Raw genomic sequence first — 57,233 nt, forward strand, 5'->3', positions numbered from 1 at the left:
CGTGCCGTTAAGTTTCGCAGCTGAATTGCAGAAGGATGGTCCGGTACAGGGAAATCTCGATCCAATGCGTGTGGTTGCTGGTGGCATGGCGCTGGATGAGGGAGTTGATGCGATTCTCAACGTGCTGGGCAATGGACCGCTCGTGTTCAACCTCGGTCATGGGATCACACCAGAGGCAAATCCGGATCATGTCACGCAGATCGTGGATCGCGTTCGAGGCTTTCACTATGGCCGGTGAACGACAAATCGATGCTAAAGCCGGGCAGAAAGCCGCCACTCGTGCTGTAATGGCTTTGGCGTTTTTCGTATTGCTCCTAGTAGGTCTCTATATGCTGCGGCCAAATGATTTTTATCTCTGGGCAAAAGCTTTCCATGTGATTGCTGTGATTGCCTGGATGGCTGGCCTTTTCTACATGCCGAGACTCTTCGTCTATCATACTGATGCCGAGCCTGGTTCGCAGCAATCTGAAACCTTCAAGGTAATGGAGCGTCGCCTCCTAAAGGTGATCATGAACCCGGCGATGATGATCAGCTGGATATTGGGCCTCTACCTGGCATGGCAGGGTTTCTCGTTTCAGGGCGGATGGTTGCATGGCAAGATTTTACTCGTCGTGCTGCTAACAATTGCGCATGTGCATCAATCGCACGCAGTCCGCCAGTTCGCGGCTGACGGCCCACGCCATACTGCGCGCTACTGGCGAATGATGAATGAAATCCCGACAGTTTTGATGATGCTCATCGTCATTCTGGTCATCGTTAAACCGTTCTGAGATAAGTTTGTTGTTCCCCTCTTGCGGCGAGGTGGCTTAGCCGCTATCTTCCCGTCACTCATCTCCAATGGCTTGTATTTAATGTCTGACATCCGCGGGTTACCGCCGGAATCGATCCTCAGAAGCACGCCAAATTCCCATTCAAATTCAAAGCGGTCCCTACTTCATGGCTGAAATGAAGCTACAAGAACTCAAGAGCAAATCTCCAACCGATTTGCTGACCTTCGCCGAATCACTGGAGGTCGAGAATGCGAGCACAATGCGCAAGCAGGAACTCATGTTCGCAATTCTCAAGGTTCTAGCCAGCCAGGATGTCGAGATCATTGGCGAAGGTGTCGTTGAAGTTCTACAGGATGGCTTCGGTTTCTTGCGCTCAGCAAACGCGAACTACCTGCCCGGCCCGGACGATATTTATATTTCACCATCGCAGATCAGGCGCTTCTCCCTGAAGACGGGAGATACGGTTGAAGGCCCTATCCGCGGGCCGAAAGAAGGCGAAAGGTACTTTGCGCTTCTGAAGGTCAACACGATCAATTTCGATGACCCGGAGAAAATTCGCCACAAGGTTCACTTCGATAACCTGACGCCGCTCTATCCAAACGAGCGTTTCAAGATGGAACTGGAGATCCCGACTTCGAAGGATCTCTCTGCCCGCGTGATCGATCTAGTGGCACCGCTTGGAAAAGGTCAGCGTGGACTGATTGTTGCACCGCCAAGGACCGGTAAGACGGTTCTCCTGCAAAATATCGCGCATTCGATTACCGCCAATCATCCAGAATGCTATCTGATCGTTCTTCTCATCGACGAACGTCCAGAAGAAGTAACGGATATGCAGCGTTCGGTACGCGGTGAAGTCGTGTCTTCTACTTTCGATGAACCTGCTGTTCGCCACGTCCAGGTGGCTGAAATGGTCATCGAAAAAGCCAAGCGCCTCGTTGAGCATGGTCGTGATGTCGTCATTCTGCTCGATTCTATCACGCGCCTTGGCCGTGCTTATAACACCGTTGTCCCTTCATCTGGTAAGGTCTTGACGGGCGGTGTGGATGCGAACGCTCTGCAACGTCCAAAGCGCTTCTTTGGTGCGGCTCGTAACATTGAAGAAGGTGGCTCTCTTACCATCATCGCAACGGCTCTGATCGACACCGGGAGCCGCATGGACGAAGTCATCTTCGAAGAATTCAAGGGTACAGGTAACTCTGAAATCGTGCTTGATCGCAAGGTCGCTGACAAGCGCATCTTCCCGTCGATGGATATTCTCAAGTCCGGCACGCGTAAGGAAGACCTTCTTGTACCGCGTCAGGATCTGCAGAAGATCTTCGTTCTTCGGCGTATCTTGGCGCCGATGGGAACGACTGACGCCATCGAGTTCTTGATCGACAAGTTGAAGCAAACCAAGACGAATGGCGACTTCTTCGACTCAATGAATACATAATTTAGCCGGATTCCGGCTAATGCGACATCATCGCTTTCCCGGATTCCGGAAGAGGAAACGATGAGAACGCGAGATACTATTTTTGCCCTCTCAAGTGGCGGCACACCCTCCGGTGTTGCCGTCATTCGCGTTAGTGGGGATAGAGCACTCAGTGCGGCCAGGACGCTCGCTGGCGACTTCACGACCAGCAGGCAAATGGTGCTCCGAAAGATTCGCACCCGGAACGGTTCGTTGATAGACAAGGGATTGCTCCTCGTATTTCCCGGCCCGGGTTCATTCACTGGTGAAGACTGTGTGGAGTTCCAGCTTCATGGCGGAAGAGCCGTTGTAGCGCTCCTGACACAAGAACTTGAAATGCTTGGATGCAGATATGCAGAGGCGGGAGAATTCACGAAAAGAGCATTTGAGAATGGAAAGATAGACCTGGTAGAAGTTGAAGGTTTGGGCGATCTCATCTCCGCCGAAACCGAAATGCAGAGGCGTCTTGCTGCCGAACAAATGCTAGGTGGTCTTTCCAAGCTATACGATGGGTGGGCCCAAAGATTAACCCATGCGCGAGCCATGATTGAAGCAGAGCTCGATTTTTCAGATGAAGAAGATATCCCGGGCAGTGTCTCTGACCGGATTTGGCCCGATATGGGGTCGCTTCGCGAAGAAATTCTCGCCCAGGTCACTTCTGCAAAAGCCGGTCAATCCATCCGTGACGGCTTTAAGGTGGTCATCACTGGACCGCCCAATGCTGGAAAATCAAGCTTCCTGAACGCAATGGCCGGAAGAGACTTCGCCATTGTTACTGAAGTTGCCGGGACAACTCGTGATATTATAGAAATCGATCTCGATATTGAAGGATTTCTCGTTCGCTTTATCGACACCGCCGGTATCCGAGAAACTGACGATATTGTTGAGAAGGAAGGTGTGCGGCGCGCGCTACTCGCTGCGGACAATGCCGATCTAGTGCTTCATATGCAGGATATCGATTCGGTTCCGAAATGTACCAGGATATATCCATCAGATCGCGTTTTGCGAGTTGGTAGTAAAGCAGATTTGAAGACCGATAATTCTCTCGCTCAGTATGACTTTCTCATCAGCACACTAACAGGGTCAGGTATGGCGGAACTACGAGAGGCCATTCTGGAAGCCGTGCGTAAGGACTGGCAGGCAATTTCTTCATCGGGTGTTGGAAGACAGCGTCATCTCAACCATCTGCGTGAGACTTCCAATTTTATTGAGGAAGCGCTAAAGGGAACTGATATTGTCATCCGCGCCGAACATTTACGACTTGCTTCTGAAGCACTTGGCCGGATTACAGGACGAGTTGATGTCGATGATATGCTCGGCATCATCTTCTCAGAATTCTGCGTTGGCAAGTGACTCACGTGAAACACTGCATTGGCAGCTGGTGACCCAATGACAAGCTATGATGTAATCGTAATTGGCGGAGGCCATGCAGGCTGTGAAGCAGCGTCGGCATCCGCAAGGCTCGGGGCAAGAACAGCCCTCATTACCCATAATCGGGATACGATCGGTGTCATGTCCTGCAATCCCGCAATTGGCGGTTTGGGCAAAGGACATTTGGTCAGGGAAGTGGACGCTCTTGACGGTTTAATGGGCCGTGTTGCTGATGCCTCAGGCATCCAATTCCGGCTCTTGAATCGAAAAAAGGGTCCAGCGGTGCGCGGTCCTCGCACACAAGCAGATCGGCGTCTCTATCGTCAGGCAATTCAGAATGAAATTTTCAATCATTCAAATCTTGATGTGATTGAAGGTGATGCTTTTGATTTGGAGATTGAGGCTGGCGAAGTTCGTGGCGTCATATTGGCGGACGGGCAGACATTTGTATGTGGCGCAGTCGTATTGACTACCGGGACGTTCCTTCGCGGCATGATTCATGTCGGAAAAGAGACTACTCCCGCAGGGCGGGTTGGCGAGGCACCTTCGGTTGGATTGTCCTTAACGCTGCAACGCTTGGGTCTTCAACTCGGGCGTCTTAAAACCGGAACGCCTGCCCGCTTGGTCAGCAGCACTATAGACTGGGCTTCCGTCGGGCGTCAGGCAGCTGATGACGATCCCGTCCCATTCTCCTTCATGACAGACCGTATCACGACACCTCAAATAGAGTGTGGCGTAACGCGTACTACGGAAGCGACTCATAAAATCATCGCAGACAATATCCAGAAAAGCGCTATGTATTCTGGGCAGATCAGCGGAGTTGGTCCCCGCTATTGTCCGTCGATCGAAGATAAGATTGTTCGTTTCGGCGAACGCGATGGACACCAGATCTTTCTGGAACCCGAGGGTTTAGACGACGATACGGTCTATCCAAATGGGATCTCGACCTCTCTGCCGGCCGAGGTGCAGGAAGCGTTTATTCGTACGATCCCCGGACTTGAACACGTGGTTATCCGTCAGATCGGATATGCGATTGAATATGATCATGTCGACCCTCGCGAACTCGACCAGGATTTACAGCTGAAGAAGATGCCGCGCCTTTTTCTCGCTGGTCAAATCAACGGTACAACCGGATATGAGGAAGCCGCAGCTCAAGGGCTTGTCGCAGGGCTAAACGCTGCTCGTCGGGCCGCCGGTCAACAAAGCCACATTTTTAGCCGGACGGAATCCTATATCGGTGTTCTGGTTGATGATCTCACAAGCCGCGGCGTGAGCGAGCCCTACCGGATGTTCACATCTCGGGCTGAGTACCGCCTATCGTTAAGGGCTGATAATGCAGATGTTCGCCTTACACCACAAGCGATAGATCTGGGTCTGGTCGGGCATTCACGCCAAGTCAAATTTGCGGATTACATAAGCGCTTTGGATCACTATCGTAGCATCCTTCAGGGGAACAGTGTTACACCCAAGGAGGCCGCAGCACATGGTATCGAGCTGAACCAGGACGGCCAGCGAAGGAATGGCTATGACCTTCTATCTTACACCAACATCAGCTTCGATATGCTGACGCCTATTTGGTCTGATCTCAACCCTGCGCCAGGCAATGTCAGAGAAGCTCTAGAGATAGAAGCAGGTTATGCGGTTTACCTCGAAAGACAGAAAGCAGATGTCGAGACTGTTCGCCGAGACGAGAGTAGGTCTATACCGGACAGCTTTGACTACGATCTCGTTTCTGGGCTCTCGAACGAGTTGAAGGTCAAGCTCAATAAAGCTTCTCCGAAAAACTTTGCGCAAGCGGCAAAAATCGATGGAATGACACCCGCAGCTCTTGCGTTGCTTCTCGCTTTGGTTAAGAAACATTCGCTACATCAATCGCTTAGCAGGGATGCTGGATGAAGCTGAACGGTAAAGCTGTTTCACGTGAAACAGAGCAGCGGCTAGATCACTTTGCTGGCCTGTTCCAAAAATGGGCTGATACGATCAACCTCGTTGCTCCTTCGACCAAGGCTGATCTCTGGTCTCGGCACATAGCCGATAGTGCACAAATCTTTCAGCTGAGACCTGACCCATGTGTCTGGGTTGACCTAGGCTCGGGCGGCGGTTTCCCGGGAGTGATTACCGCTATTTTTCTGGCAGAACTGAATGATGGTTGGGTAAATTTAGTGGAGAGTAATCAGAAGAAGGCGTCCTTTTTAAGGACCGCGCTTCGAGAAACGGGTGCTCGAGGCACGGTCCATCCTGTTCGCATTGAACAGGCAAAATCAAAAATACCAAATTGTCAGGCGATATCTGCCCGTGCACTTGCTGAGCTCCCATTGCTGCTCAATTATTGCAGTCAGTGGATGGCAGATGACGAAACGATTACAGCCTATTTGCACAAAGGTCGGGATTATCAAGCGGAAATCGAGAAAGCACGTAGTCGCTGGAATTTCGGTCTGCTACAACATAGCAGCGCTGTTGAAGACGAATCTGTCATACTTGAGATTTCCGCTCTTCAGCCCAAGGATTAACCACCGCGGGTGTTCGTCATGTTTGAACCAAACCGTATCATCGCGATTGCGAACCAAAAGGGTGGCGTCGGCAAAACGACGACTGCTATCAACCTCGCAACTGCGCTTGCGGCGATCGGCGAACGCGTTCTGATCGTAGACCTTGATCCTCAAGGCAATGCAAGCACCGGGTTGGGCATCGATCGCAAGGACCGACGCATTTCTTCCTTTGACGTTATGATGGGAAATAGCAGTGTGGCTGAAGCTGCTGTCCCTACCGCTGTGCCCAACCTCTCGATCGTTCCATCCACAATGGATCTTCTTGGGTTAGAGATGGAGATTGGTCGTGAAAGCGACCGGGCTTTTCGGTTACGTCGCGCACTCCAGGATGATGAAGCTGTCAGCTATAGTTATGTCCTGCTTGATTGCCCTCCTTCTTTTAATTTGCTGACAGTGAATGCTATGACCGCAGCTCATTCGGTTCTTGTGCCGTTGCAATGCGAATTTTTCGCTCTCGAAGGACTAAGTCAGTTGCTGGAAACTGTGGATCAGGTTCGGCAGAGCGTTAATCCAGGGCTCGACATCCAAGGAATAGTTCTGACGATGTTCGACGCGCGCAATAACCTAGCACAACAGGTCGTTAGTGATGTGAGAACATATCTTGGCGACAAGGTTTACCACACGCTCATTCCGCGAAATGTCCGCGTCTCTGAGGCACCCTCCTACGGTAAGCCCGCAATTCTCTATGATCTGAAATGTGCTGGTAGCCAAGCATACTTGCAACTGGCTTCCGAAGTCATTCAGCGTGAGCGCCGCCGTAAGGCAGCCTGAAACAAGAACGAACAGGACTAGCTAAAATGGTTGAAGATCCTTCAAGGCGTCGGCTAGGTCGCGGACTGGCCGCATTGATCGGAGAGATCGATCAAGTTGCCACAGCGGAAGCACCATCCAAACCGGTCGTCACCGCAGACCGCGCTGTTCCTATCGAATTGATAACCCGTAATCCCCGAAATCCACGGCGGATGTTCGATGAGGCTGAGCTTCATGATCTGGCGAGTTCTATTCGGCAGCACGGCGTCGTTCAGCCTGTCGTGGTCCGAAGTCGTGGACAGGAATTTGAAATTATTGCCGGGGAACGCCGTTGGAGAGCTTCTCAACTGGCGGGCCTCGTTGAAATTCCTGTTATAGTGCGTGATGTAGATGACCGCACGGCTCTTGAAATAGCCATTGTGGAAAATGTTCAGCGCTCGGATCTCAACCCGCTTGAAGAAGCACTGGGGTACGATCAACTGATCGCGGAGCACGGATACACTCAGAACGACCTCGGTGAAATTATCGGCAAAAGCCGCAGCCATGTGGCAAACAGCCTTCGCCTTTTAAAACTTCCTGAGCCAGTTCGCGATATGTTGGCGAATGGGCAGTTATCTGCTGGTCATGCGCGCGCCTTGGTATCAACGTCTGACCCAACCGGTTTGGCAAAAACCATTGTTAGCAAAGGCATGTCGGTGCGCGATGCTGAACGGTTAGCGCAAAACGACATCAAAGCTCAGAGTGAGCCAGCACCACTCTCCCGCACGAATGAAAAAGATTCGGATACTTTGGCTCTTGAACGCAGCCTGACCGATGCACTAGGCTTAGATGTGAAGATCAACCACAAAGGCAGTGGTGGGCAAATACGGATCAGCTATCGGACGCTTGAGCAACTGGAAGAGATATGTCGCCTTCTTGAGCGGCGATAATTACTTATTCGCCGGTGCAACAGAGCCAACTCAAAGATAATTCAGCCGGCCGAACGGGCTGATTGCAGCGCTGTGGCAAGTAAGGTTTGGAACGCTACAGTGTCTTCCAGGGACCCACGCTGTCTGGACTGTAGAATGGCGTTTTGCAATCTATTCGTTTCTCGTGAAAGACCTTCAGCCGACCAGCCCTTCAAGGCCCGTTCAAATAACGGCTTTCGTTTAAAATGAATGTGTCTCCCGGTCGTCTGCATTACTTGCGTCAGTGGAAGCCGCTTCTCATCCATCTCAGCCCGCATCGTATCAAGGAGCTGGAATTGTTTGAGGCATGATTGCAAGACCAGGAAAATCGGTGTCTTCGAGGTGATGATTTTCTGAATTGCCCGATGCAAGCCGGGAAGATCACCTTTCAACACACAATCCACTGCGTCGTCTGTGGAAATTGCGCTCGCGTCACCGATTATGTCGACCACGTGCTGTTCTTCAACAGTCCCGAATCCCTTGCAATAAAGTGCAAGCTTTCGGATCTCATTGCGTGAAGCGATTCTATCGCCACCAAGAGATTCTAGCAGCAGGGCGCGAGCTTCTGATGTGATCCGCAAGCCTTCGGTTGCCAATTCCTGATCCACCAGGGCGTTGAGCGCCTTTCCGTCGTCGGAGTAGCAGGGGATAGCGACAGCGATGGAGACCGTTTCGCAGGTTTTTCTGAGCGCACTTCCCTTCTTCAGATCACCAGCCTCGATGATGAGAATGTTCTCTGGGATAGGACCGGACGAAAGCGTTTGTAGGGCATCTGAAAGAGCTTTGTCTGAACCCGTGCCTTTGACCCAAATAACCTTGGCTCCGCCGAACAAGCCAAGTGCATTGACTTCATCTACAAGACGACCGGGATCACCCTGCAGGTCAGATAGATCAAGGCGCGTAAACGAGAATGGATCATCAAGCTTGACCCCTGCTTTTGTTGCTAGGTCGGCTGCGCGCTCGGAAACAAGGCCACGGTCTGGGCCATAGACGAGAAATATGCGGTAGAGATCGGTTGCTCTTGGGAGCAACCGATCAAATTCGTATGCCTTGATCTCCGCCATCTGTTACTTGGAAAGGACGGTGGCAAGATCCGCTCTGACAAATTCAGCCACTTCATTAGCTGCCCGGTTTTCAGCATCGCGATAGGCGCGAAGCTTTGCGAACTCCTGCAGACTTAGGTCAAGCAGCGAAGTTGCCGAACGAGTGGCTGACTTTAGCACCCGACCATCGCTGAGGCGCGTCAGCACATAGGTTGCACTAACGGTCATGCGGCTTGGCAGCGGTCCGGCAACCGCCAATTCATCATCGATAATATCTGCTGCGGAAGAACCAACGCTCAGTTGCAGCGAGTAGTCAGCTTTGGCGGGTTCGCCTGCTCCGCCTGATGTCAGGAAGATCAGGCGATTGCGAACCTGTTGCCCAACGCGGCCGCCTGCTGGCGAAATTTTGATGGCAGCCAATTTCGCTGGTGCTACTGAATCAGCAGAATACAGAGGCCTGACCTGGCAGCTTGCCAGAGCCGACACCAACCCTATGGTCAGAACGGCAGCACTTATGCGCCGGAAGGCGGAAGAACGCTCAAACAACAATGTTGATGATCCTCTGTGGGACAATGATGATCTTTTTCGGCGTACCGCCTGCGAGCGCTGTCTGGACTGCTTCCAAAGCCAGCGCCGCTTTCTCAACGGCATTTTGGTCAGCATCACGCGCGATTGTCAATTCGGCACGCTTCTTTCCGTTGATCTGGACAGGCAGAAGCACCTCATTATCAGCCACGAGAGCTGGATCGAATACCGGCCAAGCAGCTTCAGCAACCATGCCTGTATTCCCGAGAGCAGACCAGCACTCCTCAGCGAGATGCGGCGTCATCGGGGCCACGATCTGGACAAGGATTTGCGCAGCATCGCGGACAGCCGCTACGTAGTGATCGTCCTGCTGGCCAGCGGCAACAAGTGTCAGAGGTTGAGCTAGCGTATTCACCAACTCATAGATACGCGCAACGGCCTTGTTGAAGGCGAGTTTGTCGTAATCCTGCTGAACAGCCTGGAGCGTCTTGTGGGCCGCTTGCGAAACAGCAAGTGCAGGCCCTTCCTTAGCCGGATTCGAAACTACTGTCCGAAGATGTTCTGCGGCTTCTGAGATCAAACGCCAGACACGCTGAACGAAGCGGTGGGAACCTTCTACACCTGCTTCCGACCAGATGACGTCGCGATCCGGTGGTGAGTCAGACAGCACAAAGAAGCGCGCGGTGTCTGCACCATAAGAAGCGATAATATCGTCCGGGTCGACGACGTTCTTTTTGGACTTCGACATCTTCTCAATGGAGCCGATAGAAACTTCATCGCCTGAGGAGAGCATAAATGCTTTGCGAGCCCCATCGACTTCTTCGATACGAACATCGGCAGGTGCAACCCACTGGCCGCTCTGACCTTCACCGAGGCGGTAGGTCTCATGAACCACCATTCCCTGCGTGAAGAGGCCCTTGAATGGCTCCTTCAGGTCGAGATGGCCTGTTTCCTTCATCGCGCGGGTAAAGAAGCGCGAATAGAGTAGATGCAAGATCGCGTGCTCGATGCCGCCGATATATTGATCCACGGGCAGCCAGCGATTGGCAACGGCAGGGTCAGTCGGGTTATCTTCGCGCGGTGATGTGAAGCGTGCAAAGTACCAGCTCGAATCGACAAAAGTGTCCATCGTATCTGTTTCACGCCGGGCGGGCTTGCCGCAGCATGGGCAGGATACGTTTCTCCACGTCGCGTGACGGTCCAGTGGATTGCCAGGGACGTCAAATGTCACGTCATCCGGCAGCTTGACCGGAAGATCCTTTTTCGGCACCGGAACAACGCCGCAGACTTCGCAATGGATCACCGGGATCGGGCAGCCCCAGTAGCGCTGACGGGAAACACCCCAGTCACGCAGGCGGAAATTGACCTTCCGCGCTGCCTGCGGTGCATTGCCAAGCTGCTGCTGGGACAGCATATCCGCCACTTTCTGAAAGGCGGCTTGGGTAGACATGCCATCCAGCAAGCGGGAGTTAATCATCACGCCATCGCCATCATAGGCCTCAGCGCCAACCGAGAAGGTTGCAGCATCGCCATCGGCTGGCATAACCACTGGAACTACTGGGAGATCGTATTTACGCGCGAAATCCAGGTCGCGCTGATCGCCGGAAGGGCAGCCGAAAATGGCCCCCGTGCCATAATCCATCAGGACGAAATTTGCGATGTAAACTGGCAGTTCCCAGGAAGGATCGAGCGGATGCTTCACGGTGAGGCCGGTGTTGAAGCCCTTCTTCTCGGCTGTCTCCAACGCGGCCAGAGACGTACCTTGGCGACGGCATTCCTCGCAGAACTCATCGGCTTCCGCATTCACGGCAGCAATGGCTTTGGCAATCGGATGGTCTGCAGAAATTGCGAGGAATGATGCGCCAAACAGCGTATCCGGGCGTGTGGTATAGACCTCTACCTCACTGCAGCCAGCCGTCGTACGGCTCTCTTCCGCCAATTCCCAACGGATCGTCAAACCTTCGGAGCGCCCGATCCAGTTTTTCTGCATCAGACGAACCTTTTCAGGCCACTGATCCAAGCCATCCAGCGAATCCAACAGGTCTTGCGCGAAATCAGTGATCTTGAAGAACCATTGTGTCAGCTCGCGCTGCTCAACAAGTGCGCCGGAGCGCCAGCCGCGGCCATCGATAACCTGCTCATTGGCCAGAACCGTCTGGTCGACCGGGTCCCAGTTTACCTTGGATTGTTTACGGTAGACCAAGCCCTTTTCCATCATGTCGAGGAAAAGGTGTTGCTGGCGCTGATAATATTCAACATCGCAGGTCGCGAACTCGCGTGACCAATCCAGCGAAAGCCCCATGGACTTCAGCTGGCCGCGCATGGTGGCGATGTTCTGGTAGGTCCAATCCTTCGGGTGAACCTTGTTCTGCATGGCAGCGTTTTCCGCTGGCATACCAAAGGCATCCCAACCCATAGGGTGAAGAACGCTGTAGCCGCGCGCACGCTTATAACGCGCCACCACGTCGCCCATGGCGTAATTTCGCACGTGGCCCATATGGATGCGCCCCGATGGGTAGGGGAACATTTCCAGCACATAGTACTTTTCGCGCGAGTCCTTATTATCGGTCTCGAAGATTTTCGCTTCAGCCCACTTTTCCTGCCAACGGGGTTCGGCATCCCGTGGATTGTAACGTTCGGTCGCCATTTCGATGAATTTCCGGGTATGAATAGAGTTGGGTGACCTTCACCACGAATGGGCTTGAGCGTCAAGTTTTTGAGGCCACACGCGGGCATAATGGCGATCAATCGCTTGGCATTGGACGCGGCGAGAGGTAACTGGCTTGGCTGAGTTTCAGGGAAAGGCTTCAAGATGACGGTCGAAGAAAGACTTCAGGATGTTCGGCAGAAAATTGCAGTTGCGGAAAAAGATGCCGCTCGTGCACCCGGATCTGTTGAACTGGTTGCGGTTTCCAAAACCTTCGAAGCGGAGGCTATTCGACCTGTTATTGCAAGCGGACAGCGGATTTTCGGGGAAAATCGTGTTCAGGAAAGTGAGGGAAAGTGGCCGCAACTGAAGGCGGAGACGCCCGATATCGTATTGCACCTCATCGGGCCCCTCCAGTCTAACAAGGCGGCCAATGCGGTGGCTCTCTTCGATGTGATCGAAACGATCGACCGTGAGAAAATTGCTCGCGCGCTTGCGGACGAAATCAAGAAGCAAGGCAAAACACCCCGGCTTTATGTGCAGGTGAACATTGGCATGGAGCCGCAAAAGGCTGGCATCGAGCCGAAGGACACTGTTGCTTTCGTCAAATTCTGCCGCGAGGAGCTGAGCCTTACCATTGAAGGCTTGATGTGTATTCCACCATTGGAAGATCACCCGGGTCCTTATTTTGCGTTACTCAGAAAGCTTGCAGAAGAAGCAGGCGTAAAAAACCTTTCGATGGGAATGTCTGGCGATTTTGAAACGGCTATCTCCTTTGGTGCCACCAGCGTTCGTGTTGGCTCTGCCATTTTCGGGCATCGTTGAGAAAAGCCAAATCCTCTTCCTCTTTCGTCGGGCTTTCCTGTCGTCTGATCTGCGCCTAAGCTCCTCATCAAACGAGATGCGGCAGACGATGGGAGGATCAGATGCACGCAGACAGTCGCTATCTAGCGGTTTACGAGGGCTGGAAGGCCGATCCGGAAGGCTTCTGGGCCAATGAGGCGCAGAAACTTCATTGGTACAAGCAGCCGGATGTAATTTTCGATCCGGCTCAGGGCGTGTATGGCCGTTGGTTTGCGGGCGGCGAAACCAACACCTGTTTCAATTGTCTGGACCGGCAAATCGCCGCTGGACGTGGCTCACAAAAGGCGCTGATCTATGACAGCGTGATGAGCGGCCAAAAGCGCGCCTATACCTACGATGAGGTACTTACCGAAGTTCAGGCCATTGCGGCAGTGCTACAAAATCTGGGTGTCGCTAAGGGAGATCGCGTCGTCATTTACATGCCGATGGTGGCGGAAGCGACTTTCTCCATGTTGGCTTGTGCACGCCTTGGTGCCATTCACTCTGTGGTCTTCGGCGGGTTCGCGGCGCATGAACTCGCGACGAGGCTGGATGATTCGCAGGCAAAGGTGGTGATTAGTGCCAGCTGTGGTCTCGAGCCAGGGCGAACTGTTCCCTACAAGCCGCTCCTCGATCAGGCTATCGACATGGCAAAGTTCAAACCGGAATCGTGTTTGATCCTGCAACGGGATCAGCTCCATGCTCCGCTCCGCTATGAGCATGGCGATATCGATTTTGCCCAGGCCGTAGAAGCCGAAAAGGTGAAGGGGACACAGGTGCCTTGCGTTCCGGTCCTCGCCACCGATCCGCTCTACATTCTCTATACGTCTGGGACAACCGGCCAGCCAAAGGGTGTGGTGCGCGACAATGGCGGGCACATGGTTGCTCTGCGCTGGAGCATGGAAAATTTCTTTGGCGTGAAACCTGGAGAAACCTTCTGGGCAGCCTCCGATATTGGTTGGGTCGTTGGCCATTCCTACATCGTCTATGGCCCTCTATTGGCAGGCAATGCCAGCGTCATTTTTGAGGGAAAGCCGGTTGGCACGCCGGATGCCGGGACTTATTGGCGAATCGTTCAAGACCATGACGTGAAGGTCATGTTCACGGCACCCACTGCGTTTCGTGCTATCCGTCGGGACGATGGAGAAGGTGAGCATATCGCCCGTCATGACACATCCGGTCTTCGCGCCCTGTATCTTGCAGGCGAACGAGCGGATACGGAAACCATCAAGTGGGCAGAACGCATGTTGAAGGTGCCAGTGATCGATCACTGGTGGCAAACGGAAACTGGCTGGCCGGTGGCTGGCAATCCTGTTGGCCTAGGTCTCATGCCAGTCAAATATGGCTCCCCTACCCTGCCAATGCCGGGCTATGATCTTCAGGTCGTGGATGACGAAGGCCATTTGCTGCCGCCCAACACGCTTGGCAACATCGTGCTGAAACTACCCTTGCCACCCGGTTGTCTTGTCAGCTTCTGGAATGCAGATGACCGCTTCCGCAGCGCCTGCCTGGAAGAATTCCCCGGCTATTACAAAACGGCAGATGCAGGACTGGTGGACGAGGATGGGTATGTATTTGTCATGGCGCGGACAGATGACATCATCAATTGCGCCGGACACCGCCTCTCGACCGGAGCCATGGAGGAAGTGTGTGCTATGCATCCGGACGTGGCGGAATGTGCCGTGATCGGTGTTGCCGATGCCCTCAAAGGCCAAATTCCCTGTGGCTTCATCGTGCTCAAAAACCGGGTTGAGCGTGATGAATCTCTTATTGGGAAGGAAATCGTAGACCTGATCCGCAGTGAAATCGGGCCCGTTGCTGCCTTCCGCACGGTCATGGTGGTAAAACGCCTGCCGAAAACACGTTCCGGAAAAATCCTGCGGGGGACGATGCAAAAGATTGCCGATGGCCTGCCATGGAAAATGCCAGCCACTATTGATGACCCCGTCATCCTTGATGAGATCACTGAAATTCTTCAGAAAAATGGCTATTGCGAGCCGAAAGCGGCCTTGGCAGGTTAAAACAGATAGCCAATAAAAAAGCCGGCCAAGGAGCCGGCTTTTGAAAGTCTGCTTAAAAGGAAGATCAGTAGCGATCGTCTTCTTCTTCGTCCTTTGGAGCGGACTTCAAGGAAGAGAGCTTGGCGAAAACAGCGTCCGCATCCAGTTCCTTTTCCTCTTCGCGCTCGTAGCCGTAAGCCATGTTTTCTGTCTCGGACGCAGACTGAAGTGTTGCACCCAGTTCTGCAGCCGTTGGCAGCGGACGGTTCTTGGATGCGCGTTCGACCTCGATATCCAGATCAATCTGGCTGCAAAGGCCGAGCGTTACCGGGTCCATGGGCGTGAGGTTCGCGGCATTCCAGTGCGTACGTTCCCGAATCTGCTCAATCGTCGACTTCGTGGTGCCGACGAGACGCGAAATTTGCGTATCTTTCAATTCTGGATGGTTGCGCACCAGCCAAAGAATGGCGTTTGGACGATCCTGACGCTTGGAAACCGGCGTATAACGTGGGCCGCGACGCTTTGACTCAGGCACGCGAACCTTTGGCTCGGAAAGCTTGAGCTTGTAGTTGATGTCACGTTCCGCGCGCTGGATTTCGTCGCGGGACAGCTGGCCGGTTGCAATAGGGTCAAGGCCCTTAATGCCCTGGGCCGCTTCGCCGTCGGCAATCGCTTTGACTTCAAGCGGATGCAGTTTGCAGAACTGCGCGATCTGATCGAAGGAAAGCGCCGTGTTATCGACGAGCCAGACTGCAGTCGCCTTCGGCATGAGCAATTGTTGAGCCATGGATATAATCCTTCTATCGTCCGCGCCGGTGTCGCGGTCCGTGGGCTGTTAACCACAATTTCCGGGAATTATCGGGGTCTATAACCCGATCACGAAGAAATTGCAATTGTCACTCCGTGCTGACCCTTTGTCTAATTGCCGCCATCGCACCAATTGATAAGAATGCAATACGGGAAAGGCCAGCGCCGATGTTTGGCGGCGGCGGGAGCATGAGGAGGAATGAATGTCTGAAAAAGTCTATCCGGTGCAGAAAACCGTTAAAGCGCGGGCGCTCATCGATAAGGAAAAGTACCTGAAATGGTACGAGGAAAGCGTTGAGAACCCGGACAAGTTCTGGGGCAAGCACGGCAAGCGTATCGATTGGTACAAGCCTTACACCAAGGTGAAGAATACCTCGTTCAAGGGCAAGGTCTCGATCAAGTGGTTTGAGGATGGCCTTACCAACGTCTCCTACAACTGTATTGATCGCCATCTGAAGACACATGGCGAACGAACCGCCATCATCTGGGAAGGCGACAACCCATACATCGACAAGCGCATCACCTATAACCAGCTCTACGATCAGGTTTGCCGTTTGGCGAACGTGATGAAGAAGCACGGCGTGAAGAAGGGTGACCGCGTCACCATCTACATGCCGATGATCCCGGAAGCAGCCTATGCCATGCTGGCTTGTGCGCGCATCGGTGCCGTTCATTCGGTGGTTTTCGGCGGCTTTTCGCCGGAAGCGCTTGCTGGACGCATCGTCGATTGCGAGTCTACCTTCGTCATTACCTGCGATGAAGGTGTGCGTGGTGGCAAGCCAGTTCCACTGAAGGAAAATACCGACAAGGCCATTCACATTGCCGCCCGCCAATACGTAACAGTCAACAAGGTTCTCGTCGTGCGCCGTACCGGCGGCAAGACGGCCTGGGCACCGGGGCGTGATCTCTGGTACCATCAGGAAATCGCCAGCGTGAAGGGCCATTGCGAGCCGGTGAAGATGAAGGCGGAAGATCCGCTGTTCATTCTTTATACCTCCGGTTCAACGGGCAAGCCGAAAGGCGTGTTGCATACCACGGGCGGCTATCTCGTCTATGCAGCCATGACCCATGAATATGTCTTCGACTACCATGATGGAGACATTTACTGGTGTACCGCCGACGTGGGCTGGGTTACGGGCCATTCCTACATCGTCTACGGGCCGCTTGCCAATTGTGCGACCACGCTGATGTTCGAAGGTGTTCCGAACTTCCCGGATCAGGGTCGCTTCTGGGAAGTTATTGATAAGCACAAGGTCAACATATTTTACACTGCGCCGACCGCGATCCGCTCTCTCATGGGGGCTGGCGATGAATTCGTCACCCGTTCGTCGCGCTCGAGCCTGCGCCTGCTCGGCACGGTGGGCGAGCCCATCAATCCCGAAGCCTGGGAGTGGTATTACAACGTGGTAGGCGACAAGCGCTGCCCGGTCATCGATACTTGGTGGCAGACTGAAACTGGCGGTCATATGATCACGCCTCTGCCCGGTGCCGTGGATTTGAAGCCTGGCTCTGCTACTGTTCCCTTCTTCGGCATCAAGCCGCAGCTCGTGGATAATGAGGGGAATGTTCTGGAAGGTGCGGCAGATGGCAACCTTTGTATCACGGATAGCTGGCCGGGGCAGATGCGCACGGTCTATGGCGATCATGAACGTTTTATCCAGACCTACTTCTCTACCTACAAGGGCAAGTATTTTACAGGCGATGGCTGCCGCCGCGATGCCGACGGTTATTACTGGATCACGGGCCGCGTCGATGACGTGCTGAACGTATCTGGCCACCGTCTAGGCACTGCAGAAGTGGAGTCGGCTCTGGTTTCGCATCATCTGGTGTCGGAAGCGGCTGTGGTGGGCTACCCGCACGGGGTTAAAGGGCAGGGTATTTATTGCTACGTCACACTGATGTCGGGCAACGAGGGAACAGATGCACTGCGCCAGGAACTCATCAAGCACGTGCGTCAGGAAATCGGTCCTATCGCGTCGCCGGACAAGATCCAATTCGCGCCCGGTCTGCCCAAAACGCGTTCGGGCAAGATCATGCGGCGGATTCTACGCAAGATCGCTGAGGATGATTTCGGCGCGTTGGGCGATACCTCGACGCTGGCCGATCCGGGCGTTGTCGATGATCTGATCGAGAACAGGCAGAACAAGGCACCCGAAGCGGCCTGATTTCAATCTTCAACGGAACAGAAAAGGGCCGGTCTTGCCGGCCCTTTTTTATGAGCCGCTTGCTAGCTGGCACAGATCGTTTTTGCGGCCATGACCAGAATAGGCTGTGGCCAGGCCCGCGCTGATCATGAGCTTTGCAGGATCGCGGCCATCTGACAGCGAAACATCCGCAACGATACGGCCGAAGTATTTGTCTGCATCAATCCGCGTGAGCTTTACAGTGCCTGATGCTGCCGCCAACTCTTCAAGTAACCGCTTTGCTTCTGCCGCGGCATCCTGCCCGCGTTCACATTTTGACTTCAGCTCCGGCGTATCGATGCCGCGCAAGCGGACATAAACCTCGATACTCTGTTGAGGCCAGGGACGAGCGGAGACGAGAAGCGTATCTCCGTCAATGACACGGATGACCTGTGCAGATACGGGCCCTTCTACTAACGCGTCTGCATGAGCAGGTGTAAGCGAGCTGATTAGGAATGTTATCAAAAGGAAAAGACAATTGGGGCGCATAAAAGGAAATTATTCCTCTTGCGCGCCTCCAGTCAATAGGAATGTTGACCTATGGTTTATGAAACGTGGAGACCTGGTGCCTCTCGGCCCGTGCGCTCCACATATTCCAGATAGCCACCTTCATAACGCTCAACGCCTTCTGGCGAAACTTCCAGAACGCGGTTCGACAAAGCGCCGAGGAAATGGCGGTCGTGGCTGACAAACAGCATTGTACCTTCGAAGGAGGACAGTGCTTTAATGAGCATTTCCTTCGTGTCGATATCGAGATGGTTGGTCGGCTCGTCCAGAACCAGAAGATTTGGCGGATCAAACAGCATGGCCGCCATAACCAGACGCGCCTTCTCGCCGCCGGAAAGCACGCGGCAGCGCTTTTCCACATCATCGCCGGAGAAACCGAAGCAGCCTGAAAGTGCACGCAACGGAGCCTGACCAGCCTTGGGGAAACGTTCCTCAAGCCAACCCAGAACCGTGTTATCGCCATCCAGCACATCCATGGCATGCTGGGCGAAGTAGCCAAGCTTGACGCTTGCGCCGATGGTTACCGTTCCGGCATCTGGTTGGGTGCTGCCGGTCACGAGCTTCAACAGGGTTGATTTGCCCGCACCGTTGACGCCCATGATGCACCAGCGCTCGCGGCGGCGGATCATGAAATCCAGGCCTTCGTAAATCACGCGGCTGCCATAGGCCTTCTGGATGTTCTTGAGGTTGACGACATCTTCCCCGGAACGTGGGGCGGGCTGGAATTCGAACGTCACCGTCTGGCGGCGGCGGGGCGGCTCCACGCGGTCAATCTTGTCGAGTTTCTTCACACGGCTTTGGACTTGTGCCGCGTGGGAAGCGCGGGCCTTGAAGCGCTCGATGAACTTGATTTCTTTCGCCAGCATGGCCTGCTGCCGCTCAAACTGCGCTTGCTGCTGCTTTTCGTTCTGCTCGCGCTGGCGTTCGTAGAAGGTGTAATCGCCGGAATAGGTGTTCAGCGATCCAGCATCGATTTCAATGATCTTGTTGACGATGCGGTTCATGAACTCGCGGTCGTGCGAGGTCATCAGAAGCGCGCCGTCATAGGTCTTGAGGAAGTTTTCAAGCCAGATCAGGCTTTCAAGATCCAGGTGGTTGCTCGGCTCGTCGAGAAGCATGACATCCGGGCGCATCAGAAGAATGCGGGCTAGCGCCACACGCATTTTCCAGCCGCCGGAAAGCTTCGAAACATCGCCATCCATCATCTCTTGGCTGAAGGAAAGGCCTGCAAGCACTTCGCGGGCGCGTCCATCCAGGCCGTAACCGTCCAATTCCTCATAGCGCGCCTGCACTTCGCCATAGCGTTCGATAATGGCATCCATTTCGTCCATCCGGTCGGGATCAGACATGGCCGCTTCCAGTTCATGAAGCTCCGCGGCAACTTCGCTCACAGGGCCAGCACCGGCCATGACTTCCGCCACTGCGGAACGCCCGGACATTTCACCAACGTCCTGATTGAAATAGCCAATGGTGACGCCACGATCGACGGAAACTTGCCCCTCATCCGGCTGTTCTTCGCCGGTAATCATGCGAAATAACGTGGTTTTTCCTGCACCGTTCGGCCCCACTAGCCCGATTTTCTCACCGCGATTCAGCGCAGCAGATGCCTCGATGTAAAGCAGGCGGTGGCTGTTTTGCTTGGAGATGTTGTCGATACGAATCATGATGTCGGGAGCCTTGGAGAGGTCATGAAGGTTTTGCGCCTTATGGCAGAGGCGGTGCGGACTGTCCCGCGCAATCTGTTGCAGCATTGCTTGCCGAGCGGAGCAAAGAGCTGGCTGAACGGCAAAAAGGCGGGTTTGTCAATAATTTTTCTTGACACTTCACAGGTGCTCCCGTATGCGCGATGCATCTGGGTAAAGGACCGTCAATGGGCCTTTTCTCGAGTGAGGCACAAACCTCAATCACCGGCAGACCGGTTCAAAGAATTTTCTTCGAATCCTGCTCAAACGTGGACTGATAAAAAGACAGCCGCTTGCCTTTGGCAGGTAGAGCTGGATCGAACATGAAAGGATAAAAAATGTTCGCAGTCATCAAGACCGGCGGTAAGCAGTACCGTGTGGCAGCCGACGATGTGCTGACCATCGAAAAGCTGGACGTCGCCGCTGGCGAAGTTATCGAATTCAACGAAGTCCTGGTTATCGGCGAAGGCGCTGATGCTAAGATTGGCGCGCCTTTCGTGGCTGGCGCTGTCGTTAAGGCCGAAGTGGTCGAACATAATCGTGGTGCGAAGGTTCTGTCCTTCAAGAAGCGTCGCCGTCAGAACTCCAAGCGGATTCGCGGCCATCGCCAGCATCACACGGTTGTTCGCATCACCGCGATCAGCGCTTGATCGTTCGGTAGGATTTTCGAAGGTTTAAAGGAGAACTCCAATGGCACATAAAAAAGCTGGCGGTTCATCGCGTAACGGTCGCGATTCAGAATCCAAGCGCCTTGGCGTCAAAAAGTTCGGCGGCGAAGCTGTGCTTGCTGGCAACATCATCGTGCGTCAGCGCGGTACGCAGTGGCATCCGGGCTCGAACGTCGGCCTCGGCAAGGATCACACGATTTTCGCACTTACCGCCGGTAATGTGAACTTCCGCACGAAGGCCAATGGCCGCGTGTACGTGTCCGTGATGCCGAAAGCGGAAGCAGCGGAATAATAGCCGGTAGCGCGTTAAAACAGCCGGCGTCTCATCGACCCGGCTGATACCCGCAAAAGGTTCAGACCAGAAAAAAGGGAAGATGGGACGCCACCCACCTTCCCTTTTTCTTTTCCCACAAGGAGGACTGAACCATGCAAGCGGAATTGATACGGAGTGGCCAGAGCAGGTCACCCGAAGAGCGGTTGAGACCGCAGCGGTTAAGGAGCGATTGCCCTGTCTTATTGTCGCAGAGACTTGTTCTGCGCGCCCCTCACGAAGAAGACATTGACGCCCTTTCCCATCTCGCTAACAACGCCAACATTGCCACTATGGTGGCACGTATGCCTCACCCGTATACGGCAAAAGACGCTGCTGACTTTGTGCGACGCGCAAAACTCGGCGAGATTGGCAAGTGCGTCTATGCCATTACAAAAGCTGAAAACGGTGCATTCCTAGGGTGCTGCGGTCTCGAACCGCATCCCGGCGATCCGCAGACGATTGAACTTGGCTATTGGCTTGGCGAGCCTTTCTGGAATCAGGGCTTTGCTACGGAAGCGGCTCACGCGCTGATTGACATGGCTTTTCGTACGCGGGAAATCGACCATATCGACGCGCGTTGCCGGGTCACCAACATTGCTTCTCGTCGCGTCATCCAGAAGTGCGGCTTCCAGTTTCAGGGGTCTGGCATGGTGGGTTCACTCGCCATGGGAGGCATGGTGCCGGTGGAATGGTTCCGGCTGGACCGCAAGACCTGGATGTCACTGAAGAGTTGGGGAGAAATGCGATGAGCGCTGCAGTTCTCGAAAGACCCGAGATTCAGCGTCCTGAACTTGGAACTTCCCCGATCATCGAAACCCGTCGTCTGGTTCTGCGTCCCCATCAGCTTGGGGATGCGGATGCCGTGGCGCAATCGCTGAATGATTGGCAGGTCACCCGGATGCTCGCACGCGTTCCAGCACCCTATAGCCGAAGCGATGCGCTGGATTGGCTTCAAATGGTGCGTAAAACCTCCGATTGGCACTTCGCTATCACGGAAGGCGATGGCGTCCATATTGGTTGCGTCAGCATCGAGCTTATCCATGGGCGCTGGCATCTCGGCTACTGGTTGAACCGGTTCAATTGGGGTCAGGGCGTGATGACCGAAGCAGTCGGTGCCGTATTGGAAACGTTCTTCCGGCGCCTGCCGGATGCTGAGCTTTTCTCCGGCGCGTTTGCTGATAATGCGGGATCGCTGCGCATTCAGGACCGGATGGGCTTCACTATTCTGGGCTGCTCGGATCGCTACAGCGCCGCCCGCAACGCAATGGCGCTTCATCTGGAAACAAGTCTGGTCGCCGCTGATTTCAAGCGACCGTAAAAGACAAAAATGAGAGGCGGCGAGGCTGAAATTTGCTTTCGCCGCCCTTTCAATTCTACCCCATTGCGGCGATAGGCTTTGACCTGAAGCCTCAGCGGCTATATCCAAAACCTCGGCAACTCGCCGTATCCAATTCCACCATCGAACAAGACGGCACGAACATCATGAAGTTTCTCGACGAGGCAAAAGTCTTTATCCGCTCCGGCGATGGCGGCGCGGGTGCAGTTTCCTTCCGACGTGAGAAATTCGTTGAGTTCGGCGGGCCGGACGGTGGCGATGGAGGCCGCGGTGGTGATGTGTGGGTAGAGGCGGTTAATGGTCTGAACACGCTGATCGATTATCGCTTCCAGCAGCATTACAAGGCTGGCACCGGCATTCACGGCATGGGCCGCAACCGCACGGGTGCCAATGGCGGAAGCGTTACCCTGAAAGTGCCCGTCGGCACGCAAATCTTCGAAGAAGATAACGAAACGCTGATTATCGACCTGACCAAGGAAGGTCAGCGCTTCCGTCTTGCTGCCGGTGGTAATGGCGGCTTCGGCAATGCCTATTTCAAGTCCTCTACCAATCAGGCCCCTGACTGGGCTAATCCTGGTTTGCCTGGACAGGAAAAGACGATCTGGCTTCGCCTCAAGCTGATTGCCGATGCGGGTCTTGTTGGCTTGCCGAATGCGGGAAAGTCCACGTTCCTCGCTACAGTCACGCGGGCGCGACCAAAGATCGCCAACTATCCATTTACGACGCTGCACCCAAATCTCGGGGTTGCGACGATTGATGGGCGCGAATTCGTTCTCGCGGATATTCCAGGTCTCATTGATGGCGCGCATGAAGGTGTTGGTCTCGGTGACCGCTTCCTCGGCCATGTGGAGCGGACGCGCGTGTTGCTGCACCTGGTATCTGCGCAGGAAGAAAACGTTGGCCAGGCTTACAAGACGGTGAAGCACGAGCTGGAAGCTTATGGTGGCGGCTTGGAAGACAAGCCGGAAATCGTCGCACTTTCGCAGATTGACGTGCTGGAATCGGCAGAGGTTAAGAAAAAGGCCAAGGAATTGCAGAAGGCTTGCGGAAAGCCGCCTCTTCTCATCTCTGCTGCTGCCCATATGGGCATGACCGAGGCGCTTCGCGCACTGCGGGATGTAATCGTGGAAGCTGCGGGTGAAACCGCTTTGCCAGATCGCAGCATACAAATTGCAGAAGATGACGAGGAAGACGAGGCTTGAGATGGTTCTGCAACGCAAATCGCTGAGCGAGCATCGCCGCATCGTCATCAAGATCGGTTCGGCGCTTCTGGTGGACCGTAAGGCGGGGCTGAAAAAGGATTGGCTGGATTCGGTTTGCGCCGATATCGCAGCACTTCGGTCGCAAAATATCGATGTTCTGGTGGTTTCCTCCGGCGCTATTGCCCTGGGCCGCACAGTGCTTGGCCTTGCCTCCGGTGCTTTGAAGCTGGAGGAAAGCCAGGCAGCGGCGGCGGTGGGGCAGATTGCCCTTGCCCGCGCTTGGTCAGAAAGCCTGTCACACGATGAAATTGTTGCAGGCCAGATCTTGCTCACATTGGGCGATACGGAGGAGCGCCGCCGTTATCTCAATGCGCGGGCCACCATCAATCAGCTGCTGAAGCTTGGTGCAGTGCCGATCATCAATGAGAACGATACGGTTGCAACCTCGGAAATTCGCTATGGCGATAATGATCGTCTTGCTGCCCGTGTTGCGACCATGACCGGTGCCGATCTTCTCATCCTCCTTTCGGACATCGATGGTCTCTATACGGCCCCGCCGCATGTGGACCCGAATGCCGAGTTCTTGCCCGTCATTCCCGTCATCAATGCTGAGATTGAGGCCATGGCCGGTGGTGCAGCTTCGGAGCTTTCCCGTGGTGGAATGCGCACTAAGATCGATGCCGGAAAAATTGCCACCGGTGCTGGTTGCGGCATGATTATCGCTTCCGGCAAGACACTACATCCGCTGAAAAGCATTGAGCAGGGCGCACGGTCTTCCTGGTTTGCGCCCTCTGGAACGCCGGTGACCGCCCGCAAAACCTGGATCGCTGGGCAATTGCAGCCTGCCGGGGAATTGACGGTGGATGCCGGTGCGGAAAAGGCGCTAGCCTCTGGCAAAAGCCTGCTGCCCGCAGGTGTGCGTGATATACGCGGCCAGTTCAGCCGTGGCGATACGGTTGCCATCATCGGTGTTGCAGGCCGGGAAGTTGCACGCGGCCTTGCCAGTTACGATGCGGACGAGGCACGCCAGATTGTCGGTCGCAAATCGTCTGAAATTGAGCCCATTCTGGGTTATCCGGGCCGTGCCGCCATGGTGCATCGCGATGATCTGGTGATTACCGGTTCGTTGCGTGTGGAGAGCGAACAGGTGCAGGAAGGATTTGCCAATGCTTGAGAAGGTTCATTCCGGTGATATCAACCAGCTGATGCAGCGTATGGGTGATGATGCCAAGGCCGCAGCACGCAAGCTTGCCACAGCCTCCACCGAGCAGAAAAACAAGGCTCTTCTGCTGGCTGCTGACGCGATTGTGGATTCGACGGCAGTTATTCTCGCCGCCAACAAGCTTGATCTTGAAAACGCAGCGGACAAGGATCTTCAGCCCTCTTTCGTTGATCGACTGACCTTGAACGAGAAGCGTGTTGCGGACATGGCGGAAGGCTTGCGCGCAATCGCCGCCCTGCCCGATCCTGTTGGTGGCATCATTGCAGATTGGGTCCGCCCGAACGGCCTCAAGATCGAGCGTGTGCGCACACCTCTTGGCGTCATCGGCGTGATCTATGAAAGCCGCCCTAATGTAACAGCAGACGCCGGTGCGCTGTGCCTGAAGGCTGGCAATGCCGTCATTCTGCGCGGCGGATCCGATTCGCTTCATTCATCGCAGGCTATCCATCGCTGCCTGTTGAATGGCATTGCCGCTGCGGGGCTTCCCGAGCAAGCGATCCAGATCGTGCCTGTGGCAGACCGTGCGGCAGTCGGTGCCCTGCTTTCCGGCTTGAATGGAACCGTGGATGTTATCGTTCCACGCGGTGGAAAGAGCCTTGTGGCGCGTGTTCAATCGGAAGCCAGAGTACCGGTTTTCGCGCATCTTGAGGGTCTCTGCCACATTTATGTGGATGCATCCGCTGATCTCGACATGGCGGTGAAGGTGGTGGTGAACGCCAAGATGCGCCGCACTGGCATTTGCGGAGCAGCCGAAACTCTGCTGGTGGATCGAAAGGCAGCTTCTACCCATCTCAAGCCCATTTTGGAGGCGCTTGAAAAAGCAGGCTGCGAAATTCGGGCTTCGGAAGAAGTTCAAGCGCTTGTGGCTGGATTGAAATCCGCCACCGAGGAAGATTGGCGTACGGAATATCTCGAAGCAATCATTTCTGTAGCGCTCGTGGATGGTATCGATGGCGCGATAGCGCATATCGGCACCTATTCATCCAGCCACACCGAAGCGGTGATTGCGGAAGATCCCACGGTTGTTCAGCGGTTCTTTAACGAGATCGACTCTGCAATTCTTTTGCACAACGCTTCGACGCAATTTGCAGATGGCAGCGAATTTGGCATGGGCGGGGAGATTGGCATCTCAACCGGAAAGATGCATGCGCGCGGTCCGGTTGGCGTCGAGCAGCTAACCTCGTTCAAATACCGGGTGCATGGCACCGGCCAAACGCGGCCCTGATCCTCGTGGAGACAGCGATCGCGCTCAAGCCCTATCTGTCCATGCCGCATGTCGAGCAGGGTATGGTGGTTGGCCTGTTCGGTGGCTCGTTCAATCCGCCGCATGAAGGACATCGCCTGGTTGCCGAAATTGCGCTGAAGCAATTGGGGCTGGATCAGCTCTGGTGGATGGTAACACCCGGTAATCCGCTGAAAAGCCGCTCAGTTCTTCGTCCGCTGATTGAGCGCATCCGAATGAGCGAAGCGATGACGCATAACCGAAGGATTAAGGTCACGGCGTTCGAGGAGCGCCTACAAAACGGCTACACCGCGCAGACTATTGAGCACGTTCTGACGCGCAATATTGGCGTTCGTTTTGTCTGGATCATGGGTGCGGATAGCCTAAAGACATTTCACCGGTGGCAGAAGTGGCGAGAAATTGCTGCCTCGGTGCCAATTGCGGTGATCGACAGGCCCGGTGCAACTCTTTCCTTCCTGTCATCGCCAGCGGCCCGAGCCTTGAGCCATTCGCGTATCGATGAATCGGATGCGGGTGCTTTGGCGTTCAAGTCGCCACCGCGCTGGACATTCATTCACGGTCCCCGATCAAGCCTCAGTTCGACCGCCATTCGGCAAGGTACGCTGCAGCACTGATGCCTTGAAACGTTAACCATTCAGTGCCACCTTATATTGACGCGGATCACTGACCTGAGATTCGCGTCAACGCTGTTCTGTTCGGTGAAGAAAGGAACAACCCTGACAACAGTTCAAGCTAAAGGAAGAACGCTTCGCGTTCCTCCAAAGAGCCAGGAACGTGGCGCCGATGCCGCTGCCCGTGCTCTGTCCGTGGTCCTCACCAGTGTCGAGGACTCCAAAGCGGAAGATATTGTCACCATCAACATCGCCGGAAAATCCGCGTTGGGAGACTACATGGTCGTAGTATCCGGACGCTCGAACCGGCATGTGTCGGCAATTGCCGAGCACCTTCTCTCCGACCTCAAGGACGAGGGCTTTGGCCCTGTCCGCGTGGAAGGTCTGGAAGGCGGCGATTGGGTGCTGATTGACACCGGTGATATCATCGTCCATGTGTTTCGGCCTGAAATCCGGGAGTTCTACAACATCGAAAAGATGTGGGCAGCTCCCGACGAGGAAGAAACGCTGCATTAAGCAGTCTGCGGGCGCTCGCCATGCAGGCTGCAACAGAGGTTTATGACACGGCTGAGGTCTCTTAGCCGATCAATCCTCTGATGTGGCCATAGCAATGAGCAAAGCCATGCGGATTGGCCTTTTTGCCGTCGGTCGGCTCAAGTCCGGACCGGAGAAAGACCTTGCGTCGCGCTATCTGGAGCGCTTCGCCAAGGCAGGTCCCGCCGTAAGCCTGGAATTTTCGCGTGTCATCGAGGTAAATGAAAGCCGAGCCTCCAGCGCGGAAACCCGCAAGCGTGAAGAGGCGGGGCTCTTGGAAAAAAACCTTGCTGAGGGCTCGCTGCTCATTCTGTTGGATGAGCGGGGGAAAGCAATGGATAGCCCCGCATTCGCCTCGCTTCTGGGAAAATTCCGCGATCAGGGCAAGCGGGAAATGATGATTGCGATTGGGGGAGCGGATGGTCTCGATCCGGCACTGTACGATCGTGCTGATGCCATCGTAAATCTCGGTTCCATGACCTGGCCGCACCAGCTCGTGCGTATTCTCATTGCCGAACAGCTTTACCGTGCTGTGACGATATTATCGGGTCATCCCTATCATCGTGTTTGACACGATGTTGTTTCTAGCAGTTTTCTGCAAATCAGCTTAGGTTCCGCGGATTGCGGGATGCGACGGACGGGAATGCGGGTAAGACAAGGCGGCAGGCAATTCATGCAGCAGGTGATGGCTGCGGCGTTTTTCGCCGCCGGTCCGCTGGTGCTTGCCCACGCGCAAGAGGATGGGCCAGCTTCCACTTCCTCTATTCCTGTCGTGCCGGATACCGCCGTCACCTCCTCACCCTCACCCGTCGATGCGCTCCAGATCAAGCGTGACCAGACTCGTGCAGAGCTTGAAACGCTTTCAAAATCTATGTCGCTTTCCGCAGAAAAGACGAAGGCGATTGAGAGCGAGATTGCCGATATCGATAAAAGCAGCGCTTCCATCCGCCAGGCTTTGATTGATTCCGCTGCTCGTCGCAAGGATCTGGATTCCAAAATCCAGGCAAGTGAGCGCAAGCTGGCGGAATTGAAGGTTAAGCAGGATGGCATTCGAGGCTCCTTGCGTGAACGCCGTGGGGTCTTGGCGGAAGTCTTGGGAGCTTTGGAGCGCATGGGCCGAAACCCGCCCCCTGCCCTTTTGGTGTCACCGGAGGATGCCCTCGGTTCTGTACGAAGCGCGATCCTGCTCGGGGCGGTCGTGCCGGGCATGCGCGGCCAGGCCGAAAAGCTGATGGCGGATTTGCAGGGTCTTGCCGATCTTGAGCGCGAAGTCGCGACCGAAAAAAGCAAGGCCTCCGACTCCATTGCCGCAACACTCGAAGAAGACAAGAAGATGGATCTGTTGCTGGCAGAGAACCAGCGGCAGCAGGAAAGTAGAACGGCCACTTTGGCTGACGAGCGACGCCGTGCGCAAGAACTGGCGGGCAAGGCCACCAACCTTGAAGGGCTGATCCAATCACTCGAAAGTGAGATCAGTTCTGTGCGTGAGGCGATGAACCGTGCAAAGCGGGAGGAAGAGCGCCAAAAGCAGCTGACCGTCGAGGAACGCGAGAAAGCGCGGGAGCTGGCAGAGAGCGGCGTGCCTGACAAAAACCGTATTGCGCCCGCATATCCGTTTGAAAGTTTGAAGGCGAAACTAGGTTATCCACTGACAGGTGATTTGCTACGATCCTACGGCGACGCTGACGGAACCGGCCATCCGGCGCGCGGCATAACGCTGGCGGGGAGTGCCGGTGCTGTGGTAACAGCGCCAGCAGATGGAACAGTGGTTTTCGCCGGTGCCTTTCGTAGTTATGGCCAGATGGTTATCCTCAATGCGGGCGATGGCTACCATCTTGTCATGACAGGCATGGACAAAGTGAACGTTCAGCCGGGAATGTTCGTATTCTCAGGTGAACCCATCGCCACGATGGGTGAGAAAAGAGTGGCAAGCGCAACTGCGTTGGCGCTGGAAACGGATCGTCCGACGCTTTACATTGAGTTCAGAAAAGATGGCAACCCGGTCGATTCGAAACCGTGGTGGAGCCGTGAAACTGGAAGGGCACGAAATGATTCGTAAGGCTTCACTTGTCATCGTCGGGGCGCTCCTGGGCGCGACGGCGATGAGCGTCGTCTATTCCGCCGGTGTGCCGGCACAGGCCGCGGGATCATCGACCTATCGTGAGCTATCGATTTTCGGTGATGTTTTTGAACGTGTGCGTGCGCAGTATGTGACGCCGCCCGATGAGCAGAAGCTGGTTGAATCCGCCATCAATGGCATGCTGTCTTCGCTGGACCCGCATTCAAGCTACATGAATGCCAAGGACGCAGCAGACATGCGCACCCAGACCAAGGGTGAATTCGGCGGCCTCGGCATCGAGGTCACCATGGAGAACGAGCTCGTCAAGGTTATTACGCCGATTGACGATACGCCTGCTGCCAAAGCCGGTGTTCTGGCCGGTGACTACATTACGGATATCGATGGCAAGCCGGTTCGTGGCTTGAAGCTGGAAGATGCCGTTGAAAAAATGCGCGGCAAGGTCAATACGCCGATCAAGCTGACGATCCTGCGTAAGGGTGCGGACAAGCCGATCGAACTGACCGTTGTTCGCGATATTATTGCAGTTCAGGCCGTCAAGTCTCGCATCGAAGGCGGCAATATCGGCTATCTGCGCGTCATTTCCTTCACGGAAAAGACCTATGACGATCTCGAAAAGGCAATCAAGAAGATCAAGGCTCAGGTGCCTGCCGACCAGTTGAAGGGCTATGTGCTTGACCTTCGCCTGAATCCAGGCGGTCTGCTCGATCAGGCGATCAATGTGTCGGATGCCTTCCTGGAGCGTGGCGAAGTGGTCTCTACGCGTGGCCGTAATCCGGAAGAAACTCGCCGCTTCAATGCCGGCCCTGGCGACTTGACCGATGGCAAGCCAGTCATCGTTCTGGTCAATGGTGGTTCGGCATCCGCTTCGGAAATCGTGGCTGGTGCTCTTCAGGATTTGAAGCGTGCAACGGTTGTCGGTACACGCTCATTCGGTAAGGGCTCTGTTCAGACCATCATTCCGATGGGTGATGCCGGTGCGCTTCGTTTGACCACGGCGCTCTATTACACGCCGTCCGGCAAATCTATTCAGGGCACGGGTATCCAGCCGGATATCAAGGTCGAGCAGCCGCTTCCTGCTGAATTGCAGGGCAAGTTGCGTGCCGAGGGAGAATCCAGCCTTCCGGGCCATATCCAGGGCCAGAGTGAAACGCAGGAAGGCTCTGGTTCCGCCGCTTATGTGCCGCCGGAAGCCAAGGACGACGTTCAGCTGAACTATGCAATGGATCTTTTGCGTGGCAACAAGACTGACCCATCCTTCCCGCCTCAGCCGCAAAAGGCCGCAGAAGCCAAACCAGCTTCCGATGCCAAGCCTGCTGAGCCAGCGAAACCCGCTGAACCTGCAAAGCCCTGATAGGCAACTTTCAACCACCCGGCTCGCATGGGCCGGGTGGAATTTCAATAGTCATTGCAAACGCGGGGCCCTCCGGTGGGGACTGATCTTCGCGCTCCTCTTGGGCAGAACCGAAAGAAGCAAGACCGGCCTAAGCGCCGGCCTTCTGTTTTGGCGGCCATCGGCATGGTGGCGGGCGCAGGCCTCTTGGGGATTTCCTTCTATGCCATGCGCTCTCCTGACAGGTTGGAGAAAGCGCCAGCGCCAGAAGTCACGGTTGCTGTTCCGCCCGTCAGCAGCAAGACACCTTCCGCTCCGCGTGACCAGAAAGCTTTGCAAGCCAACGGTCAATCAGGGTCAGACGTCCAGCGAACGGTGATGGATGATGGGACCGTCGTGACGAAGTATTCCCCTCGGCAGCGGGATGGCGAAGGGCCTCTGATCATTAATGCCCAGCGTTTCGGTCAAGATCCGCGAATGGCGACCTTGCCGAACGAAGACCTGCTGGAAGACAGCCCTTTCGGACATTTGCCGGTCAAAGGACCGGACGGTCTTCGCGCCATGGAGCAATATGCCCGCCCTTGGTCGGGTGCACGCGGCAATCGAATTGCGATTGTGATTGGTGGGTTGGGCTTGAGTCAAACCGGAACGCAGAAGGCCATTCACACGCTTCCCGGCGAGGTGACATTGGCATTTGCAGCCAGTGGAAATAGCCTTCAACGCTGGATGCAGGAGGCACGACGCGACGGGCATGAATTGCTGATCCAGATGCCTATGGAGCCCATTGATTATCCGGACAATGACCCCGGCCCACTGACGCTTGTTTCGAAGGCTTCACCGAAGGAAAATCTGAAGCGTCTGCACGAAGCTATGGGCAAGATCACCAACTACACCGGCATCATGAATTATCTCGGTGGCCGCTACCTGACGAACCCTGATGCGCTTGAGCCTGTTCTTCGTGATATCGAGGAACGGGGACTGCTGTTTCTGGACGATGGGAGCACGGCCCAGTCCACCACCGCCACGATTGCCAAGGCAGTCAACGCTCCGCACACTTTCGGGGATATGACCATTGACGCCCAGTTGGATCGCCAGGCCATCTTGCGAAAGCTGGATGATCTTGAGCGACTTGCGCAACGCAAAGGGACGGCTATCGGCATTGGCTCTGCTTTCGATGAGACGGTGGATGCGGTGGCAGAGTGGGTGAAGGAAGCGCAGGGCAGGGGCGTTGAGATCGTTGGCGTTGCCTCGCTGGTGACAGATGGAAATGAGTAGGAGAGCACAGTGAACAAGAAGCATTCGCCAGACGATCTACCCTATCGCCTCTGCGTTGGTGTCATGGTGCTCAACAAGGATGGGCTTGTCTGGGTTGGCCAGCGCCTGTCCGATGGCAATAGCGAGTCGGATGGGACGCCGCAGCTTTGGCAAATGCCACAGGGCGGTATTGACGAGGGTGAAGATCCGCGTGCTGCCGCTTATCGCGAACTCTTTGAAGAAACCGGCATCAAATCCGTCTCTTTGATCGAAGAGGCACCGGACTGGATCTACTACGACCTGCCAGCGCACCTCATTGGCATTGGTCTCAAGGGTAAATATCGCGGTCAAAAACAACGCTGGTTTGCCTTCCGCTTTGAAGGCGATGAGAGCGAAATCAATATCGACCATCCCCCGGAAGGCCAGCATCAGGAGTTTAGCGCCTGGGATTGGAAATCAATGGATGAGCTGCCGTCGCTGATCGTGTCTTTCAAGAAGGATGCGTACGAGCAGGTTGTGGCCGCTTTCAAGCATTTGGCAGGGACGAAAGGGTAGAGGCTTAGTCGGCATCTACTGAGGTCAGGCTTCGACGTAGGTGGTCTATGACCGCACGCACCGGGGCAGCGGTGCGCAGATCGCTGTGGACGACAAGCCATGCTTCTCGAACCAGCGGCGGATGATCCGGAAAGACCTGGATAAGACCATTTTCTTCCGGTTTCAGAAAATGTGGCAGCATGGCGATCCCGCTTCCCGCCTGTGCCAGAGCCATCTGGATGCCGACATCGGTGGAGCGGAAAGCGTAGTGTCGCTCTGGGAAAAGGCGGGCCAGTTCCTGCTGTTGCGGCGATTCCCGCATGTCACCATCAGATCCGATAAGGGGGGAGGCATCGGGAATAGCAGGATGCCTGTACGGCTGAAACCGAACATCCATCAATTTCGACATCGTCAGGTCTCCCTTGTTCGGGCGAGTGAGACGGATCGCGATGTCTGCCTCCCGCCGTTGCAGTGAGGCTTCTCGTGTTTCCGCGCACAGTCGCAGGGTAAGGCTCGGGTGACGGTAGGAGAGAGATGCCAGCGCAGGGGCTATGATGGCCGCCCCTAACGATGGTGGCACAGAGAGGCTGACGGCACCTGTCACCTCCAGCCGAGCGCCATTTACAATCCGGTCAATCGTATCAGCCTCGTCTTCCATACGCCTTGCCAAGGCGGCGATCCGCTCGCCATCCAGCGTGAGCAAAAGTTTGCGTCCGCGCCGGTCTATCAGCTTGAGACCTAGGGCTTTCTCCAAGGCATCTATGCGCCGGGCCACCGTGGCGTGTTCCGTCTTTAGTGTGCGGGCTGCCGCCAGCAGGCTTCCCTGCTGGTGGAAGGCTGCGAAATAGCGCAGGTCATCCCAGTTCATGTGAATTTTCTCACATCGATTGCGTCATGATGGGGAATTTCTCACAGTTTCTGAGGTCGGCATAGTGGCTGCGGAACGGAAGCCACGTTGTGCAAAGGAGAGTACCATGCCCTATGCCATGCAGTTTGCCGCCACGGGGGAACCGGAGGTTTTGCAAAAGGCGGAATGTGAGGTGCCTCAGCCGCAGGCAGATGAGATCCTGTTGAGGCAAATGGCGGTCGGATTGAATTTCATCGACGTTTACCACAGAAGGGGTCTTTACCCCCTTGCTCCTCCAGCGGTCACCGGCGTGGAAGGTGCTGGCGTGGTAGAGGCTGTAGGCGAGGGCGTGACCCATGTGCGACGGGGAGATCGCGTTGCCTATGGCGGTGCCGTGGGAGCCTATGCAGATTTGCGCCTGTTGCCCGCTTGGCGCGCGCACAAAATACCGGATGGTCTTTCGTTCGAGATTGCAGGAAGCGGCATGTTGCGCGGGCTCACGGTCTACATGCTGCTCACGCGGGTTTACCCAGTTGAAGCGGGCATGACCATTCTTGTTCATGGCGCGGCGGGTGGTCTTGGTAGTGTCTTGACGCGGTGGGCCAAGTCACTCGGGGCTGAGGTAATCGGTCAGGTAAGTGGCACGGAAAAGGCCATGATCGCGCGTGCAAACGGCGCGGATCATGTTCTGGTGGGCAGGGATCTCGATCTGGAGAATGAGGTGGCAGCTCTCACGGGCGGTAAAGGCGTTCATCTGGCCATCAACGGCATTGGTGGAGATACGCTGACACAGACCATGGCTTGCGTGCGCCCCTTTGGTATGACCGTCAGTGTCGGCCAGATTGCCGGTGCTCCTTTGTCGCTTCCCTTCGCGGCTCTGCGCTCGAACGCTCTTTCCCGACCGAGCGTCATGGCCTTCACCACAGAAAAGTTGCGATATGAGCCTGCCGTCACAGAAGTGCTGCGCAAAATGGAGGAGGGCGTGATCAATGGCCCCAGTGATTGCTATGCCTTACAGGATGTCGTAAAGGCTCACCACATGTTGGAGGCAGGGCGAATTCTCGGCAGTGCTGTGCTACTGCCTTGATGCCATGAAAAAGAAGAGCCGGGGCAATGACACCCCGGCTTTGACCGTTCAGTGCAGGAGGGCTTACTCAGCCGAGTCTGCGGATTCGGCGTTCAGCAGACCATACTTCTCTTCACCGATCTTGCCGAGAAGCTCGAGCTGGGTTTCGAGAAAGTCGATGTGGCCTTCTTCATCCATCAGCAACTGCTCAAACAGCTTCATGGAGACATAATCTCCGGCTTCGTTACAGATATCGCGTGATGCCTTGTAAGAGGTGCGAGCGTCATATTCGCCAGCCAGGTCAGCCTCAAGGACTTCCTTGACGTTCTGGCCAATGCGCAGCGGAGCAAGGGTCTGGAGGTTTGGGTGGCCTTCCAGGAAGATGATGCGTTCGACGATCTTGTCGGCATGCTGCATTTCTTCGATGGATTCGGCGCGTTCTTTTTTGGCAAGCTTAGTATAGCCCCAGTCTTCCAAGAGACGATAATGTAGCCAATACTGATTTACTGCGCCAAGTTCGAGAAAAAGGGCTTCGTTAAGCCGCTCGATGACTCTTTTGTCGCCTTTCAATGTCCGCTCTCCTGTTTTCTTCATGGAATTGTTTCAGGCGGGACATATAATCTATTACATCGGCTTCCGTCGAGTGGCGAAGCGCATGATATTCTTCTGTCGTGCGAATGATGAGATCTACCACATTAGGGAAGCAGCCGCAGCAACGGCCACGCTTCTGCATGGCATGATAGACTTTGGCAGGAACGATCAACTGCCAACAGTCTTCATCAAGGAGGCCATTGATGACGTCCTTGATTTCTTTGTCGGTGATGTAATTGCAACTGCAAACCAGCATCTGTATCAGCCATCAAACATGATATTCGATGTCTTCTTTTTGATAAAGAGGATGGCGAATGTCAAGAAAAAAGCCGCTCACATCCCTGTGTAGCTTTCCTAATGAAAATTTCGACCCTTTGGCAGCACGTCTCCACGATAAATAGGATTGTCTGAAGGCGTTTGAGCAGATGTTTTGCCGAGGCTTTTGCGACGCGCCTGTCTCTCTCGATGATCCATGGTTGCCCGTAGAACCTCATCTGCTCTCTCGCAGACCCCAAAGCGGCGAGTTTCCGCCTGTAATAGCCCTAGCATAGGCGTCATATCTTCGATTTCATCCACAATAACATGAATGATGCCGCTTTCCCGTTGTAGAAGCCCTCGAATTCTCACCAGACGCGCGGCCATGACCACGGAACGGAAGGTTTGGAAAATCTTCGGTTTCACAATGGCGTTGGCCACGCCTGTCTCATCTTCCAATGTCATGAAAATCACCTTGGCCGTGCCCGGCCGCTGGCGGATCAACACGAGACCCGCAATCTCGACGCGGCGATTTTTCGGCGCAGTGTGAAGCTTTTGCATCTGGATCATGCCGCGCTTTGAAAGCTGCTCGCGGAGGAAGGAGAGGGGATGCGCCTTTAGCGAAAGGGTGAGGCTGCGGTAATCCTCAATAACCTGCTCACCTTCTGGCATGTCCGGCAGTTCAATCTCCGGTTCCTGTTGCAGGTCATCGTTCTTGAGCGTGCTCTGACGAATAGCATGGTCGAAAAGTGGCAGGCTTTCGCTGGCATTGCGGGCATCAAGGGCGCGTACTTCCCAAAGAGCACGCCTTCGATCAAGCCCCATGGAGCGGAAGGCATCTGCTTCTGCCAGCCGTTCAATACTGGCGCGGTTCATGCCTGAGCGTAGCCAGAGATCGCGAATGGAGCGGTAACCTGATCCTCGGTTCGGCATTAGCTTTTCGATGATTTCCTTCTCGGAAAGCCCTTTGATTAACCGGAAACCAAGCCGCACGCTTTTCCGCGATTGAATTACGTTGCGCATCTCCCTGTGGTGGGGGCTAAGGTTTCGAGCATCGAAGCCTTTTCCTTCTTCCAGCAAGCTATCCCAGTCGGAGAAATTCACATCGACCGGCAGAACCGTAATGCCGTGCTCGCGAGCGTCACGAACCAGTTGCGCTGGAGCATAGAAGCCCATGGGCTGCGAATTCAGTATCGCCGCCAGAAAGACGTCCGGATAAAGCGCCTTGAACCAGCAGGAGACATAGACAAGAAGGGCGAAGGAGGCGGCGTGACTTTCGGGGAAACCGTATTCGCCAAAGCCTTCGATCTGGCTGAAACAGCGCTCCGCAAAACTCGGATCGTAACCACGGGCAATCATGTTCTTCACCATCTTGTCGCGGAAATGGTGGATGGTTCCCGTACGGCGGAAGGTGGCCATGGCGCGGCGTAGCTTGTCGGCTTCACTGGGCGTGAATTCAGCGGCTACGATGGCAATCTGCATGGCCTGCTCCTGAAACAGTGGCACACCCAGCGTTCGCTCCAGGACCTCTTTTAACTCTTCACTTGGATAGTCGATCTGCTTTTTGTCCAGCCGCTCCTGTCGCCGCTTGAGGTAGGGATGCACCATATCGCCCTGAATGGGGCCGGGGCGCACGATGGCGACCTCAATCACCAGATCGTAAAATTCACGAGGGCGCAGGCGCGGCAACATGCTCATCTGCGCACGACTTTCGATCTGGAAAACGCCGATCGTGTCTGCACGGCAAATCATGTCGTAGACCTCATCCCTATGGTCCTTCAGAATGCGAGCCAGATCGAGTGCCTGGCCATAATGGGTTTCCAGAAGCCGAAAAGCTTTTGCAAGGCAGGTCAACATGCCAAGCGCCAGAACATCCACCTTTAGAATGCCCAGTGTATCCAGATCGTCCTTGTTCCACTCAATCATGTAGCGATCCGGCATGGCTGTCGGCATGATCGGCACCACTTCATCCAGCCGATCCCGCGTCATCACGAAGCCGCCGACATGCTGAGTAAGGTGGCGCGGAAAATTCATGAGTTCTTTTGCATAGCCGAGAACCCGCTTTGTCAGCGGGTCTTCCGCATTGAGGCCAGCATTGCGGGCTTCCCGCTCTGATAATCCATCCGTAGACCAGCCCCAAACTGTGCTGGAAAGTGCCGATTGTACATCTTCCGAAAGGCCGAATGTCTTGGCGACCTCCCGACCGGATGAGCGGGTACGATAGCTGGTAACGGCAGCGGCCAGTCCAGCATGCTCTTTCCCATAGGTGCGGTAGATGAACTGGATAACCTCTTCGCGGCGTGCATGTTCGAAATCCACGTCGATATCCGGTGGCTCATCTCTTTCCGTCGAAAGGAAACGGGCAAAGAGAAGCTTGTTCTGATCGGGATCAACATCCGTGATCTTCAAACAATAGCAGACTGTGGAATTGGCAGCCGAACCTCGACCCTGGCAGAGGATTTTTTGCGAACGGGCAAATTCCATGATGCGACGAACTGTTAGGAAGTAGGGTGCATATTTCTTTTCGCTGATGAGTTGAAGCTCTTCCCGTATCTGGCGCTCTATCTTGGCCGGGATGATGCCGCCAAAGCGCTCTCGAGCACCTGCATAGGTCAGCCGTTCCAAGGTCTCAGCCGAGGTTTCCCCTTCAATCTCCTCCTCAGGATAATTGTGCTGCAATTCTCGGAGTGAGAACCGCAGGGCAGAGAAAAATCGCAAGCTATTGGAAACGGCATCCGGGTAGCGCTTGAAGATGGCAGCCATCTGCCTGCCGCCTTTCAGATAGCGTTCGGCATTGGCGGCAAAACGAAATCCTGCTTCCTGAACCGTAACATGCTCTCGGATGGCGGTGACAACATCGGCCAGCGGACGGCGGCTTGGGTGATGATAAAGCGGTCGATTGGTCGCGATCAGGGGAATACGTGCGCGTTCGCCCCATTGGGCAAGGCTGGCAAAGGCAAAGTTGTCGCGTCCATCATATTCCGGCACGAGAGCCAAATAGATACGGGTGCCAAACCTGGTTTTCAGGCGGTCAAGCAGAGCAGGGAAGGTCTTACTTTCCCTCGTTTCCAGAAGAGATCGTTCTGGAAGGATGGCCAGCATAATATCATCCCCCCATTCCAGCAGATCCTCCAGATAAAGCTCGCATTGGCCTTTGCGGGTTCGAAGATTGCCCTGGCTCAGCAGGCGGCAAAGATGACCCCATCCCTTGCGATTGATGGGGTAGGCCAGAACATCCGGCGTGGCATCGCAAAACACCAGCTGTGCGCCCGGCTGCACCTTCAACGGGCTATCCTCTTTCAGGTCCCGCAATTGGGCATGGGCTTTGACAACCCCTGCTACGGTGTTGCGATCAGCGATGCCAAGGCCCAGAACCTCTCCATTCCGCGCAAGGTCGGCGGCCATTTGCACCATCTCCTCCGGGTGAGAAGCCCCTTCCAGGAAAGAGAAATTGGTACGTGCACCGATTTCATAAAAAGCAGGCGCTGCCGGTCTCATGCGAATATGCCGTGCATATACCAGCTGGGATTTTCCACCTGGTCGTAAAGCCCTTGCCGGTAGACCCAGAAGCGCTGCCCTGTTTCGCATTCCAGCCGGAAGTAATCCCGCGTTGGCGCGTCTTCACCATCCAGCCACCATTCGGCAGCAATCCGTTCCGGCCCCTCCGCCCGGCAAACTCGGTGCGTCAAACGCCGCCAGCGAAAACGAATAGGCGGGCCATCCGGCACATCCACGGCATAGGCCTCCAGCGGTTCCGGATGACGAAACAAGCGAAGCGGCCTTTCCTTGCCAGCAAGAGCCGTCTCCATCAGCGGTGCCGCCTCAGGGATTGGCACGGGTTTGAAGATATGGCCAAGTGCTGGAACGGTCAGAAAAGCTCGCTCTGGTAGATGGCTCTCTCGCAATTGATAGGTGGTCAGACAATCGGGTCCGAAGCGAGCCGAAACCTGATCGACAAAATCTGCCAGAGACATATGCTTCTGGTCATCGCCTTCGAAATCGCTCTGGGTATGATCGAAAGGTTCATGATGCAGCACATTCAGGCGCAGCACTTCGAAGCCAAAACCGGCATCCAGCTCGTCGTGAACGCCCTTCAATCGTTCGGCAAACAACTTGGCAATGCGTATGGCATCTCTCAGAGGCCGGGACGCACCTGCCTTCAACCGGAAAACCTTTCCATCCACCCGAAACAGAACAAGCTCGAACACGCGCCCACCCGCACCGCGGGCTTCCAAACCTGGCTTTAAGGATTGGGCAACCTGTCCGGCGAGCTCCAGAATATCCTCTTCCGCCTGGATGGGGTCTGCCAGTCGTCGTTCCGCTGAAAGATGGGCTATGGCGCGACGCGGGGAAATGGCTTCCTCATCCAGCCCTAATGCCTGATCCAGCCGCAGCAGCAGCTGCGAACCAAAGCGGCGGGCAAGGGGCGCGCGGGGTGCTTCCAGAAGATCGCCAACCTGTTTAAGGCCCACTTTGGCGAGAGCCTGAACCGTGGTGTCATCCAAACGAAGACAGGCAATGGGAAGCGGCGCAAGGGCTGCTTCCTGTTCGTCTTCTACAACGATGCGACTGGTATCGAAGCGGGCAATGGCGGAGGAGAGGCCGGGTGCGCCGGAAATAGCCCCGCGCACCTCCATGCCGATCTGCTCCAGCCGGGTGAGGATCTCGCTCAACATCGCTGCTTCGCCGCCAAACAAATGGGCACAGCCCGTTATGTCCAGAAAAAGGCCATTGCCTTCTTCTGTGGCGACAAGCGGGGTATACCGATCGCACCAATCCGCCAGCGCTTCCAGAAACCGCTTATCTGCCGCTTGATCCTCCTCGATGACTTCGAGGGCAGGGTAAATGGCGCGTGCTTCTGCCAAGCCCTGACCAAGTTTGAGGCCAAGGCTCTGGGCATGGCTATCCAGAGCGGTCAGACGGATGGCATTGTCGCGCTTTCCGGCGCAAACGAAAGCAAGATCCTCAGGACGCCCGGTCAAACGCCAGGATAGCCCCCAGCGGCGGCGAAGAATCCGATCCGTCGAAAGCCTTGGAAAGTGGAGCGCCAAAATGCGCTGGCGGCTGCTGTTGAACAGCTTGTTCTGCGGGTTCGGCAATCGAGAAACGGCGGTCATGGTGGTTCCACTCCAGATTCAGGGAGAGGGGGGCCGGGTTACGGCTCTTCTCCAAAGTGAGACGGAAAGCGGATGAGCCGATGCTACCGCCAAGCATCGATCCATCAGGCAGGCGACGGGCTGCGGCGAGCGCAGGTTCCACGTGAAACCGAAAGAGGGCGCTGGATGCCTCCTCTTCGCCTCCGTGGCGTAAAATGAGAAGGGGTCTTGAGGAAGCCTTGGCTCGCAGGCTCAACCTCCGGCTTTCCGTTAAACCAAAGTTTGCCGGGTTTCCGCGTACCTCCAGCAAAATTGCAGCAAAGATGCCGCTGGAGAGAGCCGCTTCCGCAAGCCAAAGAGCATCTTCCAATCGTGCCGGTGCCGCATGCAGCATTCGGTGAATGGAGAGACCAAAGCGCTTCAGGCCAAGAGGGTAGGGCAGGCCTGCATCGCTTGCTGCCATCCTGTCTGAGATCCAGAAAAGCGGTCGCTGATCTTTCTGTTGGTATAGGCAAGACAAGGCCATGGCAAAGCCCGACAATGCGCCTGCATGGCGAAGACCAATGCTGCGCAATTCCGTCAATCCATCGTGTGGCAAGCCTCCTTCCAGAGCCTCGTCCAGAAGGCCTATACCTGTCGGCGCGATCAAGCCTTCGTCTCTTAGGCTCTTTCCAGTCTCATTCGCCTTTGCGGCGGCCAGCGTTGGAAGGGATTTACCTTCCAGCCGGGCAATCGTTTCGCGCAGGGCAAAAACAGTCTCCTGCGCCAAGGCGGTCTTCGCCATGACGTCAGCTCCATCGCTTTGTGGTCCCATCACACTAACGCGCAATCGGGCTATATGTTCATGTTATGTTCTTATGGATTCCAGAGGTGGAGAAAAGAGTCAACCGGGGCAGTAACCAGTTTCAACGACTCATCGAGCGGGTGATTGAATCCACTCTCGAAAATTTTTTTGGAAAACCTTATATGGGTTCCAGAAAAGGAGCAGATATGGCCCGTGTTGACCAGACAGATGATTGGCGTGATCGCCACGCCCCGACTATCAGTACGTTTGAATCGTTGGCAATCGAGGCCTATGGCAATCTCCCGGAAGAATTTCGTGCACTAACAGCGAACCTTACCATCGAAGTCGAGGATTTTCCCGATGACGAAGTGTTTGAGGATATGGCGCTGGAAACGCCTTTCGATCTCCTGGGCCTGTTTGAAGGGCGCGGCATTTCCGAACGCTTCACCATGGAAACCGGCGAGCTGCCAAACCGTATTCGCCTCTACCGGCGCCCCATCCTTGATTATTGGGCTGAAAACGAAGAGACGCTGGGTGACATTATCACCCATGTGCTGATCCATGAGATCGGCCATCACTTCGGCCTCAGCGATGACGACATGGAGCGGATCGAGGAAAGCGCGGATGAAGCGGCGGATCGCACAGGTTGATCAGCCGCCTTTATCATTCTTAGCGTCGGGCTTCTGTTGCCATGCGAATGGCAAGACCTGCCAGAACAGTACCCATCAGCCAGCGTTGAACTGTGATCCAGGCCGGGCGACGCGATAGAAAGCCTGCGATGGAACCTGCCGTCAGCGCAATCGCAGCATTCACACTGACGCTAATGATGATCTGTACCATGCCAAGCGCCAATGATTGAGCAAGCACGCTGCCATGATCCGGCTGCACGAATTGCGGCAGCAAGGATAGGTACATGACGGCAATCTTCGGATTGAGAAGATTGGTGACGAAACCCATGGTGAAAAGTTTGACTGGGCTATCCTGCGGCAGTTCCTTCACCTGAAATGGTGATTTTCCGCCGGGCTTTACAGCCTGCCAGGCAAGATAAAGCAGATAAATCGCACCACCCATTCGCAAGGCGTCATAGGCATAAGGCACGGCCATCACGATGGCGGTAATGCCGAATGCGGCGCAGAGCATATAGAAGACAAAGCCAAGGGCCACTCCACCCAGGGAGATAAGACCTGCAAGCGGGCCTTGGCAGATGGATCTGGAAATTAGATAGACCATGTTGGGGCCTGGTGTGAGCACCATGCCCAGAGCGATCAATGCAAAGGTAGACAGCGCCAAAATATCCGGCATATGCAACCTTTGAAAAATGAGATGGTCTTAAGTGGATGCGCAGATTCTGCGATGCGCATCCAGCATTTGAACATGTGTGTTACTGCTCGCCCAGCTTCATGCTCGGATCGTAGTCCTTGCCATGCACAGTCTTCACCACGGCCTGACCGCAGTAAAGCTTGTTCTCCGCTTGATTAAACGTGTGGCTCGGGGAGCCGTGCAATTCCCAACCCTTGTTCAAGGCATCGGTAACACGATGGCAAAAGCTGGAATCATCTGGGCCGGTGATGAAGCGATAGATTTTCATGAGCTCGTCTTTCTGTTTTCAATCTGCTGCACTTGGACGAGAAGCTTTTCGGCTTCTTCCAGATGCAGGCGTTCTATCATTTTGCCATCGAGATTTATGACATTCAGATGGGCGTGTTCAGGTTTCGCAAAGGCCGAGGCAATCGCATGTGCTTCTAAAATCTCTGCTTCGGAAGGGCCGAAATGCCGGTTTGCGGGTTCGATCTGGGCCGGATGGATCAGCATCTTACCGTCAAATCCCATCTCTCGCCCTTGAAGGCATTCCTGCTCGAATGTCTCTTCATCACGAAAATCGTTGAACACGCTATCGATGACGGAAAGACCATATGCGCGTGCGGCAAGCACCACCTGCATCAGCCAGGAAACGAGATAGGTGCGACCCGGTTTTGGCAGTACACGGGTTTCCTTGCGAAGATCGTTGAGACCCACGATGAAGCCGGAAAGGCGAGGGGCGACATCGTCTCTGGCCGCTGCGATGGAGCCCGAGTTTAACACACCGCGCGCCGTTTCCATCATGGCCCATAGCTGAAGATCTGCCGGCGCTGACTGTAAAAAGGATGATGCCTTTTCCAGATTGGCGACGCCTTCCACCTTGGGAAGCACCACACCATGCGGCTGAAGCGCCAACACGAGCGCCATATCTTCTTCAGCAAATCCGGTATCGAGGGCATTGATGCGGATGAAAATACGTTGAGCCCCTGATCGGGGCTTTAAAAAGAAGTAACGCAAATTGTCGCGTGCTTCCTGTTTCTTTTCCGCGGCCACCGAATCCTCCAAATCGAGGATTAGACCATCACATTCAAGCGCAATCGCTTTTTCCAAGGCGCGCTGGTTGATAGCCGGAACGCTGAGGAGCGACCGATAGAGTGGCTGAAATGGAGGCTTGGGATCAGACATCGCGACTTTGTGACAAGCTTTGTGATGCGATGCAAGACCGCAGCAATGCAAAAGCTCTTGCAAGACGCAAGATAAGAGCCCACATTTCCCACAGAAGAAAGGCTGTTGAAATCATGCAGAACATTCGCGCATTCCTCTACGGACTCATCGGCATCGCAGCGATCGGAACCTTGGTCGTGCTGACAGCGTCGATTACGCTGGCCTTTGCCGGAATGCTGGCCGTATTCACCGTGATCAAGGCGCTTACGCCGCGCCCCAAGCCTCAGCCAGTTCGGGCTCGCGCTCCTGGCCAGAGCCAAGAGATGCGGGTCTGGAACGATGGACGTGGCACGATCATCGACCTTTAATAGCAGATGTTACCCGTAGAGAGGGCGAAAACGCCCTTTCTGGCGTACCGTTTGGCGCTAAAGCGGGCTTCAAATCTTCGCGAATTTGGTCTATTGCAGCTTCCGAAATTCTAAAGCCTGTCGCGCAAAAGTGTGTAGCGGTTTTGCGGGAACGACAAGCGTCACACAAATATTGAAAGCGTGAAAAGTGCGTCTGAAAGACCGCGATCCGCTTTCAGTCTCGCGGAGGCAGATCATGGAAAAATTCGTCAAGCTCACCGGCGTTGCCGCGCCGTTGCCGGTCGTCAATATCGACACCGACATGATCATCCCGAAGGATTATCTGAAGACGATCAAGCGCACAGGCCTTGGCAAGGGTCTTTTTGCAGAAGCGCGCTACAACGACGATGGTTCGCTGAACACAGATTTCGTGCTGAACAAGCCGCAATACGAAAATGCGAAGATCCTTGTTGCAGGTGACAACTTCGGCTGTGGCTCTTCGCGCGAACACGCGCCATGGGCGCTTCTGGATTTCGGTATTCGTTGCGTCATCTCCACCTCTTTCGCCGATATTTTCTACAATAACTGTTTCAAGAACGGCATTCTGCCTATCGTGGTCTCGCAGGATGACCTCGATAAACTGATGGACGATGCCTCGCGCGGCGCGAACGCTGTTTTGACTGTCGATCTGGAAGCGCAGGAAATTTCCGGTCCCGATGGCGGCAAGATCCAGTTCGATATCGATCCTGCCCGCAAGCACATCATGCTCGAAGGTCTGGACGATATCGCAACGACACTGAAAAGCGACGGTGCCATTGCAAGCTTCGAAAGCAAGCTGCAGACCGAGCGTCCCTGGCTCTAGTCACATACAAGTTTCAAGACCTGATGTTATTGGCGTCAGGTCTTTTCTTTTCCCTCGCCTTTGCGGCAGGTTCGGCGGGGTATGGGAGAGCATCAGCAATGGTGCATGAATGATGAGCCTGCCTTGCCCAAGGAAACCCCAATGTCTCACAAGCTCTTTCTTCTTCCAGGCGACGGAATTGGCCCGGAAGCCATGGCCGAAGTTCGCAAGATCATCGACTATTTGAATACCGCGAAGAACGCTGGTTTCGAGACGGAAGAAGGCTTGGTGGGCGGATGCGCTTATGATGCGCATGGCGCGGCAATCTCGGAAGGTGACATGGCCAAGGCCATGGCAGCGGATGCCGTTCTCTTCGGTGCTGTCGGCGGCCCCAAGTGGGATAGCGTTCCTTATGAAGTTCGCCCGGAAGCAGGCCTTCTTCGCTTGCGCAAGGATCTCGAGCTGTTCGCCAACCTGCGCCCTGCCATCTGCTATCCGGCGCTTGCCAATGCTTCTTCGTTGAAGCCTGAGCTAGTGGAAGGTCTCGACATCCTCATCGTGCGCGAGCTGACGGGTGGCGTGTACTTCGGTGAACCGAAGACGATCACCGATCTCGGCAATGGTCAAAAGCGCGCCATCGATACGCAGGTCTATGACACTTACGAAATCGAGCGTATTTCCTCCGTCGCCTTCGAACTGGCCCGTACGCGCAAGAACGCCGTATGCTCCATGGAAAAGCGCAACGTCATGAAATCCGGCGTACTCTGGAATCAGGTGGTAACGGAAACGCACAAGGCCAAGTTCTCGGATGTGAAGCTGGAGCATATGCTGGCCGATGCGGGCGGTATGCAGCTGGTGCGTGCGCCCAAGCAGTTCGACGTGATCGTCACCGACAACCTTTTTGGCGATATGCTGTCAGACGTTGCCGCCATGCTCACCGGGTCGCTCGGCATGCTGCCATCTGCATCGCTCGGTGCACCGGATGCCAAGACCGGCAAGCGCAAGGCGCTTTATGAGCCTGTTCATGGTTCTGCTCCGGATATCGCCGGTAAGGGCGTCGCAAACCCGATTGCCATGATCGCATCTTTTGCAATGTGCCTGCGTTACTCGTTCAACATGGTCGCTGAGGCTGATCTTCTCGAAAAGGCTATTGCCAACGTTCTCGACAAGGGCATCCGTACCGGAGACATCATGGCTGAAGGCTGCACGCAGGTCGGCACGACTGCGATGGGTGACGCTATTCTGGATGAGTTCAAGTCGCTCTCGGCCTGATTACATTTGCTGAGTCAAAAATACGCTCTGCCGACCTTTGGATCGGCAGAGCGTTTTGCTTTTGTAGCATTCGAAAAAACTGTCATCTTGATCGTCTATGCTTGTTCAGCTTTCGAGGAGAACAGGCATGTTGCAGGCATTGAAGCGTCGCTCTTTGCGTTACAGTCACGCGCCCTTGAACCTGCACCTCAACTGGCTTTTTATCGGGGCAAATTTTTTGCTCTTATCGGTCTTTTTGTTTGATCACCCCGTGTCCGATTATTTTCTGAAGAGCGATTCTCTTTGGAAGCGGATTGGCGCTTCCATCACAGAGACGGGAAACTCAGCCTGGATACTGATCGGTAGCGCGGTTCTTTTGCTGGAAGCGCTGCGTCATTACCGCATGGCAACGACACGCTCTATGCGGTTTAACGCATACTTTCTCGCTAAGCTCGCTGTATTCCTGATCTCAACCGTTAGCATGTCCGGCATCATGGCCAATATTATCAAACATGCAGTTGGCCGTGCGCGACCTGCGTTTCATGAAGGGAGCTGGCTATTTAATTTATCGCCCTTTCAAAGCGGCTATCAGCATATGAGCTTCCCATCGGGACATGCCACCACCATTGGCGCGATCATGATGGCTGTTGCCCTGCTTGCGCCCTCGCGCAAGCTTCTCTGTCTCATGCTTGCACTCTGGTTTGGTTTCTCAAGGGTGATGATCGGTGTGCACTATCCAAGCGATGTGATTGCTGGCTTAACCCTCGGTGCCTGGTCATCGATCGTTATCGCGACCCTGATGGCGAGGGGCGGGCTGTTGTTCAAAGAGAATGCGGGAGGCGTGCCTTCCTTGCGTCGCAGGCTTCGGACCTGTCGAGCCAAGCCAACCTTGTTGCGTTTCGTCAGCGCAAACAGCATCGGACTGCAAAGCCGGCAGCCTGCCTAATCTTATTTCGATGTCAGGAGCGCCATCTGCTCTTCATCCACGCCGATAAAGGAAAAGAGGATGTCTCGCGCTTGCTGTTCGTCTCTTGCTCGTATTGCAATGAACAATTTTTGGAGAACCTCATCCATGGAGAGGTGCGCAATGGCAGTGGCGTCAGCACGCATGATTTTCGGATGCTGTGTCTGCATGGCATTGGCCATGTCATAGAACAGCTCCTCGAACAATTTCTCACCCGGTCTACTGCCCGTTACCTTGATTTCAATGCCACCCGTGGGATTCCTCTCATCCCGAACCGTAAAGCCAGCCAGACGGATCATGTTTTCCGCCAAATCGCCAATACGCACGGGTTCGCCCATATCCAGCAGGAAGATATCACCGCCTTGCGAAAGTGCGCTGGCTTGCACGATGAGCTCCGCCGCTTCCGGAATAGACATAAAGTAGCGGCGCATATCGGGGTTCGTGACGGTAACAGGTCCGCCATTGGCGATCTGTCGTTTGAAGAGAGGTACGACTGAACCGTTGGAACCCAAAACATTGCCAAATCGCACCGCACAGAATTTCTGAGGGCTACCCTCGTCTCTGGCTTTCAACGCCATCTGGCGCACGATCAATTCGGCCCAGCGCTTTGTCGCGCCCATCACATTCGTTGGACGAACTGCCTTGTCTGATGAGATCAGAACGAAATCTCGGACCTTCTCTTCGAAGGCAATGCGGGTTACAGTAGCTGTGCCGAAAACGTTGTTTTCGATGCCTTCGATCGAATTCATTTCGAGCAGCGGAACGTGCTTATGGGCGGCTGCATGATAAACGACTTCCACGCCGTGCTTGCGAATGGTGTCGCGAATGCGGCCCTCGTTCAGGATGGAACCAAGAACGGGAATGACGGGGGCGTGTGATTGAGCCTGAAGTTCCTGATCGATGCTGTAAAGCGCAAATTCGTTTGCTTCAAAGAGTATCAGCGCTTTCGGCTTGCACTGCACGATCATTCGACAGAGTTCAGAGCCAATCGAACCGCCAGCACCCGTTACCATGATCACGCGGTCCTGCAGGATCGCATCCACCAATTGCGAATCCGGCGGCACAAATGAGCGTCCAAGCAATTCGTCGATTTCGATTTCGCGGATTTGATTTGCGAGATAGCGACCGTCAACCAGATCGGCCATATCGGGAACGGTGCGGATCTTGACGCCCAATCCGCTGATATTCTGGATCGCGTTCTTCCTATGATCGGCAGAAAGTGAAGAGAGGGAAAGAATGATTTCTTCAATCCCGTATTGCTCGATCAGTCGCGGAAGATTTGCAGGGTTGTAGACGCGGTATCCGCCGACATCTCTGCCATGATGAAGTGGATTATCATCCAGAAGGCCAACCACATAGCGATTTCCGTTCCCACGCAATGCGGTTGCTATCTGTACGGAAGAGGCATTGGCACCGTAGATGAACACGGGCTGCTCATCCCGCCGCATGCCCGTGCCCTGGCTGAGAATGATTTTGACGGCGAAGCGAAAACCGCCAACCAGCGTGGTACCAATCGCAAAGTAAAAGAAGGGAACCGAGCGCGGAACGACGCCTCTCCCCGACATCTCCATCGTGAAGACCAGCAGGACCCATACGACCGTTGCTATGGCCATCGCACGTAGGATCGTCCAGATGGCAGTATCGGGAAGATAGCGCAGAACGGCACGGTAGAGACCAAGGCGAATGAAAATCGGCACGGCAATAACAGGTGCCATGAAGGCGAGAAACATTCGCTCATGCGTAACGACGGGGAGCCACACGCTGTAGCGAAGCGCATAGGCGGCCCAGATGGCCACGATCAAGGCCCCCGTATCGAAACCGATCAATATGATCCGTTTCCAAAGCCTTGGCATGTGGTCAATGACATTACGCAAAAACAGGATCATTGGTATTCCCGCATAAAACGGATCGAACGGATGCGCCGCCTATTGTTTCTAACAGGCCTTTTCATATCAATCGCCTGCTATCTGATTGTTGTGCGACGGTTGCCCTTATTCCCGCCTCGACGGAGAAAGGTGGGTCCCAGGACAATAGATCTCTCGTCTTTGCTATATCCAGCTGGAGACTGTTGAGCAACCGATCCGTGTACTTCTTCTTCCCAAGGCATTGAGCAGTTGATCGTAAAATCCATTCAGGAACGGGAATATTGACGCCAGCCCGTCCTTGCGCGCGTGCAAGAAGCGAGAAAAGTTCCTGCGTGGAAAGGTCATTTCCATCGCTTGCCAAAAAAATCTGGTTGGCTGCGGAAGGATGTTTGCAAGCTCGAATGATGAGATCGATCAGATTGCCAACGAAGACAAGGGAGCGGCGATTTCTGCACATCCCGAAGGGAGACGGGATACCACTGCCTGCCCATCGCTGGAGAAGGTGAAAGTTTGCGCCGACCCCCTTTCCATAGATCAGTGGCGGGCGAATGATGGCAATCTCCATGCCGGTTTCTTTGCCCAACTCCAAGAGTGCCTTTTCCGCCTCCGCTTTCGATATGCCGTACGGGTCTTGTGGTGCGGGTGCGTCGTTTGCAGAAAAGTGTTGTCCCGGAAGCGTATGTTCGCCATTAACTTTGATCGAGCTGACAAAGACAAAGCGTGTGGCACCCGCATGGGCGGCTTGTCGCGCCAGGTTAATGGTTGCCTCAACATTCATCGCACGAAAGCTGGCGAGCGGATCGGCTTGCGTCTCGTTCATCACATGAACGCGCGCTGCCAGATGCACAACAATGCGAATTCCTGTAAGGGCTCCTGACCAATCCGTATTTGGATCAATTGTGCCAACGGCAAAATGACCCTGGGAACTGCTTCGTGCAGCGGGCCTGAATGCTATTTGGCGGTTATCTAGATCCCTACAGAGATGGCGGCCTACGAAGCCGGATGAGCCCGTTACCAATATCACGATATGTTCTCCCGGCTCAGGCGAACCAAGCGTGCGCGGTAGTTGGAGATTGAGCTCGTTGTCGCATCAGCCAAGCCAGCTCCAGCCCAGATAATGACGCCGACAGCCAGGATGTAGGCAATTATAACGATGCCTATGCCTAACAGACCTTGCGGCAGGTATAGCGTGAGCGGCAGAACAATCAGGAGATTGATAAGCCAGGCGCAGGTGGAAACAGGCCTTGCGCCGCCGAAGCGGCGCGATAGGCGCTGATAAGCATGCGACCGATGCGCTTGCGATAACCTATCTTTGGCCAGGAAACGGATGATGAGCGTGATTGTCGCGTCGGAGGCGAAAAGCAAGGCCAGCAAAAGCCATTGCTGCACGCTCATCCAACCCATAGCGAGGCTCAGGAATGCCAGGGCAACAATAATGAAGCCAAGAAATGTGCTTCCGGCATCGCCCATGAAGATCTTGGCGGGAGGCCAATTGAAGATCAGAAATCCAAATGTTGAGGCTGCAACCACAGCCATCATCCACAACGTCCAGGATGCCGCAGCTTCTGGTGAGGCGTGGAGACTGATGATCATTGCTGAACTCAGCATCATGATTGCCTGCTGCCCCGCAATTCCATCAATTCCGTCCATAAAGTTGAAGAGGTTTATCCACCAAACGCCACCCACAATCAGCACCAAACCGGCAAGAATATGGAGGAAGGGACCAGCATCTCCCGCCAGCGCAGCTGTCGCGTTCGTAACGATGAGTGTCAAAGCAACAACTGCGGCCTGAACCGGTAGCCTGAGACTGGCAGGCAGCGGGTGGCGATCATCGATCAACCCGACAAAGGCAATCAGAAAACCAAGAGCTGGAATGAGCCAAGAGACAGAAGGTTCAGAGGGCAGGAAACAGGCGATGACCGTTGCAGCAATCACGATGCCGATCCCTCCGCCCGTCGGTGTCGGTTTGACATGAGATGAGCGGGCAATGGGAGCCTGGACAAGCTTCAGCTTTTCGGCAAACCGGATGATCAGGTAGACAATAAAGCCGCTTATCATAGCTGCTGCGGGCAATAGAAACCATTTTTCCTGCACGCTACATCGTCTCCAATCGACCTTTGTTTTATAGGTCTCTTCATGAAACCCAGCTGTCCGTCGCTAAAAGGCTTGTTAGAAGCTGATGGCCGCCCTGTCCAGACACAGAGGATGCGTTCGGCCTTGACTTCATGGCGAAATCTTCTAATGAGTTCTCCCGAAAGGAAGCAAGAATGTTTTGCGCCGACATCCATATCGCCGCTTACGTCAATCTGGCATCATCTGCCGGAGAGCTTCTCTACGCATCCTCAAAAACCATGGCCAAAACGACGACGAAAACCGTCTGACGTCTCTGGCCCACCGCTCTCTCCCCGGTATGGCCGGGGACAAGGAACAGCATGCCGCTTGCCGGTGTGGTTCCCCCTCCCAGACCCCGAGGAGAGAAGAGAAAGAGAGCAGTACTTATGGGTTTCAAGATTGCAGTTGCCGGCGCGACCGGCAATGTTGGCCGGGAAATGTTGAACATCCTGGCAGAGCGCGGTTTTCCGGCATCGGAAGTGGTGGCGCTGGCCTCTGCTCGGAGCCAGGGAACGGAAGTCTCCTTCGGTGACAAGACGCTGAAGGTTTCTAATCTGGAGCATTACGATTTCTCGGACACCGACATCTGCCTGATGTCTGCTGGCGGCACGATTTCGCAGAAGTGGTCTCCCAAGATCGGTGCTCAGGGTTGCGTGGTTATCGATAATTCTTCGGCTTGGCGATATGACTCCGAGGTTCCTCTCATCGTTCCCGAAGTGAATCCCGATGCGATTTCGGGTTTTTCGAAAAAGAACATTATTGCAAACCCGAATTGCTCGACAGCACAGCTAGTTGTTGCCCTGAAGCCTTTGCATGATTTTGCCAAGATCAAGCGCGTGGTCATATCGACCTACCAGTCCGTTTCCGGTGCCGGTAAGGAAGGGATGGACGAGCTTTTTACGCAGACACGGGCGGTCTTTGTTGCCGATCCGGTTGAGTCCAAGAAGTTCACCAAGCGCATTGCCTTCAACGTCATCCCGCACATCGATGTGTTCATGGAAGATGGATACACAAAGGAAGAGTGGAAGGTGCTGGCAGAAACCAAGAAGATGCTGGACCCGAAGATCAAGGTAACCTGCACGGCCGTGCGCGTCCCGGTCTTCATCGGCCATTCCGAATCCGTCAACATCGAGTTCGAAAACGAGATCACTGCGGACCAGGCACGCGATATTCTGCGTGATGCACCAGGCTGCCTCGTCATCGATAAGCGTGAAGACGGCGGTTATGTCACTCCTATCGAATGCGCTGGCGAAGATGCGACCTATATTTCTCGTATCCGCGAAGATGCAACGGTCGAAAATGGTCTTAACCTTTGGGTCGTGTCCGATAACCTGCGCAAGGGTGCAGCCCTCAATGCAGTGCAGATTGCTGAGCTTCTGGCCAATCGCGGCCTGATCAAGCCACGCGGCAAGGTTGCCTAATACACTTTGGTAACTATGTTCCGCTAAGCCTCGCTTTCTGGAGCGAGGCTTTTCTTTTGCATATCACGACTTTTTCATGAACGAATGAGTTGCCGCGAAAGGCCCTGCCCGACATAACCCAACAGGATCGGAATTTGCGCGCGCCTCTCGCCGCACCTCGAACAACAAACGGGATTGATGATGTTGAAGACAATAGTGGGCGGTGCAGCCGCCATAACGATGCTGTTCAGTGTCAGTGCGGCGCATGCAGCGGCCTGTGGGAATGATGCGTCGGGTTTCTCCGCCTGGGTTGAAGATTTCAAGCGTCAGGCACCGGCCAACGGCATCTCGCCTTCCGTTTTGCAGACGGCTTTTGCCAATGTTCAGTATAACCGCCCGACTATTCGTGCTGACCGCGGCCAGAAAAGCTTCAAGCTTTCCTTCGATGAATTCATGAAGAAGCGCGGTGGCGCGGCAATCATTTCGCGCGGCAAAAGCATGAAGGCGGCTAATGCCTCGCTGTTTGCAAACATTGAACGGCGCTACGGAGTGCCGGCTGGACCGCTTCTGGCAATCTGGGGCATGGAAACCGGCTTCGGCAACTATATGGGTGACCAGCACACGCTTTCGGCAGTGACGACTCTTGCCTATGACTGCCGCCGCTCGCAATACTTTACAGAGCAACTCTATGCAGCATTGAAGCTTGTGGCACGTGGCGATCTTTCACCGTCCGCAAAGGGTGCGGCTCACGGTGAAATCGGCCAAACCCAATTTCTGCCTCTGAACGTTCTGCGTTACGGTGCAGATGGCGATGGCGATGGCCATATCGATATGGTCCGCTCGCGTGCCGATGCCTTGGCATCAACCGCAAACTTCCTCGTTGGTCATGGTTGGCAACGTGGCCAGGGTTATCAGCAGGGCCAGCCCAATTTCCAGGCTATCGAGGGTTGGAACGCAGCGACGGTCTACCAGCAGGCTATCGCCTATATCGGCAAGCAGATCGACGGCCAATAGGTTTATTCTTGTATGAAATCGAAGGCCAGAAATCCGGCTTGGATTTCTGGCCTTTTCTATGATTTTCGTGAACCGGGTCAGGATGCTTCCTGTTCCAACGCATTTTCTTGCGGAGTAACCTTTGGGCGAACGAAATCGCCAGTTGCGGTATCCATCACCCAAAGCTCCCCGGTCGAAATATCAAACCAGGCACCATGAAGGCGCATGCTTCCCTTTTCTTCCAAGATACGAATGCAGGGGAAGGTGCGTAGGTTGGCAATGGAATTGCGAATGGAAACACGCTCCAGCGCCGTCTGCCGCTCCGCTTGCGTCATGATATCGGTGCTGGGGATTTGACTGGCCGTGGAGCGCAGCATCCCCATCCATTTTCCAATAAAGTCGCCGGGAGAAAGGGGTTCATCCATAGGATCAAGCGCTGCTTGAATGCCGCCACAGCGGCCATGGCCCATAACGACGATGTCGCGAATTTTCAGTACCTGAACAGCATATTCCAGTGCGGCCGATGTGGCGTGGAACTGGCCATCCGGCTCGTAAGGAGGAACGAGGTTCGCAACATTGCGGACAACGAAAAGTTCGCCTGGTCCGCAATTGAAGATCGATTCCGGCGCGGATCGGGAGTCGCAACAGGCGATCATAAGTGTATGAGGTTTCTGGCCAGTCTCGGCAAGCGTTTGATAGCGCTCGCGCTCCTCAACATAGCGACCACTCATGAAATCAGCGTAGCCCTTGAGCAGGGAAGCGGGGAATTCAGTCATGTTCTGCTTGTCCTTTGGGCTGAACTCGATGTCACCGCTTAAACTGCCAGGTGAACTTGCTCAACAATTTTATGATTTGTGGAGTGCGAATCACCTTCAACATTCTTTATGCGCACATCGTTCAGCCTCTGCTGGCGCGCGAAGGGTGCAAAAGGTGGCGGACTTGCACCATTGCCATGGGTGTTGCGAGGCTGGAAGCATCGGTTTCAAGCATTAGCTCATCGCTTTCACGCTTGACTGTGCGTGCAAGAATTTCGAATACGGCTGCCGTTGTCGTTTGGAGTGCCTTTTCCTCCGACATGCCAGACAGCAGACGTGCCAGAAAAATGGCTGACAACAAGTCACCCAAGCCATTGGGTGCGCGGTCAATGGATCTGTGTTCTGCCAGAAATGCGTGCTGACTGCTGAGTAGAAGATTACCAATGCTATTCGACATCATGGCAATGGCGGATGTCACCAGCATCAGCTTTGGCCCAAGCGCAAGTGCCGCATCCATGATGGCTGCGTTGGTTTCAAGCGGCGCACCGGATAACCATTCCAATTCATAGCGGTTTGGCGTTGCAATTGTAGCAAGTGGCAGCAAATGATCACGTATCCCTGAGGCCGTCGCCTCAGGGATATAAAGCCCGGCCTTATCGCCCATAACTGGATCGCAGAGATATACGAGATCGGGATTGTGCCGTCGCAAAGCCTGTATAAGCCGGGAAACGGCTTCGGTTTGGTCTGGATGGCCGAAATAACCCGTCATCACGGCTTTCACCTCGCCAAGCCAAGGTGCGCGGATCAAATCGTCGATCATCTGGTTGAAGACGTCTTGGGGTATAGCCATGCGGGTGGAAGGTCCGTGGCCAGGGTGCCAGGGCATGATGACGGTGGGCAGAGACCAAACTGGGTAGCCGAGCGTTTCCAAGGCAAAAACGGCTGCTCTATTGCCAACTGAGCCCCGAATCACGTGACTTGAGATCGAAATCACACTTTTTTGGCTCTCATTCATCGAATTTGACTCCGTTTTTGAGAGTTGAATCGATTTTAAGGGTCTTCATGTCAACAATCCTTATTGAAATCTGGCAAAACATGTCAGATGGCTGCCAAAGGCCCTGTTTCGGGCCGAATTGTTGAAGATTTTTCTTGTTTACGCATTCAAAAACAACTCCATGGGAGGAAATCATGGCCGCAAGGCAAAATCCGAAGCGGGAAAAGCAGATCGAGTTGGCGCAAGCTGCGCTCTCTGGCCAAGGTGGTGGCCTTCTCGATCCGGCAATCCTATTCGGGCGGGCGAGCAATGATGACATTGCAGCCTACACCCCTGAGATGCTTGCGGCCTCGGCAATGTATGCCGGGCAGGAACTGAGAGAATGGACGGGAGAATCAGCACGGATCACTATTCGTGCGCTGCAGGAGGTGAACCCTACGGGTCAACCGGCATCGATTCTGACAATTATTGATCGCGACATGCCGTTCCTGTTCGATTCCGTCATGGGGGAAGTGACCAGCACTCACCGCGACATTTCACTTGCGGTTCACCCCATTCTGGATTTCGAGCCAGGCTCCAAGCCAACACTTTATTCGCATGAGCGAAGCCAGGCCAATGCTCGCCACGTGAGCTTTATCCAAATTCATCTCGCACCGCTGACGGATGAGCAAGCAAACAGCCTGATTGAACGTCTGCGTCAGGTCCTGGATCGTGTGCATTCCGCCATTAGCGACTGGCGTCCGATGCTCGATCTTCTCGACGCCGCCATGAAAGAGCTGCCAGAAGGCTCCGAGCGAGGCCGCAAGACGCAGCATGATGAAGCATTGAGCTTCCTCTCCTGGCTGCGGGATGGCAATTTCATCTTCCTCGGTATGCGGGAATATATCTACTCCGGTGAAGGTGAAAGCGCGACAGTCGAGCGCGGCAAGGGCCGTGGTCTTGGCATTTTGTCTGATCCGGATGTGCTTGTGCTGCGCCAAGGTCCGGACGCGGTGACAACAACGCCGGAAATCCTGCAATTCCTGCAGGGGCCGGAATATCTTATCGTCACCAAGGCCAATGTGAAATCGGTCGTCCACCGCCGTGCCTATATGGATTATGTCGGCGTCAAACGCTTCGATGCGAATGGTAAGGTCACGGGTGAACTTCGTATCGTCGGTCTGTTCACTGCAACGGCCTATACGCATTCGGTGGTAGACATTCCGTTGCTCCGCGCCAAGGTGGCCCGTGTCGAAGAGCATTTCGGTTTTGACCCGCTCAGCCATTCCGGCCGCATGCTGAAAAACACGCTGGAATCCTATCCGCGTGACGATCTATTCCAGATCGATGCCGATCTGCTGGCGCGCTACTGCGAACAGATCATGGAATTGGCAGAGCGTCCGCGCGTGCGGGCGCTTGCTCGTATCGACCATTTCGACCGCTTCGTGTCTATCCTGGTCTATGTTCCACGTGAAAACTACGACTCGCTTGTGCGCGAAAAGATCGGCCATTACCTGGCTGAAATCTTCGAAGGTCATGTGTCGGCCTATTATCCGGCCTTCCCGGAAGGCGGCACAGCGCGTGTTCACTTTATTATCGGGCGACGGAACGGCAAGACGCCTCGCATCTCCCAGGCAAAGCTTGAGGAGATGATCCGCGATGTCTCGACCCCTTGGGACGAGCAGTTCACGGCCCTTGCAGGTCCACATGCGCCGCTCCTGGAAACCTCCAATGCTTTCCAGGAAGCCTTCACGCCAGAAGAGACCGTCAAGGATCTGCCGCATCTTGTGGCTTGCGGAGAGGGCGAATCTATTCGCATCGCGCTTTACCACCGCAAGCTGGCAGGCGAAGACCGCAAGGTTCTTTCGCTGAAGATTTTCCATGCGAACGATCATCTGGCTCTATCACGCCGTGTGCCCCTGTTGGAAAATCTTGGTTTCCAGGTGGTCAGTGAGCGTACCTTCGACCTCATGTTGAAGGATGGCGGCAAGCGCGTTGTCGTTCACGATATGGAGCTTGAGCTGCCGGATGGTCGTGGCGTGGATATGACCCGCGAAGCGCCGCTTCTGGAAGAGGCATTCCTGGCTGCCTTCTCTGGTGCCGTGGACAATGACAGCTTCAACAGGCTGGTACTGCTGACCGGCCTTTCGGTACGGGAAACCAATGTGCTGCGCGCCTATGCGCGTTATCTGCGTCAGACGGGAATCGTTTATTCGCAAGCCCATATTG

Annotated in this window: 55 protein-coding genes (2 of these 55 running past the window's edge); 35 read left to right on the forward strand and 20 right to left on the reverse strand. The window is 54.9% G+C overall.

The genetic code is table 11. From position 1 onward, the window contains the following. From hemE to AC0JZ1_RS17795, 8 genes are all read left to right on the forward strand, one after another. Positions 1–238, forward strand: the final stretch of a protein-coding gene (hemE, locus tag AC0JZ1_RS17760; RefSeq protein WP_471883773.1) for a uroporphyrinogen decarboxylase. Its footprint begins 803 nt before the window's first position; only the last 238 of its 1,041 coding nucleotides appear in the window; its start codon lies beyond the left edge, outside the window; its stop codon occupies positions 236–238. Continuing rightward, complete coding sequence (gene hemJ / locus AC0JZ1_RS17765) at positions 228–770, forward strand: protoporphyrinogen oxidase HemJ (RefSeq protein ID WP_471883774.1); 543 nt, start codon at positions 228–230, stop codon at positions 768–770. The genes hemE and hemJ overlap by 11 nt, the downstream gene beginning before the upstream one ends. 166 nt (positions 771–936) lie before the next feature. Further along, positions 937–2,202, forward strand: coding sequence for a transcription termination factor Rho (rho, locus tag AC0JZ1_RS17770; RefSeq protein ID WP_471883775.1), 1,266 nt, complete (start codon positions 937–939; stop codon positions 2,200–2,202). Positions 2,203–2,262: 60 nt separating this feature from the next. Further along, complete coding sequence (gene mnmE, locus AC0JZ1_RS17775) at positions 2,263–3,573, forward strand: tRNA uridine-5-carboxymethylaminomethyl(34) synthesis GTPase MnmE (protein ID WP_471883776.1); 1,311 nt, start codon at positions 2,263–2,265, stop codon at positions 3,571–3,573. 36 nt (positions 3,574–3,609) lie between these two features. After that, positions 3,610–5,487, forward strand: a complete 1,878-nt coding sequence (gene mnmG / locus AC0JZ1_RS17780) for a tRNA uridine-5-carboxymethylaminomethyl(34) synthesis enzyme MnmG (protein WP_471883777.1) — start codon at positions 3,610–3,612, stop codon at positions 5,485–5,487. Next, complete coding sequence (gene rsmG, locus AC0JZ1_RS17785) at positions 5,484–6,101, forward strand: 16S rRNA (guanine(527)-N(7))-methyltransferase RsmG (protein WP_471883778.1); 618 nt, start codon at positions 5,484–5,486, stop codon at positions 6,099–6,101. Before mnmG ends, rsmG begins: the two co-directional genes overlap by 4 nt. An 18-nt stretch (positions 6,102–6,119) precedes the next feature. After that, entirely contained in the window at positions 6,120–6,911 is a 792-nt protein-coding gene (locus AC0JZ1_RS17790; RefSeq protein ID WP_471883779.1) for a ParA family protein, read from the forward strand. A gap of 26 nt (positions 6,912–6,937) precedes the next feature. Then, positions 6,938–7,819: a ParB/RepB/Spo0J family partition protein gene (locus tag AC0JZ1_RS17795; protein ID WP_471883780.1), complete on the forward strand. Its 882-nt coding sequence runs from the start codon at positions 6,938–6,940 to the stop codon at positions 7,817–7,819. Between the two features lie 41 nt (positions 7,820–7,860). Here the strand turns inward: AC0JZ1_RS17795 and holA are convergent, their stop codons facing one another. From holA to leuS, 3 genes are read right to left on the reverse strand one after another with little or no spacing between them, the layout of a single operon-like run. Further along, entirely contained in the window at positions 7,861–8,901 is a 1,041-nt protein-coding gene (gene holA, locus AC0JZ1_RS17800) for a DNA polymerase III subunit delta (protein WP_471883781.1), read from the reverse strand. 3 nt (positions 8,902–8,904) lie between these two features. Beyond that, positions 8,905–9,429 carry a hypothetical protein gene (locus tag AC0JZ1_RS17805; RefSeq protein ID WP_471883782.1) on the reverse strand — a complete coding sequence of 175 codons (525 nt, stop codon included), beginning with the start codon at positions 9,427–9,429 and terminating at the stop codon, positions 8,905–8,907. Then, positions 9,419–12,052 carry a leucine--tRNA ligase gene (leuS, locus tag AC0JZ1_RS17810; protein ID WP_471883783.1) on the reverse strand — a complete coding sequence of 878 codons (2,634 nt, stop codon included), beginning with the start codon at positions 12,050–12,052 and terminating at the stop codon, positions 9,419–9,421. Before leuS ends, AC0JZ1_RS17805 begins: the two co-directional genes overlap by 11 nt. Before the next feature lie 165 nt (positions 12,053–12,217). On the opposite strand from leuS, the gene AC0JZ1_RS17815 reads away from it, so the two are divergent. Next, a complete protein-coding gene (locus AC0JZ1_RS17815) occupies positions 12,218–12,877 on the forward strand; it encodes a YggS family pyridoxal phosphate-dependent enzyme (RefSeq protein ID WP_471883784.1) in 660 nt (219 codons plus the stop codon). 101 nt (positions 12,878–12,978) lie between these two features. After that, positions 12,979–14,916 carry an AMP-binding protein gene (locus AC0JZ1_RS17820; protein WP_471883785.1) on the forward strand — a complete coding sequence of 646 codons (1,938 nt, stop codon included), beginning with the start codon at positions 12,979–12,981 and terminating at the stop codon, positions 14,914–14,916. Positions 14,917–14,980: 64 nt separating this feature from the next. Here AC0JZ1_RS17820 and AC0JZ1_RS17825 read toward each other — a convergent pair whose 3' ends face one another. Beyond that, positions 14,981–15,682: a DUF1013 domain-containing protein gene (locus AC0JZ1_RS17825; RefSeq protein WP_471883786.1), complete on the reverse strand. Its 702-nt coding sequence runs from the start codon at positions 15,680–15,682 to the stop codon at positions 14,981–14,983. Between the two features lie 223 nt (positions 15,683–15,905). Here AC0JZ1_RS17825 and acs point away from each other — a divergent pair, with 223 nt between their 5' ends. Then, positions 15,906–17,867: an acetate--CoA ligase gene (acs, locus tag AC0JZ1_RS17830; RefSeq protein ID WP_471883787.1), complete on the forward strand. Its 1,962-nt coding sequence runs from the start codon at positions 15,906–15,908 to the stop codon at positions 17,865–17,867. Positions 17,868–17,915: 48 nt separating this feature from the next. Here acs and AC0JZ1_RS17835 read toward each other — a convergent pair whose 3' ends face one another. Beyond that, positions 17,916–18,194, reverse strand: coding sequence for a thermonuclease family protein (locus tag AC0JZ1_RS17835; RefSeq protein ID WP_471883788.1), 279 nt, complete (start codon positions 18,192–18,194; stop codon positions 17,916–17,918). A 236-nt stretch (positions 18,195–18,430) separates the two neighbouring features. Further along, positions 18,431–20,056, reverse strand: coding sequence for an ABC-F family ATP-binding cassette domain-containing protein (locus AC0JZ1_RS17840; protein ID WP_471883858.1), 1,626 nt, complete (start codon positions 20,054–20,056; stop codon positions 18,431–18,433). 356 nt (positions 20,057–20,412) lie between these two features. Between AC0JZ1_RS17840 and rplU the strand changes: the two genes are divergently transcribed. The 14 genes from rplU to AC0JZ1_RS17910 all read left to right on the forward strand — a co-directional run bounded on the left by rplU (position 20,413) and on the right by AC0JZ1_RS17910 (position 32,422). Further along, on the forward strand, positions 20,413–20,724 hold the full coding sequence (rplU, locus tag AC0JZ1_RS17845; protein ID WP_471883789.1) for a 50S ribosomal protein L21: 312 nt from the start codon (positions 20,413–20,415) through the stop codon (positions 20,722–20,724). A gap of 40 nt (positions 20,725–20,764) precedes the next feature. Continuing rightward, positions 20,765–21,034: a 50S ribosomal protein L27 gene (rpmA, locus tag AC0JZ1_RS17850; protein WP_471883790.1), complete on the forward strand. Its 270-nt coding sequence runs from the start codon at positions 20,765–20,767 to the stop codon at positions 21,032–21,034. A gap of 134 nt (positions 21,035–21,168) precedes the next feature. Beyond that, positions 21,169–21,804 carry a GNAT family N-acetyltransferase gene (locus AC0JZ1_RS17855; protein WP_471883791.1) on the forward strand — a complete coding sequence of 212 codons (636 nt, stop codon included), beginning with the start codon at positions 21,169–21,171 and terminating at the stop codon, positions 21,802–21,804. After that, positions 21,801–22,373 carry a GNAT family N-acetyltransferase gene (locus AC0JZ1_RS17860; protein ID WP_471883792.1) on the forward strand — a complete coding sequence of 191 codons (573 nt, stop codon included), beginning with the start codon at positions 21,801–21,803 and terminating at the stop codon, positions 22,371–22,373. Before AC0JZ1_RS17855 ends, AC0JZ1_RS17860 begins: the two co-directional genes overlap by 4 nt. 164 nt (positions 22,374–22,537) lie before the next feature. Next, a complete protein-coding gene (obgE, locus tag AC0JZ1_RS17865; RefSeq protein ID WP_471883793.1) occupies positions 22,538–23,593 on the forward strand; it encodes a GTPase ObgE in 1,056 nt (351 codons plus the stop codon). A gap of 1 nt (position 23,594) precedes the next feature. Beyond that, on the forward strand, positions 23,595–24,767 hold the full coding sequence (gene proB, locus AC0JZ1_RS17870; RefSeq protein ID WP_471883794.1) for a glutamate 5-kinase: 1,173 nt from the start codon (positions 23,595–23,597) through the stop codon (positions 24,765–24,767). Further along, the gene (locus AC0JZ1_RS17875; RefSeq protein ID WP_471883795.1) at positions 24,760–26,040 is read left to right on the forward strand and encodes a glutamate-5-semialdehyde dehydrogenase; all 1,281 of its coding nucleotides are present in this window, start codon (positions 24,760–24,762) and stop codon (positions 26,038–26,040) included. Before proB ends, AC0JZ1_RS17875 begins: the two co-directional genes overlap by 8 nt. 41 nt (positions 26,041–26,081) lie before the next feature. Next, a complete protein-coding gene (locus AC0JZ1_RS17880; RefSeq protein ID WP_471883859.1) occupies positions 26,082–26,672 on the forward strand; it encodes a nicotinate-nucleotide adenylyltransferase in 591 nt (196 codons plus the stop codon). Between the two features lie 84 nt (positions 26,673–26,756). Continuing rightward, positions 26,757–27,185, forward strand: coding sequence for a ribosome silencing factor (gene rsfS / locus AC0JZ1_RS17885; protein ID WP_471883796.1), 429 nt, complete (start codon positions 26,757–26,759; stop codon positions 27,183–27,185). 106 nt (positions 27,186–27,291) lie between these two features. Further along, positions 27,292–27,774 carry a 23S rRNA (pseudouridine(1915)-N(3))-methyltransferase RlmH gene (gene rlmH, locus AC0JZ1_RS17890; RefSeq protein WP_471883860.1) on the forward strand — a complete coding sequence of 161 codons (483 nt, stop codon included), beginning with the start codon at positions 27,292–27,294 and terminating at the stop codon, positions 27,772–27,774. A 102-nt stretch (positions 27,775–27,876) separates the two neighbouring features. Next, positions 27,877–29,262, forward strand: coding sequence for a murein hydrolase activator EnvC family protein (locus AC0JZ1_RS17895; protein WP_471883797.1), 1,386 nt, complete (start codon positions 27,877–27,879; stop codon positions 29,260–29,262). Beyond that, complete coding sequence (locus AC0JZ1_RS17900) at positions 29,252–30,634, forward strand: S41 family peptidase (protein ID WP_471883798.1); 1,383 nt, start codon at positions 29,252–29,254, stop codon at positions 30,632–30,634. Before AC0JZ1_RS17895 ends, AC0JZ1_RS17900 begins: the two co-directional genes overlap by 11 nt. A 75-nt stretch (positions 30,635–30,709) precedes the next feature. Further along, on the forward strand, positions 30,710–31,888 hold the full coding sequence (locus tag AC0JZ1_RS17905) for a divergent polysaccharide deacetylase family protein (protein ID WP_471883799.1): 1,179 nt from the start codon (positions 30,710–30,712) through the stop codon (positions 31,886–31,888). Between the two features lie 9 nt (positions 31,889–31,897). Then, positions 31,898–32,422, forward strand: a complete 525-nt coding sequence (locus AC0JZ1_RS17910; protein WP_471883800.1) for an RNA pyrophosphohydrolase — start codon at positions 31,898–31,900, stop codon at positions 32,420–32,422. 4 nt (positions 32,423–32,426) lie between these two features. Here the strand turns inward: AC0JZ1_RS17910 and AC0JZ1_RS17915 are convergent, their stop codons facing one another. Continuing rightward, the gene (locus AC0JZ1_RS17915) at positions 32,427–33,269 is read right to left on the reverse strand and encodes a LysR family transcriptional regulator (protein WP_471883801.1); all 843 of its coding nucleotides are present in this window, start codon (positions 33,267–33,269) and stop codon (positions 32,427–32,429) included. Positions 33,270–33,375: 106 nt separating this feature from the next. Here AC0JZ1_RS17915 and AC0JZ1_RS17920 point away from each other — a divergent pair, with 106 nt between their 5' ends. Further along, a complete protein-coding gene (locus tag AC0JZ1_RS17920; RefSeq protein WP_471883802.1) occupies positions 33,376–34,335 on the forward strand; it encodes a quinone oxidoreductase family protein in 960 nt (319 codons plus the stop codon). Positions 34,336–34,398: 63 nt separating this feature from the next. Here AC0JZ1_RS17920 and bfr read toward each other — a convergent pair whose 3' ends face one another. The 5 genes from bfr to AC0JZ1_RS17945 form a co-directional block, all read right to left on the reverse strand. Then, positions 34,399–34,884 carry a bacterioferritin gene (bfr, locus tag AC0JZ1_RS17925; protein WP_471883803.1) on the reverse strand — a complete coding sequence of 162 codons (486 nt, stop codon included), beginning with the start codon at positions 34,882–34,884 and terminating at the stop codon, positions 34,399–34,401. After that, positions 34,850–35,161, reverse strand: coding sequence for a (2Fe-2S)-binding protein (locus AC0JZ1_RS17930; RefSeq protein ID WP_471883804.1), 312 nt, complete (start codon positions 35,159–35,161; stop codon positions 34,850–34,852). The genes bfr and AC0JZ1_RS17930 overlap by 35 nt, the downstream gene beginning before the upstream one ends. A 98-nt stretch (positions 35,162–35,259) precedes the next feature. Next, positions 35,260–38,658, reverse strand: a complete 3,399-nt coding sequence (locus AC0JZ1_RS17935; RefSeq protein ID WP_471883805.1) for an error-prone DNA polymerase — start codon at positions 38,656–38,658, stop codon at positions 35,260–35,262. Further along, positions 38,655–40,085: a Y-family DNA polymerase gene (locus AC0JZ1_RS17940; protein ID WP_471883861.1), complete on the reverse strand. Its 1,431-nt coding sequence runs from the start codon at positions 40,083–40,085 to the stop codon at positions 38,655–38,657. Before AC0JZ1_RS17940 ends, AC0JZ1_RS17935 begins: the two co-directional genes overlap by 4 nt. Positions 40,086–40,125: 40 nt before the next feature. Beyond that, positions 40,126–41,040, reverse strand: a complete 915-nt coding sequence (locus tag AC0JZ1_RS17945) for an ImuA family protein (RefSeq protein WP_471883806.1) — start codon at positions 41,038–41,040, stop codon at positions 40,126–40,128. 206 nt (positions 41,041–41,246) lie between these two features. Here AC0JZ1_RS17945 and AC0JZ1_RS17950 point away from each other — a divergent pair, with 206 nt between their 5' ends. Beyond that, the gene (locus AC0JZ1_RS17950; protein WP_471883862.1) at positions 41,247–41,690 is read left to right on the forward strand and encodes a metallopeptidase family protein; all 444 of its coding nucleotides are present in this window, start codon (positions 41,247–41,249) and stop codon (positions 41,688–41,690) included. A gap of 19 nt (positions 41,691–41,709) precedes the next feature. On the opposite strand, the gene AC0JZ1_RS17955 is transcribed toward AC0JZ1_RS17950, so the two are convergent. The 3 genes from AC0JZ1_RS17955 to AC0JZ1_RS17965 all read right to left on the reverse strand — a co-directional run bounded on the left by AC0JZ1_RS17955 (position 41,710) and on the right by AC0JZ1_RS17965 (position 43,524). Further along, the gene (locus tag AC0JZ1_RS17955) at positions 41,710–42,342 is read right to left on the reverse strand and encodes a LysE family translocator (protein WP_471883807.1); all 633 of its coding nucleotides are present in this window, start codon (positions 42,340–42,342) and stop codon (positions 41,710–41,712) included. Between the two features lie 79 nt (positions 42,343–42,421). Continuing rightward, a complete protein-coding gene (locus tag AC0JZ1_RS17960) occupies positions 42,422–42,628 on the reverse strand; it encodes a DUF1737 domain-containing protein (RefSeq protein ID WP_471883808.1) in 207 nt (68 codons plus the stop codon). Then, positions 42,625–43,524, reverse strand: coding sequence for an HpcH/HpaI aldolase/citrate lyase family protein (locus AC0JZ1_RS17965; protein WP_471883809.1), 900 nt, complete (start codon positions 43,522–43,524; stop codon positions 42,625–42,627). Before AC0JZ1_RS17965 ends, AC0JZ1_RS17960 begins: the two co-directional genes overlap by 4 nt. 113 nt (positions 43,525–43,637) lie before the next feature. Here AC0JZ1_RS17965 and AC0JZ1_RS17970 point away from each other — a divergent pair, with 113 nt between their 5' ends. From AC0JZ1_RS17970 to AC0JZ1_RS17990, 5 genes are all read left to right on the forward strand, one after another. Beyond that, positions 43,638–43,871 (forward strand): hypothetical protein, encoded by a 234-nt coding sequence (locus AC0JZ1_RS17970; RefSeq protein ID WP_471883810.1) that lies wholly within the window; start codon positions 43,638–43,640, stop codon positions 43,869–43,871. Between the two features lie 235 nt (positions 43,872–44,106). After that, positions 44,107–44,712 carry a 3-isopropylmalate dehydratase small subunit gene (gene leuD / locus AC0JZ1_RS17975; protein WP_471883811.1) on the forward strand — a complete coding sequence of 202 codons (606 nt, stop codon included), beginning with the start codon at positions 44,107–44,109 and terminating at the stop codon, positions 44,710–44,712. Positions 44,713–44,853: 141 nt separating this feature from the next. Then, positions 44,854–45,963, forward strand: coding sequence for a 3-isopropylmalate dehydrogenase (gene leuB, locus AC0JZ1_RS17980; protein ID WP_471883812.1), 1,110 nt, complete (start codon positions 44,854–44,856; stop codon positions 45,961–45,963). A 6-nt stretch (positions 45,964–45,969) separates the two neighbouring features. After that, positions 45,970–46,206, forward strand: coding sequence for a hypothetical protein (locus tag AC0JZ1_RS17985; RefSeq protein ID WP_471883813.1), 237 nt, complete (start codon positions 45,970–45,972; stop codon positions 46,204–46,206). A 7-nt stretch (positions 46,207–46,213) separates the two neighbouring features. Beyond that, positions 46,214–46,888, forward strand: coding sequence for a phosphatase PAP2 family protein (locus AC0JZ1_RS17990; protein ID WP_471883814.1), 675 nt, complete (start codon positions 46,214–46,216; stop codon positions 46,886–46,888). A 2-nt stretch (positions 46,889–46,890) separates the two neighbouring features. On the opposite strand, the gene AC0JZ1_RS17995 is transcribed toward AC0JZ1_RS17990, so the two are convergent. From AC0JZ1_RS17995 to AC0JZ1_RS18005, 3 genes are all read right to left on the reverse strand, one after another. Further along, a complete protein-coding gene (locus AC0JZ1_RS17995; protein WP_471883815.1) occupies positions 46,891–48,792 on the reverse strand; it encodes a polysaccharide biosynthesis protein in 1,902 nt (633 codons plus the stop codon). A 61-nt stretch (positions 48,793–48,853) separates the two neighbouring features. After that, positions 48,854–49,795, reverse strand: a complete 942-nt coding sequence (locus AC0JZ1_RS18000; protein WP_471883816.1) for a UDP-glucose 4-epimerase family protein — start codon at positions 49,793–49,795, stop codon at positions 48,854–48,856. Beyond that, positions 49,792–50,865 (reverse strand): MraY family glycosyltransferase, encoded by a 1,074-nt coding sequence (locus tag AC0JZ1_RS18005; protein WP_471883817.1) that lies wholly within the window; start codon positions 50,863–50,865, stop codon positions 49,792–49,794. The genes AC0JZ1_RS18000 and AC0JZ1_RS18005 overlap by 4 nt, the downstream gene beginning before the upstream one ends. Before the next feature lie 404 nt (positions 50,866–51,269). On the opposite strand from AC0JZ1_RS18005, the gene AC0JZ1_RS18010 reads away from it, so the two are divergent. Both AC0JZ1_RS18010 and AC0JZ1_RS18015 read left to right on the forward strand, forming a co-directional pair. Beyond that, complete coding sequence (locus tag AC0JZ1_RS18010) at positions 51,270–52,304, forward strand: aspartate-semialdehyde dehydrogenase (RefSeq protein ID WP_471883818.1); 1,035 nt, start codon at positions 51,270–51,272, stop codon at positions 52,302–52,304. A 177-nt stretch (positions 52,305–52,481) separates the two neighbouring features. Beyond that, positions 52,482–53,297: a lytic murein transglycosylase gene (locus AC0JZ1_RS18015; protein WP_471883819.1), complete on the forward strand. Its 816-nt coding sequence runs from the start codon at positions 52,482–52,484 to the stop codon at positions 53,295–53,297. Positions 53,298–53,374: 77 nt separating this feature from the next. Here AC0JZ1_RS18015 and AC0JZ1_RS18020 read toward each other — a convergent pair whose 3' ends face one another. Together AC0JZ1_RS18020 and pdxY are read right to left on the reverse strand one after the other, a co-directional pair. After that, on the reverse strand, positions 53,375–54,052 hold the full coding sequence (locus tag AC0JZ1_RS18020) for a carbonic anhydrase (RefSeq protein WP_471883820.1): 678 nt from the start codon (positions 54,050–54,052) through the stop codon (positions 53,375–53,377). A gap of 121 nt (positions 54,053–54,173) precedes the next feature. Next, positions 54,174–55,046: a pyridoxal kinase PdxY gene (pdxY, locus tag AC0JZ1_RS18025; RefSeq protein WP_471883821.1), complete on the reverse strand. Its 873-nt coding sequence runs from the start codon at positions 55,044–55,046 to the stop codon at positions 54,174–54,176. Between the two features lie 173 nt (positions 55,047–55,219). Here pdxY and AC0JZ1_RS18030 point away from each other — a divergent pair, with 173 nt between their 5' ends. Then, a protein-coding gene (locus tag AC0JZ1_RS18030; RefSeq protein ID WP_471883822.1) for an NAD-glutamate dehydrogenase crosses the window boundary here: on the forward strand, positions 55,220–57,233 show its start. Its footprint extends 2,741 nt past the window's final position; the window shows 2,014 of its 4,755 coding nt (coding positions 1–2,014); its start codon is at positions 55,220–55,222; the stop codon falls past the right edge of the window.

The organism is Affinirhizobium capsici (genome assembly GCF_977018625.1).

Bases quoted from the DNA above. Each gene is read 5' to 3' on its own strand.
- hemJ (WP_471883774.1), top strand. From the start codon at position 228: ATGGCCGGTGAACGACAAATCGATGCTAAAGCCGGGCAGAAAGCCGCC.
- rho (WP_471883775.1), top strand. From the start codon at position 937: ATGGCTGAAATGAAGCTACAAGAACTCAAGAGCAAATCTCCAACCGAT.
- mnmE (WP_471883776.1), top strand. From the start codon at position 2,263: ATGAGAACGCGAGATACTATTTTTGCCCTCTCAAGTGGCGGCACACCC.
- mnmG (WP_471883777.1), top strand. From the start codon at position 3,610: ATGACAAGCTATGATGTAATCGTAATTGGCGGAGGCCATGCAGGCTGT.
- rsmG (WP_471883778.1), top strand. From the start codon at position 5,484: ATGAAGCTGAACGGTAAAGCTGTTTCACGTGAAACAGAGCAGCGGCTA.
- AC0JZ1_RS17790 (WP_471883779.1), top strand. From the start codon at position 6,120: ATGTTTGAACCAAACCGTATCATCGCGATTGCGAACCAAAAGGGTGGC.
- AC0JZ1_RS17795 (WP_471883780.1), top strand. From the start codon at position 6,938: ATGGTTGAAGATCCTTCAAGGCGTCGGCTAGGTCGCGGACTGGCCGCA.
- holA (WP_471883781.1), bottom strand. From the start codon at position 8,901: ATGGCGGAGATCAAGGCATACGAATTTGATCGGTTGCTCCCAAGAGCA.
- leuS (WP_471883783.1), bottom strand. From the start codon at position 12,052: ATGGCGACCGAACGTTACAATCCACGGGATGCCGAACCCCGTTGGCAG.
- AC0JZ1_RS17815 (WP_471883784.1), top strand. From the start codon at position 12,218: ATGACGGTCGAAGAAAGACTTCAGGATGTTCGGCAGAAAATTGCAGTT.
- AC0JZ1_RS17820 (WP_471883785.1), top strand. From the start codon at position 12,979: ATGCACGCAGACAGTCGCTATCTAGCGGTTTACGAGGGCTGGAAGGCC.
- AC0JZ1_RS17825 (WP_471883786.1), bottom strand. From the start codon at position 15,682: ATGGCTCAACAATTGCTCATGCCGAAGGCGACTGCAGTCTGGCTCGTC.
- acs (WP_471883787.1), top strand. From the start codon at position 15,906: ATGTCTGAAAAAGTCTATCCGGTGCAGAAAACCGTTAAAGCGCGGGCG.
- AC0JZ1_RS17840 (WP_471883858.1), bottom strand. From the start codon at position 20,056: ATGATTCGTATCGACAACATCTCCAAGCAAAACAGCCACCGCCTGCTT.
- rplU (WP_471883789.1), top strand. From the start codon at position 20,413: ATGTTCGCAGTCATCAAGACCGGCGGTAAGCAGTACCGTGTGGCAGCC.
- rpmA (WP_471883790.1), top strand. From the start codon at position 20,765: ATGGCACATAAAAAAGCTGGCGGTTCATCGCGTAACGGTCGCGATTCA.
- AC0JZ1_RS17855 (WP_471883791.1), top strand. From the start codon at position 21,169: ATGCAAGCGGAATTGATACGGAGTGGCCAGAGCAGGTCACCCGAAGAG.
- AC0JZ1_RS17860 (WP_471883792.1), top strand. From the start codon at position 21,801: ATGAGCGCTGCAGTTCTCGAAAGACCCGAGATTCAGCGTCCTGAACTT.
- obgE (WP_471883793.1), top strand. From the start codon at position 22,538: ATGAAGTTTCTCGACGAGGCAAAAGTCTTTATCCGCTCCGGCGATGGC.
- proB (WP_471883794.1), top strand. From the start codon at position 23,595: ATGGTTCTGCAACGCAAATCGCTGAGCGAGCATCGCCGCATCGTCATC.
- AC0JZ1_RS17875 (WP_471883795.1), top strand. From the start codon at position 24,760: ATGCTTGAGAAGGTTCATTCCGGTGATATCAACCAGCTGATGCAGCGT.
- AC0JZ1_RS17880 (WP_471883859.1), top strand. From the start codon at position 26,082: ATGCCGCATGTCGAGCAGGGTATGGTGGTTGGCCTGTTCGGTGGCTCG.
- rlmH (WP_471883860.1), top strand. From the start codon at position 27,292: ATGCGGATTGGCCTTTTTGCCGTCGGTCGGCTCAAGTCCGGACCGGAG.
- AC0JZ1_RS17895 (WP_471883797.1), top strand. From the start codon at position 27,877: ATGCAGCAGGTGATGGCTGCGGCGTTTTTCGCCGCCGGTCCGCTGGTG.
- AC0JZ1_RS17900 (WP_471883798.1), top strand. From the start codon at position 29,252: ATGATTCGTAAGGCTTCACTTGTCATCGTCGGGGCGCTCCTGGGCGCG.
- AC0JZ1_RS17915 (WP_471883801.1), bottom strand. From the start codon at position 33,269: ATGAACTGGGATGACCTGCGCTATTTCGCAGCCTTCCACCAGCAGGGA.
- AC0JZ1_RS17920 (WP_471883802.1), top strand. From the start codon at position 33,376: ATGCCCTATGCCATGCAGTTTGCCGCCACGGGGGAACCGGAGGTTTTG.
- AC0JZ1_RS17930 (WP_471883804.1), bottom strand. From the start codon at position 35,161: ATGCTGGTTTGCAGTTGCAATTACATCACCGACAAAGAAATCAAGGAC.
- AC0JZ1_RS17935 (WP_471883805.1), bottom strand. From the start codon at position 38,658: ATGAGACCGGCAGCGCCTGCTTTTTATGAAATCGGTGCACGTACCAAT.
- AC0JZ1_RS17945 (WP_471883806.1), bottom strand. From the start codon at position 41,040: ATGGCGAAGACCGCCTTGGCGCAGGAGACTGTTTTTGCCCTGCGCGAA.
- AC0JZ1_RS17950 (WP_471883862.1), top strand. From the start codon at position 41,247: ATGGCCCGTGTTGACCAGACAGATGATTGGCGTGATCGCCACGCCCCG.
- AC0JZ1_RS17955 (WP_471883807.1), bottom strand. From the start codon at position 42,342: ATGCCGGATATTTTGGCGCTGTCTACCTTTGCATTGATCGCTCTGGGC.
- AC0JZ1_RS17960 (WP_471883808.1), bottom strand. From the start codon at position 42,628: ATGAAAATCTATCGCTTCATCACCGGCCCAGATGATTCCAGCTTTTGC.
- AC0JZ1_RS17965 (WP_471883809.1), bottom strand. From the start codon at position 43,524: ATGTCTGATCCCAAGCCTCCATTTCAGCCACTCTATCGGTCGCTCCTC.
- AC0JZ1_RS17970 (WP_471883810.1), top strand. From the start codon at position 43,638: ATGCAGAACATTCGCGCATTCCTCTACGGACTCATCGGCATCGCAGCG.
- leuD (WP_471883811.1), top strand. From the start codon at position 44,107: ATGGAAAAATTCGTCAAGCTCACCGGCGTTGCCGCGCCGTTGCCGGTC.
- leuB (WP_471883812.1), top strand. From the start codon at position 44,854: ATGTCTCACAAGCTCTTTCTTCTTCCAGGCGACGGAATTGGCCCGGAA.
- AC0JZ1_RS17995 (WP_471883815.1), bottom strand. From the start codon at position 48,792: ATGATCCTGTTTTTGCGTAATGTCATTGACCACATGCCAAGGCTTTGG.
- AC0JZ1_RS18010 (WP_471883818.1), top strand. From the start codon at position 51,270: ATGGGTTTCAAGATTGCAGTTGCCGGCGCGACCGGCAATGTTGGCCGG.
- AC0JZ1_RS18015 (WP_471883819.1), top strand. From the start codon at position 52,482: ATGATGTTGAAGACAATAGTGGGCGGTGCAGCCGCCATAACGATGCTG.
- AC0JZ1_RS18020 (WP_471883820.1), bottom strand. From the start codon at position 54,052: ATGACTGAATTCCCCGCTTCCCTGCTCAAGGGCTACGCTGATTTCATG.
- pdxY (WP_471883821.1), bottom strand. From the start codon at position 55,046: ATGAATGAGAGCCAAAAAAGTGTGATTTCGATCTCAAGTCACGTGATT.